Origin of the sequence: Pseudoalteromonas amylolytica (assembly GCF_001854605.1) — a bacterium.
GTDB classification, from domain to species: Bacteria; Pseudomonadota; Gammaproteobacteria; order Enterobacterales; family Alteromonadaceae; genus Pseudoalteromonas; species Pseudoalteromonas amylolytica.
In genome coordinates this window covers 230,685-288,355 of record NZ_MKJU01000006.1, presented here as the reverse complement: position 1 = coordinate 288,355, position 57,671 = coordinate 230,685, and the positions used below count along the sequence as shown (strand labels likewise).

At 40.9% G+C, this 57,671-nt stretch carries 51 protein-coding genes (2 of these 51 cut by a window edge); 5 read left to right on the top strand and 46 right to left on the bottom strand.

Going from position 1 to position 57,671, the window contains the following annotated elements; all coding sequences use genetic code 11:
* On the top strand, positions 1–912 hold the end of the coding sequence (locus tag BET10_RS02755) for a DUF885 domain-containing protein (protein ID WP_070983289.1). Its footprint begins 918 nt before the window's first position; the window shows 912 of its 1,830 coding nt (coding positions 919–1,830); its start codon lies beyond the left edge, outside the window; its stop codon occupies positions 910–912.
* A 49-nt stretch (positions 913–961) separates the two neighbouring features.
* Here the strand turns inward: BET10_RS02755 and BET10_RS02750 are convergent, their stop codons facing one another.
* Positions 962–2,461: a sensor histidine kinase gene (locus tag BET10_RS02750; RefSeq protein ID WP_070983288.1), complete on the bottom strand. Its 1,500-nt coding sequence runs from the start codon at positions 2,459–2,461 to the stop codon at positions 962–964.
* Positions 2,462–2,576: 115 nt separating this feature from the next.
* Between BET10_RS02750 and BET10_RS02745 the strand changes: the two genes are divergently transcribed.
* Positions 2,577–3,704, top strand: coding sequence for a TRAP transporter substrate-binding protein (locus tag BET10_RS02745; protein ID WP_070983287.1), 1,128 nt, complete (start codon positions 2,577–2,579; stop codon positions 3,702–3,704).
* Positions 3,705–3,717: 13 nt separating this feature from the next.
* Here BET10_RS02745 and BET10_RS02740 read toward each other — a convergent pair whose 3' ends face one another.
* Positions 3,718–5,892: a YgiQ family radical SAM protein gene (locus BET10_RS02740; RefSeq protein ID WP_070983286.1), complete on the bottom strand. Its 2,175-nt coding sequence runs from the start codon at positions 5,890–5,892 to the stop codon at positions 3,718–3,720.
* 117 nt (positions 5,893–6,009) lie between these two features.
* Positions 6,010–8,217 carry a bifunctional diguanylate cyclase/phosphodiesterase gene (locus tag BET10_RS02735; RefSeq protein ID WP_070983285.1) on the bottom strand — a complete coding sequence of 736 codons (2,208 nt, stop codon included), beginning with the start codon at positions 8,215–8,217 and terminating at the stop codon, positions 6,010–6,012.
* Positions 8,218–8,353: 136 nt separating this feature from the next.
* Here BET10_RS02735 and BET10_RS02730 point away from each other — a divergent pair, with 136 nt between their 5' ends.
* Positions 8,354–8,938 carry an SRPBCC family protein gene (locus BET10_RS02730; protein ID WP_071038860.1) on the top strand — a complete coding sequence of 195 codons (585 nt, stop codon included), beginning with the start codon at positions 8,354–8,356 and terminating at the stop codon, positions 8,936–8,938.
* A complete protein-coding gene (locus BET10_RS02725) occupies positions 8,935–9,813 on the top strand; it encodes a TIGR03899 family protein (protein WP_070983283.1) in 879 nt (292 codons plus the stop codon). Before BET10_RS02730 ends, BET10_RS02725 begins: the two co-directional genes overlap by 4 nt.
* 114 nt (positions 9,814–9,927) lie before the next feature.
* On the opposite strand, the gene BET10_RS02720 is transcribed toward BET10_RS02725, so the two are convergent.
* The 10 genes from BET10_RS02720 to BET10_RS02680 all read right to left on the bottom strand — a co-directional run bounded on the left by BET10_RS02720 (position 9,928) and on the right by BET10_RS02680 (position 18,436).
* On the bottom strand, positions 9,928–10,689 hold the full coding sequence (locus BET10_RS02720) for a TIGR04219 family outer membrane beta-barrel protein (protein ID WP_070983282.1): 762 nt from the start codon (positions 10,687–10,689) through the stop codon (positions 9,928–9,930).
* A gap of 3 nt (positions 10,690–10,692) precedes the next feature.
* Entirely contained in the window at positions 10,693–11,679 is a 987-nt protein-coding gene (locus BET10_RS02715; protein ID WP_070983281.1) for a DUF2333 family protein, read from the bottom strand.
* Positions 11,680–11,687: 8 nt separating this feature from the next.
* Positions 11,688–12,185, bottom strand: a complete 498-nt coding sequence (locus BET10_RS02710; RefSeq protein WP_070983280.1) for a copper chaperone PCu(A)C — start codon at positions 12,183–12,185, stop codon at positions 11,688–11,690.
* A gap of 84 nt (positions 12,186–12,269) precedes the next feature.
* Positions 12,270–12,593, bottom strand: coding sequence for a hypothetical protein (locus BET10_RS02705; RefSeq protein ID WP_070983279.1), 324 nt, complete (start codon positions 12,591–12,593; stop codon positions 12,270–12,272).
* Between the two features lie 12 nt (positions 12,594–12,605).
* The gene (locus tag BET10_RS02700; RefSeq protein WP_070983278.1) at positions 12,606–12,809 is read right to left on the bottom strand and encodes a PspC domain-containing protein; all 204 of its coding nucleotides are present in this window, start codon (positions 12,807–12,809) and stop codon (positions 12,606–12,608) included.
* A gap of 10 nt (positions 12,810–12,819) precedes the next feature.
* Positions 12,820–13,497: a PspA/IM30 family protein gene (locus BET10_RS02695; protein WP_070983277.1), complete on the bottom strand. Its 678-nt coding sequence runs from the start codon at positions 13,495–13,497 to the stop codon at positions 12,820–12,822.
* A gap of 424 nt (positions 13,498–13,921) precedes the next feature.
* Positions 13,922–14,071, bottom strand: coding sequence for a hypothetical protein (locus tag BET10_RS21400; protein WP_170829098.1), 150 nt, complete (start codon positions 14,069–14,071; stop codon positions 13,922–13,924).
* A gap of 263 nt (positions 14,072–14,334) precedes the next feature.
* Positions 14,335–15,348: a tRNA dihydrouridine(20/20a) synthase DusA gene (gene dusA, locus BET10_RS02690; protein ID WP_096348918.1), complete on the bottom strand. Its 1,014-nt coding sequence runs from the start codon at positions 15,346–15,348 to the stop codon at positions 14,335–14,337.
* Between the two features lie 323 nt (positions 15,349–15,671).
* Complete coding sequence (locus tag BET10_RS21660) at positions 15,672–16,562, bottom strand: hypothetical protein (RefSeq protein ID WP_070983276.1); 891 nt, start codon at positions 16,560–16,562, stop codon at positions 15,672–15,674.
* Between the two features lie 14 nt (positions 16,563–16,576).
* A complete protein-coding gene (locus BET10_RS02680) occupies positions 16,577–18,436 on the bottom strand; it encodes a motility associated factor glycosyltransferase family protein (RefSeq protein ID WP_070983275.1) in 1,860 nt (619 codons plus the stop codon).
* 282 nt (positions 18,437–18,718) lie between these two features.
* Between BET10_RS02680 and BET10_RS02675 the strand changes: the two genes are divergently transcribed.
* Positions 18,719–19,396: a site-specific integrase gene (locus BET10_RS02675; protein ID WP_070983274.1), complete on the top strand. Its 678-nt coding sequence runs from the start codon at positions 18,719–18,721 to the stop codon at positions 19,394–19,396.
* Between the two features lie 412 nt (positions 19,397–19,808).
* Here the strand turns inward: BET10_RS02675 and BET10_RS02670 are convergent, their stop codons facing one another.
* The 33 genes from BET10_RS02670 to BET10_RS02515 form a co-directional block, all read right to left on the bottom strand.
* Entirely contained in the window at positions 19,809–21,416 is a 1,608-nt protein-coding gene (locus tag BET10_RS02670; RefSeq protein WP_070983273.1) for a hypothetical protein, read from the bottom strand.
* Between the two features lie 487 nt (positions 21,417–21,903).
* Positions 21,904–24,018: a YjbH domain-containing protein gene (locus tag BET10_RS02665; protein WP_070983428.1), complete on the bottom strand. Its 2,115-nt coding sequence runs from the start codon at positions 24,016–24,018 to the stop codon at positions 21,904–21,906.
* 297 nt (positions 24,019–24,315) lie between these two features.
* The gene (locus BET10_RS02660; protein WP_070983272.1) at positions 24,316–26,277 is read right to left on the bottom strand and encodes a polysaccharide biosynthesis protein; all 1,962 of its coding nucleotides are present in this window, start codon (positions 26,275–26,277) and stop codon (positions 24,316–24,318) included.
* A 177-nt stretch (positions 26,278–26,454) separates the two neighbouring features.
* Positions 26,455–27,057, bottom strand: a complete 603-nt coding sequence (gene cysC / locus BET10_RS02655; protein WP_170829104.1) for an adenylyl-sulfate kinase — start codon at positions 27,055–27,057, stop codon at positions 26,455–26,457.
* A gap of 16 nt (positions 27,058–27,073) precedes the next feature.
* A complete protein-coding gene (locus BET10_RS02650) occupies positions 27,074–28,801 on the bottom strand; it encodes an SLC13 family permease (protein ID WP_070983270.1) in 1,728 nt (575 codons plus the stop codon).
* A gap of 22 nt (positions 28,802–28,823) precedes the next feature.
* On the bottom strand, positions 28,824–30,236 hold the full coding sequence (gene cysN / locus BET10_RS02645) for a sulfate adenylyltransferase subunit CysN (protein WP_070983269.1): 1,413 nt from the start codon (positions 30,234–30,236) through the stop codon (positions 28,824–28,826).
* Positions 30,236–31,141, bottom strand: coding sequence for a sulfate adenylyltransferase subunit CysD (gene cysD / locus BET10_RS02640; RefSeq protein ID WP_070983268.1), 906 nt, complete (start codon positions 31,139–31,141; stop codon positions 30,236–30,238). Before cysD ends, cysN begins: the two co-directional genes overlap by 1 nt.
* Positions 31,142–31,200: 59 nt before the next feature.
* Positions 31,201–32,379 (bottom strand): DegT/DnrJ/EryC1/StrS family aminotransferase, encoded by a 1,179-nt coding sequence (locus BET10_RS02635; RefSeq protein WP_070983267.1) that lies wholly within the window; start codon positions 32,377–32,379, stop codon positions 31,201–31,203.
* A gap of 1 nt (position 32,380) precedes the next feature.
* Positions 32,381–33,004 (bottom strand): acetyltransferase, encoded by a 624-nt coding sequence (locus BET10_RS02630; protein WP_070983266.1) that lies wholly within the window; start codon positions 33,002–33,004, stop codon positions 32,381–32,383.
* A complete protein-coding gene (locus BET10_RS02625) occupies positions 32,994–33,596 on the bottom strand; it encodes a sugar transferase (RefSeq protein WP_070983265.1) in 603 nt (200 codons plus the stop codon). Before BET10_RS02625 ends, BET10_RS02630 begins: the two co-directional genes overlap by 11 nt.
* A 34-nt stretch (positions 33,597–33,630) precedes the next feature.
* Positions 33,631–34,410, bottom strand: a complete 780-nt coding sequence (locus BET10_RS02620; RefSeq protein WP_070983264.1) for a formyl transferase — start codon at positions 34,408–34,410, stop codon at positions 33,631–33,633.
* Positions 34,398–34,622 carry a hypothetical protein gene (locus tag BET10_RS21395; protein WP_170829097.1) on the bottom strand — a complete coding sequence of 75 codons (225 nt, stop codon included), beginning with the start codon at positions 34,620–34,622 and terminating at the stop codon, positions 34,398–34,400. Before BET10_RS21395 ends, BET10_RS02620 begins: the two co-directional genes overlap by 13 nt.
* 41 nt (positions 34,623–34,663) lie before the next feature.
* A complete protein-coding gene (locus tag BET10_RS02615) occupies positions 34,664–35,404 on the bottom strand; it encodes a polysaccharide deacetylase family protein (RefSeq protein WP_083330407.1) in 741 nt (246 codons plus the stop codon).
* Positions 35,397–36,518: a glycosyltransferase family 4 protein gene (locus BET10_RS02610; protein ID WP_070983263.1), complete on the bottom strand. Its 1,122-nt coding sequence runs from the start codon at positions 36,516–36,518 to the stop codon at positions 35,397–35,399. Before BET10_RS02610 ends, BET10_RS02615 begins: the two co-directional genes overlap by 8 nt.
* The gene (gene asnB, locus BET10_RS02605; RefSeq protein ID WP_070983262.1) at positions 36,511–38,469 is read right to left on the bottom strand and encodes an asparagine synthase (glutamine-hydrolyzing); all 1,959 of its coding nucleotides are present in this window, start codon (positions 38,467–38,469) and stop codon (positions 36,511–36,513) included. Before asnB ends, BET10_RS02610 begins: the two co-directional genes overlap by 8 nt.
* 51 nt (positions 38,470–38,520) lie before the next feature.
* The gene (locus BET10_RS02600; protein ID WP_070983261.1) at positions 38,521–39,636 is read right to left on the bottom strand and encodes a glycosyltransferase family 4 protein; all 1,116 of its coding nucleotides are present in this window, start codon (positions 39,634–39,636) and stop codon (positions 38,521–38,523) included.
* Positions 39,636–40,817: a hypothetical protein gene (locus BET10_RS02595; protein ID WP_070983260.1), complete on the bottom strand. Its 1,182-nt coding sequence runs from the start codon at positions 40,815–40,817 to the stop codon at positions 39,636–39,638. Before BET10_RS02595 ends, BET10_RS02600 begins: the two co-directional genes overlap by 1 nt.
* Positions 40,818–40,822: 5 nt before the next feature.
* A complete protein-coding gene (locus BET10_RS02590) occupies positions 40,823–41,761 on the bottom strand; it encodes a glycosyltransferase (RefSeq protein WP_070983259.1) in 939 nt (312 codons plus the stop codon).
* Positions 41,748–42,647 (bottom strand): GNAT family N-acetyltransferase, encoded by a 900-nt coding sequence (locus tag BET10_RS02585; protein ID WP_170829096.1) that lies wholly within the window; start codon positions 42,645–42,647, stop codon positions 41,748–41,750. Before BET10_RS02585 ends, BET10_RS02590 begins: the two co-directional genes overlap by 14 nt.
* A 58-nt stretch (positions 42,648–42,705) precedes the next feature.
* The gene (locus BET10_RS02580) at positions 42,706–43,692 is read right to left on the bottom strand and encodes a sulfotransferase family protein (protein ID WP_070983257.1); all 987 of its coding nucleotides are present in this window, start codon (positions 43,690–43,692) and stop codon (positions 42,706–42,708) included.
* On the bottom strand, positions 43,685–44,992 hold the full coding sequence (locus tag BET10_RS02575; protein WP_070983256.1) for an oligosaccharide flippase family protein: 1,308 nt from the start codon (positions 44,990–44,992) through the stop codon (positions 43,685–43,687). The genes BET10_RS02580 and BET10_RS02575 overlap by 8 nt, the downstream gene beginning before the upstream one ends.
* 7 nt (positions 44,993–44,999) lie before the next feature.
* Positions 45,000–45,941: a hypothetical protein gene (locus BET10_RS02570; RefSeq protein WP_070983255.1), complete on the bottom strand. Its 942-nt coding sequence runs from the start codon at positions 45,939–45,941 to the stop codon at positions 45,000–45,002.
* 1 nt (position 45,942) lies between these two features.
* Entirely contained in the window at positions 45,943–47,154 is a 1,212-nt protein-coding gene (locus BET10_RS02565) for a DegT/DnrJ/EryC1/StrS family aminotransferase (RefSeq protein WP_240503624.1), read from the bottom strand.
* The gene (locus BET10_RS02560; protein WP_070983253.1) at positions 47,099–47,506 is read right to left on the bottom strand and encodes a sugar 3,4-ketoisomerase; all 408 of its coding nucleotides are present in this window, start codon (positions 47,504–47,506) and stop codon (positions 47,099–47,101) included. The genes BET10_RS02565 and BET10_RS02560 overlap by 56 nt, the downstream gene beginning before the upstream one ends.
* A complete protein-coding gene (rfbA, locus tag BET10_RS02555) occupies positions 47,503–48,381 on the bottom strand; it encodes a glucose-1-phosphate thymidylyltransferase RfbA (RefSeq protein WP_070983252.1) in 879 nt (292 codons plus the stop codon). The genes BET10_RS02560 and rfbA overlap by 4 nt, the downstream gene beginning before the upstream one ends.
* Before the next feature lie 10 nt (positions 48,382–48,391).
* Positions 48,392–49,462, bottom strand: a complete 1,071-nt coding sequence (gene rfbB / locus BET10_RS02550; protein WP_070983251.1) for a dTDP-glucose 4,6-dehydratase — start codon at positions 49,460–49,462, stop codon at positions 48,392–48,394.
* Positions 49,463–49,469: 7 nt separating this feature from the next.
* Entirely contained in the window at positions 49,470–50,492 is a 1,023-nt protein-coding gene (locus BET10_RS02545; RefSeq protein ID WP_070983250.1) for an NAD-dependent epimerase/dehydratase family protein, read from the bottom strand.
* Positions 50,493–50,574: 82 nt separating this feature from the next.
* Entirely contained in the window at positions 50,575–51,849 is a 1,275-nt protein-coding gene (gene tviB, locus BET10_RS02540; protein ID WP_205987518.1) for a Vi polysaccharide biosynthesis UDP-N-acetylglucosamine C-6 dehydrogenase TviB, read from the bottom strand.
* A 248-nt stretch (positions 51,850–52,097) separates the two neighbouring features.
* Complete coding sequence (locus BET10_RS02535) at positions 52,098–54,332, bottom strand: polysaccharide biosynthesis tyrosine autokinase (RefSeq protein ID WP_070983248.1); 2,235 nt, start codon at positions 54,330–54,332, stop codon at positions 52,098–52,100.
* Positions 54,333–54,346: 14 nt separating this feature from the next.
* Positions 54,347–54,781, bottom strand: a complete 435-nt coding sequence (locus BET10_RS02530) for a low molecular weight protein-tyrosine-phosphatase (protein WP_070983247.1) — start codon at positions 54,779–54,781, stop codon at positions 54,347–54,349.
* A 12-nt stretch (positions 54,782–54,793) separates the two neighbouring features.
* Positions 54,794–55,909, bottom strand: a complete 1,116-nt coding sequence (locus tag BET10_RS02525; protein ID WP_070983246.1) for a polysaccharide export protein — start codon at positions 55,907–55,909, stop codon at positions 54,794–54,796.
* A gap of 572 nt (positions 55,910–56,481) precedes the next feature.
* The gene (rfaH, locus tag BET10_RS02520; protein WP_070983245.1) at positions 56,482–56,958 is read right to left on the bottom strand and encodes a transcription/translation regulatory transformer protein RfaH; all 477 of its coding nucleotides are present in this window, start codon (positions 56,956–56,958) and stop codon (positions 56,482–56,484) included.
* A gap of 206 nt (positions 56,959–57,164) precedes the next feature.
* Positions 57,165–57,671: the end of a nucleotide sugar dehydrogenase gene (locus BET10_RS02515; RefSeq protein ID WP_070983427.1), read on the bottom strand. It continues 678 nt past the right edge of the window; the window shows 507 of its 1,185 coding nt (coding positions 679–1,185); its start codon lies beyond the right edge, outside the window; it ends in the stop codon at positions 57,165–57,167.

The following is a 57,671-nucleotide window of genomic DNA, read 5'->3' as shown; positions in this document are numbered from 1 at the left end:
GAAATCGGCCTAGCTGAAGTCGCTCGTATTCACGATGAAATGCGTGAAATCAAAGACAAAGTTGGTTTTAAAGGCGACCTGAAGGCATTCATGGAGTTCATGAAAACCGACAAACAATTCTATCTACCTAATACTGATGAAGGTAAAGAGTTGTATCTGACTCAAGCTAAAGATTTGATTGACAACATGAAGTCACGCCTTGATGAACTGTTTATCGTCAAGCCAAAGGCTGACATGATTGTTAAGCGCGTTGAAGCATTCCGTGAAAAAGCCGCTGGCAAAGCATTCTATCAACAACCTGCACCAGATGGCTCTCGTCCAGGCATCTACTATGCAAACCTTTATGATATGGAAGCAATGCCAACATACCAAATGGAAGCTTTGGCATACCATGAAGGGATCCCAGGACACCATATGCAAATTGCTATTGCACAAGAACTTGAAGGTGTACCTAAATTCCGTAAGTTTGGTGGTTACACGGCTTACATTGAAGGCTGGGGTTTATACTCTGAGCTAGTACCAAAAGAGATGGGGTTATATGAAGATCCGTACTCTGATTTTGGTCGTTTGGCTATGGAACTTTGGCGTGCATGTCGCCTAGTTGTTGATACTGGTATCCACGCGATGAAGTGGACTCGCCAAGAAGGTATTGATTACTATGTAAACAATACGCCTAACGCTAAGTCGGATGGTGTCAAAATGGTAGAGCGTCACATCGTCATGCCATCACAAGCAACCGCGTATAAGATCGGCATGCTAAAAATTCTTGAGCTTAGAGAAAACGCCAGAAAAGAGCTTGGTGACAAGTTTGATATTCGCCAGTTCCATGACGTAGTACTAAAAAATGGTCCTGTACCACTTAACGTACTTGAGCGTTTTGTGGCTGAATGGGTTGCAAGCAAAAAGGCTTAATGCTCCTTGCATACTTTAGAAGGCTGCTTATGCAGCCTTTTTTATTCTACTACTCCAAAGCCTGTTCATTCCGCCTGCCCTTTTTCACGGTTTGAGCCATCCTATATTGTGTGCCTGATAAAACGATATGAACACACGCTCCACCATGAGCAGGGCTTTGAATTTTAAACTCCCCTTTGAGCTTCTCTGTCACCAGGTGGTAAATCACACTCAGCCCTAACCCTAGTTTTCCAAAGTGACGACTCGCTTTCATGTCAGTACCTGCAAAAATTGATAGCAACTCGGCGTCAATTCCAGCCCCATCATCTTTAAAGTATAAATGCACAAAATCATTCACAACCATCGCTGACACCACTATGTTTAAAGGTTTCCCCTCTTGCTTGGCATGCTTTACGCAATTGCTGATGCAATGATGATAAATTTGCTCAAATACTGCAGGATAACTTCTCAACAACAAGGACTCTGGGATCTCAAAGCTTACATGGCAATGACTCGCTGTTAATTCAGTTTCATGACGCTCAAATATCGCCACTATCAGTTGTTTAAGATTAAATTCAGCCTCTACGTCAAATTGGTGATAATTAGCTATGTTGTTAAAATCATCTAACACGGCATAAGTGTTTGCCAGCTCTGTATCGAGCTGTGTCAGGATCTGCTTTAGCTTCGCTAACAATTGAGCCACTTGCTCCTCACTCAGATCCCCACCAGAGAGTTTATTGCTCAGTGTGGTAAGTCGGCGGTGATGTGTCGCTGCATGTTGTAGCGAGGTCTGTAATGATTGTGAGAAACCTTGTACCATGCTCCCTAACGTCGCTGCCTGTGCCTCTTCAACAAACTGTGCATGAACTTGTTCTAGCCGAGTTGCTAACACGTCCACCATCTTTAACAGTTCACCCAATGGCGCCTCTGCAGCTATGTGGCCTCGATGGTGAGCAGGCAGCGTGTATGCCTGATGGTACTTGGCATCATTTAACACCTGCTGCGTGAGCAAAATGCCATGATGAAGTTTTCTGTAAAGAAAATACAAGCCAGCCCCCCATAGTAACGTCACCAGACTTAATAACAGCAATAACCAACTATCCAGCCATACATTTTGGCTATGCTGCTCAGATAACTTGCTCACATATATTGAAAAAAGCTCATCCAACTGACGACTCCCGTCGATTAGTTGCTGTTTAGACAGATCATTAAAGCTAAGCGAACCACTTTGTATCGCTTTTGCTACTCCTGAAACACTCTGCTGCTGAATATTTATCTGCGTAGTCAAACTGTTAGCCAGCTCGCGAGTTGGCTGTGACGCAAACCCATCAATTTCTTGTTTCAGTTGCGTGATCGCATTGTTATATGGTGTGAGCTGTGTAGGGTCTATTAATACTTGTGCATAAGTATTTTGTAGCTGACTGTATGCATTACGCAGCAAGTTCTGGTGATGTGCTACATTTGCCATCTGAAACACAGCGGTGCCCAGCAAACTAATTACAGTAATACTGAACACAATACCAATGGCGAGCACAGTTCGATAGATGAGCTTTTCACGGACAAGTTGCACTAATTTACTCTCAATTTAAACGTTTTACATAAGCTTAGTAAATATTAGGTTTATCACCAATCAACGCCTCATTCTGCTAAGCTTAACTAACAAGCTGTAGGTATCATTGAATTTTATGGCATTAGGCAAAAAGCGTAGTAACAGCCAAATAGATCACCATCGTCGTGCATTTGCGCAAAAAGCGGCCTGTATCGTCGCAGGTTGCACAATGCCTTATAGTTTATTGGCAAGTGAACTGTGTCAGCAGAATGCTATTGAAGAGCTTGAAAAGTGTCGTCGCGCCAACTTTAACATGATGTTCGCCTCACCCTATGACACTCATAAGTGGCGCTCATCTCCGCATATGCACCAGCAATTGAAAAATAACGTCGAGCACTTCAGTGACGGAAAAATATATTTCAATACCTTTGACAACGGAATACTTGGCGTAGGCACTGAATTAGCAGTGCACACAGCGCGTGGAGCAATTCAAGCGGCGTTAATCTCGGTTTCCAATCTGACACCTATTTTACCCGCATTAGATATACTCAATATTCCTTTTTGGTGTGCAGAACAGCAACAGTACCTCAATCTAATTTCATCAAATACATGGCAAAATCATGTACTTAAAAAGATACATCAGCAAGGTAAGCTCACTATATTAATGCATTACTTGCCCGGCGCGCGTACAGTCACATCCACCAAGCGGTATGGCGAGATTATAAAAACTCCACAAGATATGTTGGACATCGTGTTTCGCATACCGGCTAGCAAAGTGCTCAACCAGTTTTATGATTTATGTGGCACCCGAGCTGTGCAAGTTCCATGGAAAAAGGTTGCCACGTTAGCTGAAGGTGGCCGTATTGAAGCTTTGGATCCGTCTATTGTTGGACTATTTAATGGGCCTAACAATCTGAGAAAACATTTAGGCGTCATTTCGTCAATTAATAGTGTGCAAGACGGCTGGCTATTTGTCGTCAACCAACCATGGTTTAATGCTCTGCCGTTAAAGCTCAAACACGCATTGCATGACGCTGCCAGTAAAACCTTTACAGAACACTTAGCACAACAGCCAAACATTGCGCGCTACTGTGAGCGTAGCCTAAAGAAATTAGGCACCGATATCTATGTACCCAATCAAGAAGAGATTGCTCAGTGGCATGCGCTTGCAGGCCCAGAGCAACCGCAATGGCTGCCGTTCAAACGCCAGTTACTAGGTAGTGAAAAAGGGTTTATGCGGTTTTTTGAAGCCGCCCAAGCATAAGGCCTATTATGGGTCACTTTTGCTTCGCGTTGCGTCTATTTCCGCCAACCTTAGGTTTGGTATTGGCCTTTTTAAACTGGCTAAACCCTGTGTGTCTGGTCAGAGCTGCTCGGCCACGCGTATTTTTACTACGCTCAGTGCGCCCTTCCTCAGGTACAAGGCAATTCGGACCCTTACCAATTAAATTTGCCTTACCCATGTTACGTAAAGCTTCACGGATCATAGGCCAGCCTGATGAGTCATGATAACGCAAAATAGCCTTATGCAAGCGCCTTTGCCTTGCGCCTTTGGGCACAGATACTTGCTCAGTATTGTTCTTGATGTTTCGTAGCGAGTTCATTTGCGTATGGTAAATAGTCGTCGCGTTTGCCATAGGTGAAGGATAAAAGTTCTGAACTTGGTCTAGTTTAAAGTCATGTGCTTTTAACCACAGAGCCATGTTCACCATGTCTTCGTCCGTTGTACCTGGGTGTGCAGAAATAAAATACGGGATCAAGTATTGCTTCTTACCAGCTTCTTTTGAATATTTATCAAAGAGTTCCTTAAACTTATCATAGGTGCCCATGCCCGGTTTCATCATTTTAGACAATGGCCCTTCTTCGGTATGCTCTGGAGCAATCTTTAAATAGCCACCAACATGATGTGTCACGAGCTCTTTCACATAGCGCGGGTCTTCAATTGCTAAATCATATCGTACCCCCGATGCTATCAGGATTTTCTTAATACCCTTTACATCACGGGCCTTGCGATATAGCTCAATAGTTGGTGTGTGGTCTGTGTCCATATGCTTACAAATATCTGGATATACGCAAGACAAACGACGACACGTACTTTCCGCTTTTTTGCTCTTACAGCGCAACTTATACATGTTTGCTGTCGGGCCACCTAAGTCTGAGATAACCCCAGTGAAACCAGGCACTTTGTCTCTGATCTGTTCGATTTCATCAATGATTGACTGCTCAGATCGACTTTGAATTATTCTGCCTTCATGTTCTGTAATCGAGCAGAAACTACAACCACCAAAACAACCACGCATGATATTTACGGAGGTTTTTATCATCTCATAGGCAGGGATTTTCGCATCTCCGTAACTTGGATGTGGAACGCGCTGATACGGCAAGCCAAATACGATATCCATTTCTTGTGTTTCAAGGGGAAAGGCTGGAGGATTGACCCATACGGAGCGATCTCCATGACGTTGAAACAACGCTCGGGCACACCCTGGATTGGTTTCTTGATGCAAAATTCGAGAAGCATGCGCGTACAAAGGTTTATTAACACTTACTTGTTCAAAAGCTGGCAACTTTACGTAGACCTTTTCCCAAGGCTTCAAACGAGGTGGTTGAACGGTGATAGGCTTGGCAGCTTCCGCCGACAAATCAATGCCCGCTTTGGTGAATTCTGATTTACTACAACCCACATCATCAGCACCATAGGGGTTGGGAATGGGATCAATTTTTCCTATCTTGTCTATCGCGGTTGAATCACTACCTCGCCACTGCGGTAAAGGAGTTTTACGAATAACAGCCGTGCCACGCACATCTTGAATATCTTCTACTTTGTCACCTTTGGCAATACGGTGAGCCACTTCCACCAGTGGACGCTCAGCGTTCCCATAGATCAAGATGTCGGCCTTTGCATCGAAGATAATGCTGCGGCGTACTTTTTCTTGCCAGTAATCATAATGAGCGATGCGCCTTAAGCTTGCTTCAATCCCACCGATGACTAGCGGTACGTCTTTATAGGCTTCTCGACACCTTTGGCTGTACACCACAACAGCACGGTCAGGACGCTTTCCGCCTACATTTCCTGGGGTATAAGCATCATCGTGTCGCATGCGTTTTTCGGCGGTATAACGGTTTATCATGGAATCCATGTTGCCTGCAGTTACACCAAAAAACAGGTTGGGCTTGCCTAGGCTCATAAAAGCATCTTTACTCGACCAATCTGGCTGCGCGATGATCCCTACTCTAAAACCTTGTGCTTCAAGCACCCGTCCAATGACCGCCATGCCAAAGCTAGGGTGATCAACGTAGGCGTCCCCTGTCACTAATACAATATCGCAGCTATCCCAGCCTAATTGATCCATTTCTTCACGTGTGGTAGGTAAAAAAGGAGCCGTGCCGTAACATTCAGCCCAATATTTGGGATAAGAAAACAACGGACGTTCAGCTTTGAGTGCGCTCATAGTGACTGCCTAGAGGATAAAAAGAGGCGAATTATAGCCTAAATGCCTACAACCACAAACTATAGATTATCAGCAACAAACTAAGGTAAAGCGCACATCCTTGCTTGTTTGCAATATTTAGTCACTCGCCTTAGGTTTATAGCTTTTTAAAAACGCCATAAACTCATGACTTGGCATGGGCTTAGCGTACATAAACCCTTGTACTTCATCACAGCCCATTTTTTTTAATAAGTCGCTTTGTGCTTGAGTCTCAACGCCTTCTGCAATTGTTTTACGACCAAGATGCCGGCCTAAAGATATCACGAGTTCAGCAATCGCTCCGCTATCATTATCAGGAATGTCTTTGATAAATGCTCTGTCGATCTTTAGTCGAGAAAATGGCAATTTTTGCAAGTAACTCAGTGATGAAAACCCCGTGCCAAAATCGTCAATAGCCACTTCTACTCCAAGCTCTTGTAATTCAGTCAGTGTCTCTACCACCGCGCCAACTTCGTCCATGACCACACTTTCTGTGACTTCTAATTCGATAAAATGTGGCTCTATATCATATTCCAACAGAGTTTCTTTTACACTTTGCGCATAGTTGGGAACTTTAAACTGAGGCACCGACACATTCACCGCAACGCTGATAGGTTTGCCCATAGCCGCCAGTTTTTTTTGTTGCTCACACGCCTGCTCTAGCACCCATTGACCAATATCGACAATCAGCCCCGCATTTTCAGCCAAAGGCACAAAAATTCCAGGAGAGATATATCGGCCATTGTCCGATGGCCAGCGTAATAACGCTTCACAGCCCGTCACTTCTAGTGTTTTGAAACATAACTGAGGTTGATACCATACCTCTAATTTGCGTTGTTCAAAATCTTGTCTTAGTTGGCGAATAAGTCCCAACTTCCAAGCCATTTTTTCTTCAAGATCTGATGTATACCAACCAACTGACTGATTTCCTTGTTTCGCTTGATTCAGCGCTATGTAAGCTAATTTTAGTGTCTCCAAGCCATTACAAGCAAAGTCGTCTTGGTCACATATTCCCACTCTGAAATGAATTGATAAAACATGCTCATTCACTTGATAAGGAATCAGTAAGCTGTCCATGAACATGCGCTCATCAAAACCTATTTTAGGCAGCAACATTGCAAACACATCAGCCCCAATGCGCGCCAGCAGCTCAACCTGAGGGAATTCTTGGTCAAGGCGATGCATTACGGCAAGCAACAATTGATTACCCACTTCTTGGCCTAAACCATTGTTGATATCTGAAAACTGAGCAATATCGATCAGGATAAGTATTAAGTTACTGTCTTGATCCTTGTAGTACTGTGCGATTTTATCAGTAAAACAAGCGCGATTTGGTAACTTTGTTAGCGGGTCTTTATAAGCCACATCACGTAATTCATTAAACAATTTTATGTTGTCTAATCCAATACTGACGTTAGCTAAAAAGATCTCCATAGACTGCAATTGAGAGTCTGTCGGCTGAATGTCTAGCTCCAAATAAATCGCCGCGCTGCGATTTTTGCCCTGAAGTAGTACGGTAATATCATGATCAGTTTGCTGATGCTCACCGCTGTCAAAACAATTCTGTACCTGCATGATCACACGGCCATTGTCTAACTGCTCAAGCCCTTGGCCAAAAAACTCTTGAAACTGACTAGTGCCACCTAACACAACAATCCGTTTGTCATTCCCCAATTGCCCACTGACAATACCATAGGGTTCACTGCCTAAAATTTTTGCTAATTGTGTCACTACTGCAAGGCTAAAGGTTCGAATGTCGTTATGACCAAGAATCCCTTTAATGGCGTCAAGAATCGATGCCAACGCTAAACCTTGCGCTTCGAGCTCACAAATTTGACGATATGAACGCACTGCTGTCATCATGGACGTTACCAACTTACTGCGTGTTAGCTCCGTCTTCATCTTGTAATCGTTGATATCGTAGTCGCGGATCACTTGCTCTTCAGGGGCGTGACCTGGTTGGCCTGTACGTAAAATAATGCGCACATTTTCATTTTTTAGTTCGTCTCGCACACGCTTTACGACGGTCAAGCCGGCATCGTCAGTTTCCATCACCACATCTAGCAACATCACACATATTTCTGGGTTATGGATTAACTTTTCTATGGCCTCTTTACCACTGTATGCATGGTGAAAATGCAACGTTCGACCCCAAAACTCTACGCCTGACAAGGCCAATGTTGTAACAGAATGAATTTCAGGATCATCATCTACAACAAGGATATCCCACGCGGCTCCACTGACCTCAGCTTCTTGTGTGTCATCATCATGATCTAGAAACAAAAAATCATCTTGCTCAGACGCCATTTTTTATCCTTCAATTCACTACTTTGCTTTATTGTGTTTCAAGCTTAAGTTTACTAACCCATTTACCATCATACGAATTGTGGTACATTTTTACTATCAGGTATAAATTTCATACGTACATGAAATATTATAGACGATGTTCAACTACTTGCGTGTTGGATGTTCGCAACCAATGTTGCTGGAGATAGCTATCAGAATTCTCATCACTTTGACTAAGGTATTGTTACTCGCTTGCTTACTATTTGTGCTGGCTGGTTTGCTTTTGCCTCATAAGTATCATTTAAAGCAACAAAAGACCTTTCTCACAGCAGAGGCTCAACAGCTTTCATCTCTATTTGACTTACAAGCTTGGTCGCAACTTATGCGCTTAAATCGAGTGAAAGGTACTAAAGATATTCTCATTTCCATTCCTAGTACCGGTGTTGGCGCCCATGCAACCGTGCAACATCAGTTTGGCAAGGCTGAAATAACCATTACCAAGAAAGATGCTCACGGCATACACTTTTCACTGTTGATTAATAACGAACATACCGCTGCCGGACAACTCACTCTAACGCCACGTAATGATTCGATCACCGTACACTGGCACGTAACGGGCGTCATTCACTCCACCATTTTTGGCGGTTATATGGCACTGTATATGGAATATTACATACATCAGTTGATGATTTCAGCGTTCAATAACCTACAAACAGAACTTAAATTGCGAGCCTCTACATGAGTGTAAAAAACGCCCAAGCTAAAGCGAGCTTAGCCTCATTAATCGAAGATAAACTCGGATTTACGATGGTTAAAAGTCGTGACTTTGGTACACGAAGTGCCTCAGATAACAGTTACAGCGCACAAGGTACCATGCCCATAAGCTATTCAGTACGCAGTGATGAAAGCCTTCTTAAACGGGCATTGAAGCGCCAGCAACTCAACAAAATTCAGCGTCAGCAGAACATTGAGCAAATTACGGCGATGGCATTGAGCGTGTGTCCAGATGTAACCAGTCAGGGACGACCAGACCCAGACTGGTTAGAGCACTACATTGTACTGGCTGAAGATATCGCCAATCAAAATATGCAAAAGTTGTGGGCAAAAATTTTAGTGGGCGAAACCGTCTCACCTGGTACTTTTTCTATCAAGAGCTTGCAAACATTAAAGCAGATGACACAAAGAGAAGCCTCGGCCTTACAAAAATGTGCAGCACTTTGCGGCTACCTAGAAAAAGAAGACAGCTACTTAATTTTGTTAGGATATTATAAAAAGCCTTCATTTTTCGACTTACTAAGAAAGGGCAACAAGGAGTCCATTAACCTCGCCAATGCAGGTCTTAGCTTCCCCAATATACTCACTTTAATGGATATTAACTTGCTGTATCGAAAAGAGATTGAGTCTGCCAGCTTAAAACAAGGTCAGCCAATGCAGTTTTCTTTTCACAGCAAAAAGCTCACGTTAACCCCGAAAAGCAATGAACTCGTTCTGAGCTACTACAAGTTGACGCAAACTGGAGATGAGTTGAAAAAATTGGTGAGTTCACCTATCAACAAAAAGTATAAACATCAGTTGGAGCAAGCGCTCGCCGAGGAGTTTGAATGTCACTGGAGCTGATAAGATATTTCAGGTAAGTAACGGAGCTCTCTTGTGAGTGCTCTGTCAGCTCACTAACCTCAACTGCGTATTCGCGAGTTTGCACAGCCGAGGTTAGCTAAATCATACTGAGAATTAGAAATGTACTTCGATACCAGCAAATGGTCCTGAGGCATCGATATCTGTAGAGATGTCATCAACATCATCTAATTCAAGTACCATCGAGCGATAACCAGCACGCACAGCTACATCAACAGCCAAATTGCCAATTACTTGCCATGCAACACCCACTTGATAGTCTTGAATTTTGCTATCATCAACAGCCAGCATACTGCCTTCTGCAAACACGCTAAAGCCGGTCATTGGTAAGCCAAGTTCAGCACGCAGGTAACCCAGCGGTACCACGCCTGAAAAGTCGCGAGTTTCTGTAGTGGTATTCCCTTCAACTGTACCCGCAACCTGAATTGTGCCATCAAATTGTTTAAGGTTTACACCAAAGTCAAATGACACTAAATCATTGTCAAATATTTCATAGTAAAGGGTATAGTCTACATGGCTTAGATCGGTGAAAGTATTCGCAGTGGTGCCAACGATAAAGTCTTTTCCGCCAAATTCAAACGTTTCAGACAAGGTAGTGGAACCATTTAGTTCGAGTTCGGTATAGCGTAACTTGATATTAGGCACAAATGGCACTGGGTGCTCAAGCGCAGCATAGTAACTTGTGAAAGTTTCATCATCGAAATTGAATGACTGAGCATTGCCGCTTTCGGCGAAGTTCCCCGAGTTATCGGCCTGCCATCCTTCGGCTCCTAAATACAATCCAAGTAAGGTGTCAGCTTGAGCAACGGGTGCCAAACAGGCCATCGACAACGCGGCCGCAATACAGTACTTTTTCATTTTTTATCCTTGCGCTAAGAGTTCACTGAGTTCGATAAGAGCTGCATTAGCTCTTGAAATATAGTTTGCCATTACTAACGAATGATTAGCAACCAAGCCAAATCCGCTACCATTTAAAATCATAGGACTCCAAACGGTTTCTTGAGTCGCTTCGAGTTCTCGAATAATCTGTTGTAGGCTGACCGTCGCATTCTTTTTTGCTAGCACGTCTGCAAAGTCATGCTCTACGGCTTTTAAAAAATGTAGCAGTGCCCAACTTGCGCCCCGAGATTCGTAGAATACATCGTCAATCTTCCACCAAGATGTTTTTATTTCTCTATGGCTAGGTGTATATGTTGCTTGATTCGCCGCACTGTCCCCAGCTAAATCTGTATTAACTCTATCTTGGCCAACACTGGCACTTAAACGCTGGCTTAAACTTCCTAATCGCTTTTCAGCTTCCTTCAACCAACCCCGTAGATTATCTGCGCGCGCATAGAATTGGCTATCCCTCTGTGCAGGGCTTGCGATTTTTGAGCGGTACTCTTTAAGGTAATTAATGCCTGATTGATACTCGCCCTCAGCGCTAGGCCATGCCCAAGCCGTTGAACTAATATTGAATTGCGGCTGTGCCAATTTAAGTGCAGGATGTTCCGTCGACTGAGATTGAGAACGGCTAAAGTCTTTACGCATAGACAACGCCAGATCGCGTACCATTTCCAATGCGCCATATTCCCAAGCTGGCATGTTGTCCATTAAAACGCCAGGCGGTAGCATGTCATTTGACAAATACCCCCCTGATTTTTGCAATAAGGTTTCACTCACACTAATTAAAGTGTTGGTTGTGACATACCCCGTCACCAACTTTTCGTTATTACTCTGAGCTTGCTGTTTTGCGCGCTCTAATACATCAAATTTTGCAGGTTCTACACTCCAATAAACCGCCAACAAATAGCCTAGTAAGAGTAAAGCGCTTAGTGCACCAATAAACTTTCCTATATTTTGCTGCATAACTGCTCCTAATGATGTTTATGTTCTGAGTGGTTATTTTCTTGCTTACCCATTTCCTCTTGCAAAGACACCACCTTTATAGGGCTTTCAAGCCTTTCACCGTTTGCAAAGTATAATGTCAAAGTCAGCTTTTCACCTTTTCGTAATTTACCTGTCGGCTCAAACGCCATTAAATGATAGCCTCCTGGCTGAAAAGAGATTGTTTGGTAAGGTGATATAGTCAGCTCTTGTACTTTTTGCATTCGCATCATTGTATCACTATGAACATGCTCATGAATTTCAACTCTTCCTAAGCCAGATATAGTGGCTTTTTGTAGTATCCGTGTTTGTGGTGAATGATTCATTAACGAAAAGTACGCTGCAGTTGAAGTCGCGGCTGGGAGAAATTGCCTGATCTTAGCGTGTTGTACCACAAGCTTAGACGAATTTCCCTGTTCAGCTATGACCAGAGAGGGCGCTAAGCTCAACAGCATAGAGGTAAATACAGCAAGATATTTAGCAAACATGAACATTCCTTTAAAATAGCAATAACTGTCTAAATCATAACATGAAATAGACAGTCACGCGCCATTAGCCCAATGTTTTATGTGCTAATGACCTGACACAGGTTCAAACACTAACCACCCCAATCCAACTAGCAATAAAAGAGGAATAGCAATCAAAATAGAGTTGAACAGCAGTGCCAAAACTAGCCCAATGAACACTACTAAAAAGGCGCCAATCAACCCCATTCCCAGTAACGCAATGACCGCTATAAAGGCGATTGTTCCAATTAATACGGTAATAAGCTCTATCCCAACCCAGCTCAGATTCATAAAAAAGTCAGGAATACTTAGCCAAGAAAGTGGTGAGCTCAACCAAGATAAGGTGGAACATATTAGCAATGCGATCAGTACTAAAAATACGGTTTTCATAGCATTTCACCTTTAAGCTTTGGTTGGTAACGCAACACTGGCTATTGCATACGCAAGCACTGTCACCACCGGAAACTTAATAAATAACAACACAGTAAGCAGGCGAGTAAGCCAGATAGGCATATCAAACCGCTCAGCAACTCCCGCACACACCCCAGTTATTTTTTTATGACCTAGAACACGGAAACAACTCTTTCTCTCACTATAATATTTCATAAATGACTCCTTAAGCCCCTGCTGGCGCAGGCTTGCTTTGCATCTGTTGCTTCAACTGTGCCAGTGCCACATCAACTTTTTCATTTCGTTCAAACTGCGCGAATTGCAGCGCCGTTGAAGATTGGCCTAACTCGTAACTCTCAACTTGCGCCTCTATACGCTCAACTTTACTTTCCAACTGCTCAAAACGGTTGAGCACATTCGCCACCTCATCGCTGCGAAGAGTCTGCTGTACCTTTATTCTTGCGCTGCATGATCTTTGTGCTCGCTCAAGCTGTAGTTGCTTAGCTTTTAAAACCTGAATTTTACTCGCAAGCTTATCTGCATCGTCTTTCAATTTGATTAACGTTTCATCAAGTGAGGCTAATTGCTCCTGCAATTTCTCCCGATTATCAATAAACTTTTGCTTTTCACTTAATGCGGCCTTAGCAAGATCTTCTCTATCTTTGCTTAAAGCATGCTCAGCTTTTTGTTGCCATAACTCTATTTGCTTATCATGCTCACTGGTGCGCCTGCTAAGCGCCTTCTGTTCGCAAATAATTGTTGCAGCTGTCGAGCGGCATTCGCTTAAAGCATCGTTCAGCTCAATCAACAATTGCGCTGCTAATTTACGAGGGTCTTCAGCCTTATCTAAAAATGCATTTACTTCTGATTTTATTAGATCTTCAATTCTGTTAATTAAAGCCATACTTTGCTCCTTTGCATTGGCGTTAGGTTAACCTGATACTCCAATCTTTATGCCAGAGTTACAAACCTCATATATTACAATAGATTAGATGTAAGCTAGGGAGAGGGAAAGCGAGCACCAGAAGTGAATTTTAGCTGAATACACTAAAAAATAGTGATTTACACCACCTTTTATCGCAGACAAAGGAATGGCAGAAGCTTACATATGTGGCGGTGTAAAGAGTCTATATAATGATTTTTTGCTATTGGTTTTCATTGGGAATTGTTATACACCCAATACAATAATTATGGCAAGATTAAAAGAAACAAATAAAAGAATAAAAAGCGTTAAACCTAACGTTTTACGCTTTTTAAAAGGCTATATATCAAATTTCACTATTAATATATAACCTATTGCGAACACTATCATCTAGCATAAAGCTAAATTACTTTTGCAATTCGTGACAACCGCTCGCACAGTTAGTACATGCTCCCATACCACCAGCCACGTCAGGGGTTAGCTTGTTTGGAAGGTCATGTTTTTTATCAGATAAATTAACTAATTTCTTTTTGTTTAACTTAATTTTGGTTTTCATATAAAGCTCCTTATTTGCATTTAAAGCTTTTAGACATTATCAAAATTCAGGAGCTATATAATCTGTAATAAATGGCAGTTGACAAAAGGAAATATATAATAATAAATATTCTGAGCATTTAATAGTAAGTACAGACGAAACTAAGCGGTGAGCAAGTTGGCCATGTAGCAAACTCACTGCACCACTTGGACTATCTGAAGTTGGTGAGGTTTTAATTACTTCTTATCAAAACGCTTATGTATATTATGAAGGAGTCGAAAATTTTACTGTTCAGGTACAAAACTCAGCGCCTTTTCCATCACGCTAAGATCAGCCTCTCTTTTATGCCCATTTTCTGATAAATGGCGACGGAATCCCCTTGCTCCAGGTTGCCCCTGAAATATACCTAACATATGACGGGCTATGTGCCAAAAATTTGCCCCTGCCGACATTTGCTGCTCAAAGTAATCGTACATACTACGCACAACCTGATGTCGAGTTTGACTGAACGCCTGCTCACCATAGATAAGCTCGTCCACCTGTGACAGCATAAATGGATTGCTATATGCCTCACGTCCAACCATCACTCCATCTATGTGCTGTAGGTGATGTAAGCTGTCATCTAGCGTTTTAACACCGCCATTTATGCTAATGTGTAATTCTGGATAGTCCTTTTTCAGCTGATAAACTCGCGGGTAATCAAGTGGTGGGATCTCTCTGTTCTCTTTCGGGCTTAGGCCTTGTAACCAGGCTTTACGAGCATGGATAATGAAATCGTCACATCCTACCTTAGCTGATGCCTCAATCAAGGCCGTTAAAAACTCATAAGAGTCCTGTTCATCAATGCCTATTCGCGTTTTTACCGTAACCGGAATATTCACTTGTGCTTTCATGGCTGCAACACAATCTGCAACGAGCTGAGGCTCCGCCATTAAGCACGCACCAAAACGACCGTTTTGAACTCTATCTGAAGGACAGCCAACATTGAGGTTGATTTCGCTGTAACCATGCTCTGCTGCCCGCTTAGCACATTCCGCTAAAGCGGTAGGATCAGATCCCCCTAATTGCAAGGCAACTGGCATCTCATGCTCACCAAAGCTCAGGTAATCTCCCTTACCAAATAGAATTGCACCTGTGGTGATCATCTCAGTGTATAGCACCGCATGGTGTGTTAACTTGCGATGAAATGTACGACAGTGCTTGTCTGTCCAATCCAGCATGGGCGCAACAGAAAATCGTCTGAACGTTGAATCGCTTACCATTGAAGGACTATCGCCTGATTTAACTGAGTTTGACATATTTTATGAACCGCCTTTAATTACCTTGAACTACCGCGAGCTTCGATATTTAGTCACCCTGTTGCCACCCTTGGTGATAGGGTAAAATATATTATAGAGGGTACTTGCCATGGCTGGCTTTATAATCGAAAAACGTAACTTACCGTCTGGCGACATACGCAACAAATGCGCTTGCGCTAGAATTCTAAGGGCGAGATTATACACAAAGCCAAGCGAACCTTCAGTAAAAGATTCTTAGTATTCATAACTGGCAGGAGAAAGTCTTGTTTGAAGCGAAAGGGATTGGGCTAATCACGCACTCAATCCCTGCTAAAGCTTATAAGTTAGTATCCAAGTACCATATCACAACCGTGATTATAGTAACTGACTTCACCCTCATAGTAGGCAACCACACCTTTGTCGTATACTTGCTTACCAAGATAACGATCACCAATAAATTCGAAGTTTACGTCTGAGGTTTTAGCAAGCTTAAACTTCTCCAACAGGTTCATATCAGGGTCCGCTAGTTGAAAGTTCAGTAGGCCCTTCTTGATAGCATAATTACCACGCATAATGAAGTTGCGACCCGTCATATTAGTATAAGTAGGTGCCGCATGACCAATAACGACATGCTTATTCGCTTTTACGCAAATTTGGTGTAGGTCATCGAAAAAATAGCCATCGGTTTCTTTTAGAAATAATACACCTTTACTTGCCACATTGTTATTAGTTGGAAATGGCTCGTAGTTAGCACTACTTGAATCTTCTGAGCCGAATGAGTCTTCTGAGCCGAACGAGTCTTCTGAACCGAATGAGTCTTCTGAACCGAACGAGTCTTCTGAACCGAATGAGTCTTCTGAACCGAACGAGTCTTCTGAGCCGAATGAGTCTTCTGAACCGAACGAGTCTTCTGAACCGAACGAGTCTTCTGAACCGAACGAGTCTTCTGAGCCGAATGAATCTTCTGAGCCGAATGAGTCTTCTGAACCGAACGAGTCTTCTGAACCGAACGAGTCTTCTGAACCGAACGAGTCGCCTGAACCGAATGAGTCACCTGAACCGAACGAGTCGTCCGTGCTAAATGACTGATTGACTCCCATTTCTTTGGAATGAAACTGCGATTGCTCGAGTTTGGCAACATTATCAACAATATCATACAACCCAGAAGCTAAAGTTTTTCCAACGTACACCGTTCCGAGTGCAATTGGTAATACAGCCTTTAAGTTAAATTTCATCGTTTATCCTTAAGTTAGATGGTGTTTAGCCTATGAATATAATTACTAAGAGCTGTTAACAACTGCTTCTTAGCAACCGAAAAATAGCTATCCCACTGACTTGGTGGGATATGATTAATATGACTTGCAATAGTAACGCACATATATTTTAACGAGCCGCTCAACAATAGCTTGCTCGTCATGCTTTTACTGTGCTCTAAGTCGTATATAAAACGATTAAGCGCAGTAGCCAGCTCTAACACTTTTTGAGTTGCGTTGATCCCTTCTACTAGGGTTTGAAGGGACTCTTGTATATTCAGATCCAATTGCTCGAGCACTTTGGTGTTACCATATTGCTGCAAACAATACGTCAGACCTTGGCGTATATGCGCTAACGCTTCGTTTATGTCGGCAGTTTCAGGCTCGTCTAGGAATTGTGTAAGCGAACTTACCATTGTACCTTTGATATAGGCACCGTCACTGGTATTAGTGATTGCTGCAAGTCGATACTTTGAAATCAATACTTCTAGACTTAGCCTCGCTTCATTAAAAATACGAGTGCTTTGAACTTCCCCACCAAAGTTACCTTTAACGCTCAGCTCTGCTTTAACTTTGTTTAGAAATAATGGATCTAGCTTATCAAGGTACTGTGAATGCTGACTATGGTGTAACTGCTCGTCGCGAAACCCAAAATCACAACCAGCTAACGCTACGTTTGTGAAGCCCAGTTTTAACATGATAGCCAAAGCCGCATTTGCAACCGTTGGGTTGCAGTGATAGAGAGGTTCAAACGTATTGTCGCCCTCTTTGAGCATTTCTGTACCAATATCATTGGCTTTTAAGAAAACCATCTTATGATTAAACAATGCCAATAGCTTTGGAGAAACCGTGTTGAGCGTTAGCAAAATCGTATTTTTTAAGCGAGGGTCAGATAACGAGTCGGCTTTTAGCTCATATATATCGACGGTTCTTTCCATCTCCACATGAAAGTCTGGAGTGATCCCCTGCTTGAGCAGGCTCGCCACTGCCGTACCACATGAAACAATCACGATATTCTGTGCTTGCGCTAGCGCCTGTATGCATTTATCTAAGCTGGGGCCATTACCCACAATGACCACTTTGGGTTGCGATGTAAAACTTTGTGTGAAGTTTGGTGTAAACTTTAACACATCCCTTTGATTTTCTAAGGTGTGAGACAAGCCAATAAGTTCATCTTCAAAGAATCCCCACATACTAGCAAAGCGATTACGCCAAGACCTAAATTGCTCAAATATCTCATCATACAAAGGGGAGTTGTAGTGACGGAACAAACTTATATCAGCAAGTAAGTGGTAACCATGCTTGATTAATATCGCACGCATTGCATTCATAAAATCACTATAACTCTCAACACGGGGGATATGCAGCTCACCACCGCGTTCTCTACACTGCGTTTGTAATTGCTCAATATCAAGGTGACGACACGCGAGTTCTAAAGAGTTGGCATCATTCTCTATAATAATCACATCCGTGTAGTTAATTTTCTTAAGTAAGGCGGGAATTTGTAGCCCCGCTCCTAATCCAAGCAATAGTAAAGTGCCACGTCTTGGCACCGATGACTTTTTGTAGCCCAACATCTGGGCATGCTTGGTCATATTGGTAATAAAGTGTTGGTGTAGGTATCTCGGCCTTTCTAGTGGTCTAAAATGCATAGATAAATGCAGTGGTGATGATAAAAATAATGATGTTTGCTGTGCACATAGTTGCTTTGGACAGCCTGAATAAAATGAGTGCTCAAACTCGTTTATACGTTGCAGGCTTTGTGAATAGTCATCCTGAGTCAAAACCCATCCACTGAGCTGACTAATAATTTCTCGGTTCCTATCAAACACCTCTGAGCATTGAGTTGCCCCCATAATTATCTTCCCTAATATTACTATGCATGCAAAGCATACCCTATTGTATCGATATACGAAACATTCTGTTCAATAAAGTACTTAGTTACACGTAGAAGGGTATTTCAAACAAATAAAAATCAGCAGTATATAAATTAATTAACCTCCTCTCATGCGGTTGTTAATTTACATTAAAGCAATAGCTATACTAGAGATATTCAGAGAAAACTCCGTTAGCACTTTGCCTTACCCTCAAGACACGATAAACTACCGCTACTTATCTTTTGGAGTTTAACTTTACGCGTGAAATCGCATTTAGGCCGCCGAGCTTTTTCTGCTATGGAGTTACATACTCTATTTAATGGCTACATCTATGGTGACGAAAAGCAACCCAGAGAACAGCCCAAACATTGGCATTTCTGGCTTCCACTTATAGCCTATTACACTGGCGCTTATAGTGATGAAATTGGCAGTTTGACATTACGCGATCTAACCACTCAAGAGTCTGTTACTGGTTTTAACTTTCATACCCATGGCAAGCTTAAACCCAGATTTATTCCCATACATACTGCATTGTGGCAAGCAGGCTTAGAGCAGTATATTAACTTCGTAGAATCGCGTAAACACACCCGTTTATTATTTGACTTACCCTCTAAATCCGGCAGGTATAGTGAAAAAGTTAGAATTTGGTTCTCAGGGGAAGGCGAGCGGATGGGCTACTTACAAAAGTGTGGGCTGCCGAACGTTGATCAACAAGGGCTCAAAACAGCGATTAGTAGCCTCAGGTTAAACTTCGAACAGCAAGTTAGGATAGCTGCTATTCAACGCGCAGATAAACCTGCATTTCATTACCTGATGGGACTAAAAGATGACAACTTGCTTGAACAACCAAGTGCTATAACGCTGAAAAAGATAGTCGCCCCAATTCGAGTCATCAATAGCAATGTGCACTGGCAACGTTTTGTTGAAAGACACAGCTAATGCTTAAGTAATCAATAACAGCTGGCTATAACCACTTTAACCTATCTCACATTAAAATTCTGCTGGCACTAAAATACGCTTATTAGTGTAGATTACTGTTTGTACAGCTATAAATCTCAGCTGTAGATAAGCGTTTTGATAAAATAATAAATTAACTCTTTGCTGTTTTAGCATCCAATGATGATATTTCACTCAATTTCTTGCGAAATCATGGCGAGCTATTAAAGTGAAGAGAGTAAAAAATAGCTTTATTGGGCAAATTCACTTATGTGCAACTGAGGTTTGTTACTAAGTGTTCAGAGTTCACTATCAGAGTTTGCCACTGATCAAAGTTACAGAATCACAAATTTTGAACATAAAAAAACGCCACCCTTTGGGTGGCGTTTCAAAATTTATTACAAACTAATCTTAATTAGTTAGTACCAGTTACTGGAACTTCGTTACACTCAATCGCAACGTCACCAGTTAACGCATTACCGTCGTTTTGAACATTTTCAAAGGTAAATACTTTAGACTGGCCACCACCGTCAACTTTAGCACCACGGATAGTGGCACGTACTTTGTAGTTAGCGCCAACTTCAACACCTTCTAGTTTAAATGTTGACTCACCCATTGATTCAGCTAGTGCTGCAGCTTTACCATCTTTAGCATAAGTTACAATTGAACCAGAAAGGTTAGCTGTTACAGTGCTATCCGCCGCACAAGTACCTACCAGAGTTACGTTTTTATCAAATGTTTCAACATCGCTACCGATGTTTACATTAACGTTACCACAAATTGGCACTTCACCATCTGACGTATACCAGTTGTTACCTGAATAATCATACAAACGAACATGTGCTGTGGCATTTTGAGCGATACCGAAGCGAGATGCAGAAGACGCTGGAATTACATGCTTGGTAGCGCTACGCGTGTAACTGCCAATTGTGCCGTCACTTGAAGAGATTGAAACAGCCAAACCACGAGCTGGAATGTCGCCTGTAACATTAAGAGTTAGACCAGCTGTACAGACAGGTACGTTGTTACCGATAGCGAAGAAAGTAAGGTGATCAGTTTCAAATGATGCTGGGTAGGTACCATCTGTATTCGCTGTACCGACTGTTGCTTCAACGGTTTCCTTCGCCCACATACCAGTAACTTCATCATATGAAGCAATTGATAGCATATCACCCGCGGCTACATCACTGTCAGCAGGTAGATTAACTGATACACTGATTGGCTGAGAGAACTTCTTAACGTGTGCTCCGGTTTCATCGCTCATAGTGATGCTTGTTACACCTAAAGAAGTCATAACCTCTGTTGTTGCCCCAGCATTTAGACCCTCAGGAATAATCGCACCTGCGTTTACATTTGATGAGTCTGCTGCCACTACATTCATAGTCACTTCTTCACCTGAGATAGCTTCACCAGCTGCATTTTGAAATTCAGTGTTAGCAGATACTGTTACGCTCGAGCCTGCTGTACCTTCTGATGCAGAAGCAGTAACAGCCTCTGCCGTTGAGCCACCAGTCACCGCTGCTTTCTCAGTTTTTACTGTTACACCAGTCGCATCTGCAGCAACCAGGCTAAACTCTAGCGGAATATCGTTTGCACCATCATCTAGCTCAGCAGATAGGTCAACAACGAAACTTTTAGAAATATAGCCTTCTGCTGATACCACCGCGGTTACGTCACCAGACGCACCTTCTTTAGATAAGAACGTAAAGTTACCAGTTTCATCAACCGTTACCATGCTCAAATCTTCGTTGTTGACGTCAGTCAAGTTAGTTGCAGCTTCGCCATCAACTAAGAATGACACAGTTGCACCCTCTAAAACATCAGAGTTTGCTCTGTTTACAACATTTACCGAGAACACTTTACTTGGTTGCTCGGTTACGATCGTATCAGGTACAACAATTTCTGTTGGAGTTTCTGTAGGTGGTTCTACTACTACGTTATTGTCGTTGTCGCTAAAACAACCTGTTAACGCAAATGATGCAGCGATAGACACTGCAAGAAGTGATTTTTTATTAGCAAGCATGATTAGTCCTTGTTCCATTTTTTTGCAAAGGCCACAACAACCTCCACAGAGTTTTGTAAATCAAATATATACTATAGAAAATTCTATCGTATTTTCAAATTTTATAGTTAAGCAGTAATTTCACTACTGTACAAGACAAAACCAGCTTAAAATCTTAGAGTTAAACTTCAGCTGAATACTTAACTTGCACGATTAGCCTATTTACAGTTTCCAACCTTGTATTACTGATATGTATTTTTAAAACGATAGGTACTACGTACCTCATTACGACAAACACGTAACTTAAGCTATATTACCCTTTTCCATTTCAGCGCTGCACTAAAAACCCCAGCGCTAACACCTACTTGTAATTACGCAGTAGGATACGGGTAGATGCTTTAATATACAAGTATTAGCTTTTAAAAAATATCTCAAAACATTGCATTTCAGCAAGTTAGTAATATTAAAGTTGTATTACATCGCAGCAACTGCCTAGCTGGTGTCTTACTTAACGAAACACGAGGTAAGCTTCTCTCAACCTAGCCAAGTTGGCGTAAATATAACTGCTAGACAACCTGCCTTGATTAAGCAACGTTCTGTTGATACTCACAGGCGTATCAAGTTGCAGTGCCTTACCAATCGCCAAGTTGTTATGCTCTTCACCAATCCTTGTACTTACAGTATGACGCCACGCTTCGTTACCCTTAACTTGGCCATAAGGTGTTGTAGCCATATCTTTTCTTGGTGTTAATGGAATACTGAAAGCCACACCAACCATTTGAACGTCAGTATCTTGAGCAAAAACTGATACATAACTATCACCAAACCAAAAGCGCGTTTCTAATTTCACACCGCTATCTTCATAAAAGAAACGTCCTGCTGTTGCGTGAAAACTCACATCTTCTTCAACCCAGTTATAACGATATGATAGCGTTTGGTAATCGCGATCAGCTTCATAGTCTTCATACTCTAAATAAGCAATATCGGCGCTTAATTGATGACGACCATTGTCACTGAGCCATGACGTTTCATTTTTGATACCTACATAATCATGAAACTCTTTGAAAAAGCCCACATGTGTTTGGTTGTATATACCATAAGGTAGTTCGAATGTTTGATATAATGTCGCCTGCGTTATACCACTTTGTTTTGCAAATGGGCCAAATGGGCGGTGTGATTCAAAATCATCAGTTTTAGCAACTTCGGTTTCAGCCACCACACTCAGGCCACCGCCATACCACATTGGTAAGTCAACGGCAGCTTGTATCGCTAGTGAAAAATCATATACACCTAACTCCGTAGCCAAGTTGGTGTCTAGCGATGGACCTAGGGTTAAACGTGGCTTAAAATAAGGACTATTGGTTTTTGGCATACCCACCCAAGACACACTGCCTATAGGCTCCATTTCTCCGCGGCGAATGTCCATATCAGGCGTCGCACTGGTGTTAATGAACTCGCGATAATTATCTACTTGGCCCGTAACAGATAGCATCGGCATGCCGCGATTTAGCAACTGTACGCTGTATTTCGCCTCAGGTTCATCTATGTGCTCTGCGATTCGGCCTAACACAACGCCAATCGCATCTATATCATTGCGGTTAAATACATAGTTCTCAAAGCTTACAACTATGTGAGGGTCACGGTTAAAGCCAACGCTTATCGCTTCAAAGCCATCATCTACCAATGCATTTTTTAGCTCTCTAGCTTGTATGGTCAAAGACTTACTGAAACTATCACGCTCTGAGAGCTCTTGTTTGGCTTCTTCCAGTGGTTTTTGAGCCAACTCACGTTGCTTTTGATAATGCGCTGCAAACGCTTCTTCACGCTTTAAGTGGTTATCTAAAATAGGTGCAGGAGCCGCTTCAGTAGGATCATTAAGCTCTGCTTGAGTGAACAGCGGCATGGTGAAATTGATGCCCCAGAATGTATCTTTCTGTGCATAATCAGTATTACTATAAAATTTACTGGTAAGGGTTAGCGTACCTACATCATACAGCCATTCTTTTGGTACGGTAACGCGAACTCCTGCATTTACTGCCTCAGCATCATGCTCTAGCTGCAATGCAAACCAATCAAGCGGCTGCCACTCTATCCCAGCAAAAGCCCCATCCATTTGCCCTGTTACTCTGTCACTTACAGCAAAGCCAGCCGAGAACCTAAAATCATTCCACTGGCGAGAGCCTGCTAGGTAATATGTCTCATAGTGATTTGCTGCACCACCAATATCTTTAGCGCCTATTGCGAGATTGAACCACTCTTTAGGCACAAACGGAACTTGATATTTTAAGTTAAATGATAAATCTCGAATTTGATCATGGTCTTTCATTACAATCAAATTATCGTGCATTGTGTTAGAGGCAATCATGCCACTCACTTCTAAGCCATCAAATAAGCCTGCTGAAAAAATGTAGTTGTGGCCATCAACATATTCTAGCCCAGATAAATCGAGTTGATTGTTGTAGCCGATATCAACACTCCCCTTGGTGAGCACTTCAGCTGTTGGTGTATTAATTAGACCTGTATACCCTGCAAAAGCAGTGTAATTATTCATTTGGGTATCTGCCAATGCAGGTATACTCGCAAGTACCACCCCACCAGCAAACAGTGTAGTTATTTTTGACATGTGCGCAGACCGATTATTATTTTCAATTCTTGAATAAAATTTGGTGAAGCCTATTTCTAGCTCAACCGTAACCACAAAAGTTATTGTGTTATCGTATATGGAAGCATCTAAAAACCCAAGCAAATATCGTTACAAAGAGATTGCAACCAATCAGTTCTTTGGTGAATATCAGTTACAACAACCTGCATATACCAACAGTACAACGATATAAACCCTAACAACCGCCCCGCTGTAATGATTGAATCAATGCCAATGGGATTGTAGATGCGCTAAAAGGCACTTTGTTGGTCTATAAATTTAAATATTTCTCAGATTAACAACTTTCTTCTGAGACTCTCTTTGTGATTCAAGTACCTGTTTCTTCTCATTCCATACTAAGTCACAAATACCATCCGTCGGGTTAAACCCTGTAGGCGCCTCTAGTAGTAGTTTACGAATATGTTCATGATCAAAATTATGACAAGCCGTGTCCATTGCACTCATAAAAGACTCTAGCTCAGCCATTGGCAATTTTACTTCGTTCGCAGTCATAATGCGCGGATGAGAAGTATCTTCAACATTGTCACCAATGAGTAATTCTTCATAAAGCTTTTCACCGGGCCTTAGACCTGTACATTGTATTTCAATATCACCATGAGGATTTGACTCTGATTTAACCTCAAGGCCGGATAGGTGGACCATTTTGGTTGCTAAATCCTTAATCTTGACTGACTCTCCCATGTCCAAAACAAATACGTCTCCACCTTTACCCATTGCCCCTGCTTGGATAACTAGCTGAGCAGCTTCAGGGATCGTCATAAAAAAGCGCGTAATATCTTTATGAGTTAAGGTAATTGGTCCACCTTCTTTAATCTGTTTACGGAATAGAGGCACGACGGAACCACTAGAACCAAGCACATTACCAAAACGCACCATGCAAAAACGGGTATTTTTAGACGTTACTTTACTTTCAGCCAAGGCTTGTAACACTAACTCTGCCATACGCTTGGTTGCACCCATCACATTGGTAGGACGCACCGCTTTATCTGTAGAGATTAATACAAAGGTCTCTACACCTGCGTTAATAGCAGCTTTAGCCGTGTAATAAGTACCAAATACATTATTGCGAACCCCCTCAACGACATTTTGCTCTACAAGCGGAACATGTTTATAAGCCGCAGCGTGATAGACTGTTTGTACCCCAAAAGCCTTCATGCAAGTTTCAATACGGTTAATGCGCTGAACAGAGCCCATTACGGGTACTATTTCCAATGACACGCCTTTATTCAGTACAAGCTGATTCAGCTCCTTTTCAATGCTATATAAACCAAACTCAGACACCTCAAAAAGCACCAGCTTTCTAGGTCCATTTAATATAATTTGCCTACATAGTTCAGAGCCAATAGAGCCTCCAGCACCAGTCACCATAACAACTTTGTCTTTGATATTTGCAGCCATCAGCTCTGGTTTGGGTGTTACTGGGTCTCTGCCCAATAGGTCTTCAATTTCAACTTCTTTGATTTCATCCAATTGTGCTTTACCGTCAATAACATCTGCCATACCTGGCACTGTCATCACCTCAAGTGGCAGCTTTTCTAACTTAGTCAGTATTTCTTTACGGCGAGAGCGCGATACGCTTGGTAAAGCAAGCAAAACCTTATTTGCTCGCTTTTTATCTATCAAATTATAGATTTCGTCGAAGGCGACAACGGGGATCCCTTGGATAATAGCATTATGTTTGGTAGCGTCATCGTCTAGATACGCCGTAACATAATAGTCAGGCCCTGTTGCTAGCGCAGTTGCAAGCTGCCGACCAGCATCTCCAGCGCCATAAATAACCACTGGGGTTTTAGTAAATGAGGTTAATCGCCAAATAAGTGCTCTCACCAAAATACGCGATCCCCCCACTGAAAGTATCATCAACCACGCATAAATAAAGGGCATAGTACGAGGGATAGCGGTTTGCGTAAAAAATGAAGACAACACTAAAATCACGGTACTAATAACAGTACCAAGTACAACAGCACCGACTGCATTTGCCCCAACGTAACGGAGCACAGCACGATACAAACCAAGTTTTACGAATATCACCAAGCTAATGGGGAGTAATAACGCGAGGATTAACCAGTTTTTAAAATTAGCCAGTGGTGCAAAGCTATCAAGGCGAACAACAAGCGCTAACCAGAAGGCTGAGACTATAAAAACTGAATCTAATACGAGCGTGAAAAGTCGTTTTTGGCTACGAGAAGCGCCAAGTAAGGCACGAAACCAACTATCCATTGTGTTCCCTTTTTATTCCAGTTTTATTCCAATCCGAACTATAACTACAGACGCACTTAAGCATAGTACAAGCTGTAGTATACACAAAAGTAGCAATAATTTATGAGAAGAATATGAAGCACTTTTATTTCAACCCATTAACTGTAACTTTGTACTTTCCCAATGATACGTAAGGCATTACTTTATTATTTGTTTGCTTCGCAAGTACGAAACAATCAGCTCAACACTCTGCGCTATTGAATGATGCTGAGTATGTATGTGAATTTCAGGTTTTTTGGGTGACTCAAATGCCGAACTGATCCCCGTGAAGTTGGGAATTTCACCCGCCCGTGCTTTTTTATATAACCCTTTTGGGTCGCGTGCTTCACAAACCTCAATTGGCGTATCTATAAAGATCTCTACAAATTCACCATCGTTTAACCGTGATCTGGCCGATGCTCTATCTGCTTCAAAAGGAGAGATAAAAGCACTTGAAACAATGACCCCAGCATCAACAAACAACTTTGCTACTTCGCCAATACGGCGAATATTTTCCTCTCGGTCTGCATCACTAAAAGATAAGTCTTTATTGAGCCCCATACGCACGTTGTCACCGTCTAGCAGGTAAGTATGGCACCCTAAACGAAAAAGCTCAGCTTCTACAGCGTTGGCAATGGTCGACTTCCCTGAGCCACTGAGCCCGGTATACCATAGTAGTGCAGGTCGGTGCCCCTTTTGGGCTTGCTTTTGTTCTTTTGACACCGTTTGTTGGTGCCAAACAATATTTTCGTTGGTCACGATTAGCCTTAAATCATTATTAAAACGGAAAGAAAATAGGAATAGCAGTAAGTACCACCAAACTGTATGTTAAAGAAATCGGTAAGCCAAATTTCACAAAGTCACTTAATTGGTAATTACCTGCATTAAAAACCATTAGGTTAGTTTGATAACCATAAGGGCTAATAAAGCTGCCACTGGCTCCAAACGCTACGGCTAAAACAAAAGGCAAATAATTTACTTCTAACCCCTGGGCAATACTAAAGGCAATAGGAAAGAGTAACGCCGCAGCAACATTATTGGTAATTATTTCTGTAAATAGTAGTGTAACTAAAAACACTCCAATAAAGGCTATGTATACCCCTTCCCCCATCAGAAGGCCCTTTATTTGCTCGGCGATAAGGCTTGTTACCCCAGTGTTATCAAGCGCTTTAGCGAGTGTTAGCGCCCCCAGAACAACTAACCATAGCTCTAATGGTAATCGACGTTTAATCTCATTTATTGACAAGCATTTGTTAAATAGCAGTAGCGCTAGGTAAAAAATAAAGCAGTTTAACAACGCGATGTTCGCAGCCACAGAAACAGCAATAGCAGTAATGAAACCCCACACAACAATCCGCTCTTTCTTTTTTGTAAGCATATTGTGTGCTTTAACACCACTTAGAATAAAAAAGTTTTTTGATAGGTTCGTCCGTTGAGCAAAATCATTACCCACTGCCAGAACAAAAAAATCACCACTTTGAATTCGAATATCACCAAGCTTGCCAGATAACCTATCACCCTCTCGCCTAATTGCAACCACAGCGGCATCAAAGCGAGCTCGAAACCCTGCACTTTTTAATGTTTTGCCAATCACGGCTGAGCCGGGCTTAATTACTACCTCAGTTAAATTACTTTGTAAAAGCCCCCCTTTTTCGGCGTATAAGCTTAACCCATCAAATTGCTTTAAGGTCATCACTTTTTTTACATCACCAGAAAAAATGAGTTTATCACCCTGCTCTAAAAGCTGGTTTGGCGCTACCGGCGAGATCAAATGCCCTTCCCTTACAATCTCAACCAAAAACAAAGACTCTAAATTTCTTAAGCCATTTTCTTCAACGGTTTTGCCAATCATGTTTGAGCCATTTAACACCTTTGCCTCTACGAAGTAATCTTCGACCTCTGTGTTTGATTGCTCAGAGCCTCTAAGGCGTTTGAATGTTGCCAGCATAATAAGTAGGCAAGTAGCCGCTGCCAAAACACCAACGGGGAGAAAATCAAAAAACGCGATCCCCTTTTCACCACGTTCAATCAACATAGAGTTCACAATCAAATTAGTTGATGTGCCTATAAGGGTAAATGTGCCACCTAAAATCGCGGCATAAGAAAGCGGTAACAGTAATCTTGAGGGTGGAATAAGCTTATTGTTCTTAATCGGATTAATGAGTGTGGCAACCACCGCAGTATTATTTAAAAAGCCAGATGCCAGCATAGTCAGCACTAACGTTTTTATGTAAGACTTAATTGCAGAGCCATTAAACAAAGCATTAGAAAGCCGCCTTAACAAACTGGTGCGCTCAAATGAAAAAGCGCAGACAACTAACAACAGTAACGTAATTAACCCAGGGTTGACTGCGTTTACCAGTAACTCCTCCGTGGTCACCAAGCCAAGCGCTAAACACGACAAAGCACTGACCGCAAAAACCCTTTCAGGTACTTTTTGAAATTTTATTAAAAAAGCGATAGTGGCTAAAAAAATAGCCGCTATCGCGTATTGTTCTACACTCATATATCCCTGCTACAGAGTTGAATTAACTTATTTTTTCTGTATTCCATTCTGGGTAATGAGTGCGAATATACTTATTAAGTTGGATCTCAGCTTCTGTATATACTCGGCGGTTAGTCTGCTGCGCACCAATGTCACTGGCGCTAGCCACCATACCAGCACCAACGGTGCTATTGGTTAAGCGGTCAATAACAATAAAAGCACCGGTTTGACGATTACGTTCATATTCATCAACTGCTACAGCAGAGTTTAACGCCAGCTCACACAATGCAATTTCATTTAAATCCAGGTGGCTACCTTGCTCTTTGGCAAACGTATTAACATTAATTTTGTGTTGAATAGCGCTAACATGAGCAGAGGTTTGTTTGGTTGCGAACTTCAACAAGTATTCTCTGTTTAACTGCAGCGGATTATCATCCATCCAAACTACATGTGCTTGTAATTGATTTGCTAAGTGTATGCTGCTGTTATTATGTACCAGCATATCACCCCGGCTAATATCAACCTCATCGTTTGTGGTTAAAGTTACAGCATAAGGTGCACTGGCAGAATCGAGTGACCCTTCAAACGTATCTATGCTTTTGATTTGAGTTTCTTTGCCTGAAGGCAATACTTTTACTTTATCGCCAACGGCCACAGAGCCAGAGGCTATAGTACCTGCAAAGCCACGGTAGTTTAAATTAGGACGGTTTACATATTGCACCGGAAAGCGAAACTCAGACATAGACTCTTGCGTATTGATAGGCAAGGTTTCTAGCAGTGACATAAGTGCTTGCCCTTTATACCAAGGCATATTGTCACTTAAGTTAACTACATTATCGCCTTTTAATGCTGAGATTGGGGCAAAGTGGATATCGGGGATACTCAATTCGTTTGCCAGCGCTTTGTAATCCTCGCAAATATCTGTGAAGGTGTGTTCTGAGTACTCAACTAAATCCATTTTATTTACAGCAACAACAACGTGCTTAATTCCAAGCAAAGAAGCAATGAAGCTATGACGTTTAGTTTGAATTTGCACCCCATAACGGGCATCAACCAGAATAATTGCGAGATCTGCTGTTGAGGCCCCTGTAGCCATATTTCGAGTATATTGCTCATGCCCTGGGGTATCTGCAATGATAAACTTACGCTTGTCGGTAGAGAAGTAACGGTAAGCAACATCAATAGTAATGCCTTGCTCTCGCTCTGATTGTAAGCCATCAACAAGCAAGGCTAAGTCGACCTGCTCACCCGTAGTACCACTTTTTTTGCTGTCTTTTTCTATGGCTGCTAATTGATCTTCAAAGATCATTTTAGAGTCATGTAATAAACGACCTATTAATGTACTTTTACCATCATCCACCGAACCACACGTAATAAAGCGCAACAGTTCTTTGTTTTCATGTTGTTCAAGGTACTCTAAAATATTTGTTTCTATTAACTCAGATGCATGGCTCATTAGAAATACCCCTCCATTTTCTTTTTCTCCATACTCCCTGAAGAGTCATGGTCAATTAGGCGACCTTGGCGTTCAGATGTTTTGGTTAACAGCATTTCTTGAATAATTTCTGGTAAGGTAGCCGCCTCTGACTCCACAGCTCCGGTTAACGGATAACACCCTAGTGTTCTGAAACGAACCATTTTATGCTGAATTTCATTGGCATCGTTAATTGGCATACGCTCATCATCGACCATAATAAGCATGCCATCACGCTCCACCACTGGGCGCTTTTTGGCTAGGTATAGAGGCACTATTTCAATATTTTCTAAGTAGATATATTGCCAAATGTCTAGCTCCGTCCAATTACTTAAAGGAAATACTCGAATGCTTTCCCCCTGTTCCACTTTGGCATTGTAAATATTCCAAAGTTCAGGGCGTTGATTTTTAGGATCCCAGCGGTGATTTTTATCACGAAAAGAATACACACGCTCTTTGGCTCGCGACTTTTCCTCATCTCGGCGCGCACCACCAAAGGCTGCATCGTACTTTCCTTTGTTAAGCGCCTGTTTTAAGCTTTGAGTTTTCATGATGTCAGTATGTTTTGAGCTGCCATGTGTAAATGGCCCAATACCAGCATCAACGCCCTCTTGGTTTTGATGTACAATCAAGTCAAAGCCGTACTCTTTAGCAATCCGGTCACGAAACTCGATCATTTCGCGAAACTTCCAAGTGGTATCCACATGCATTAGTGGGAAAGGTATTTTTCCTGGCGCAAACGCTTTTCTTGCAAGGTGTAACAGTACTGAAGAATCTTTGCCTATAGAATAAAGCATTACGGGGTTATCGAATTCTGCGGCTACTTCACGAATAATGTGAATGGCCTCTGCCTCAAGGGCTTTTAAATGAGTTAATTTTTCTGACATATTAGATACTTATACGCTTAAATTTAAAAGGTACTAACATAATGCACCACAAGTTACATCTAAGATTTACTTGCCATTCTCAGGACCTGCTGAAGCACTTCTGTTGTTTTGTGAATTTCATTTTGGCTAAGTGTTGGATGCACTAAAAACATTAAAGAAGTTTCACCAAGCTCTTTTGCATTTGCTAAGCGCTTTTTTGGACGCCACTGCGTATGCTCAAACGCTTTTTCCAAATAAACCTCTGAGCAACTGCCCTGAAAGCACGGTACGCCAAGGGTGTTAATTTCGTCGACGATACGATCTCTTGTCCAACCTTCTTTTAGTTCTGCCGGATTCACAAACAAGTAATGCTTATATTCAGCATGCTCAATATAGTCAGGTACTTGAACAGTACGCACAACATCAAACTGTTTTGCCACTTCATCAATCGCGCGAGCATTGCTTTGCCGTTTATGAGTCCACTCTTGCATGCGAGTCAGCTGAATACGACCAATTGCAGCTTGCATTTCGGTCATACGCCAGTTGGTGCCAAAGCTCTCATGTAACCATCTAAAACCTGGAGGATGCTCACGGTTATAAATGGCATCGAAGCTCTTACCATGATCTTTATAGCTCCACATTTTATTCCAAAGCGCTTTGGAATTTGTGGTTACCATGCCACCTTCACCGCCAGTGGTCATAATTTTATCTTGGCAAAAAGACCATGCACCAATGTGGCCAATAGTGCCAACAGAGCGGCCTTTATATTTGGCGCCGTGAGCCTGAGCACAATCCTCAATGACATAAAAGTCATGTTCTTTGCTTAGCGCCATAATCTCATCCATTTCAGCGGGCATACCAGCCAAATGAACTACGATCACAGCCTTGGTTTTTGGAGTAAGTACCGCTTTTATCGACTCAGCCGTTATTGCTTGACTATTCAAGTCAACATCAGCGAAAACAGGCGTAGCGCCAGATGTAACAATACTGCTGGCAGAGGCTAAAAATGTACGCGGCGTGGTAATAACTTCATCACCTGCACCTATATCCAAAGCCTTTAATGCGATATCGAGTGCTAACGTACCGTTACCCAGTGCAACGGCATACTCTGCACCAGTCCAAGAGGCAAACTCCTTTTCGAATTCACGCCCTTCAGTGCCCGTCCAGTAATTCACTTTATTAGATAGTATGACCTTGCTTACAGCATCTGCTTCTTGTTGCGTGAAACTCGGCCAAGGAGAAAATGGGGTATTTAGCATATTAATCCTTTACAACTTTTGCAGGGTTACCATATGCAGTAACCCCAGCTGGAATATTCTTTACAACAACGGAGCCGGCTCCGATAATTGCCGACTCTCCAATTTCTATTAGCTGCCTGACATTGCTGCCGATGCCAACCCAAGCACACTCTAACACTTTACATCCTCCAGCAATCGCTGTTGCAGGGCAAATATGCGCGTAACTTTGGATAATACTGTCATGTTCAACTACTGCTTGAGTATTAATAATTACGCCCCGCTCAACTCGAGCAAAAGCATTTACCACGGCCCCTGCCATAATAACGGCCCCTTTTTCAACAGTTGCGTATTTGCTCACAGAAGCTGATGGGTGGACTAACAATGGCACGTTTGCACCTAAAGAAATTAGTTTCTCAAGTTTTTGCCTTCTTATTTTGTTATTGCCAATCGCGACGGTAACTCCATCGAACTCATTGAGGTGCTGCACCAAATCGTCAGTGTTGCCAATCACATTCCAATGCTCTAGCTTGTCTTGGCTTTGAACTGCATCGTCAAAAAAAGTAACTTGATAACCCATTAGTTCTGCGATTTCTGCAACCACTTTGCCATGGCCACTTGCACCTAATATAGCTAACTTAAGAGTCATTTTGATTGCCTTTGAATGGTTCTATGGTAACGTGGCCTTCACTGCTTATCCCCTCTCGAATGAATACTTTTTTTAAAGTTAAAAATAGTATTTTAATGTCAAGAAAAAAGCTTTGGTTATCAACATACCAAACATCAAGTTTAAACTTCTCTTCCCAACCAATCGCATTGCGGCCATTCACTTGTGCCCAACCAGTTATGCCTGGACGCACGTCGTGACGGCGAGCTTGCTCATCGTTATAAAGCGGTAAGTATTGTACTAACAGAGGTCTAGGCCCCACCAAACTCATATCACCTTTAAGCACATTAAAAAGGCCTGGTAATTCATCTAAGCTTGTTGAGCGCAAAAAAGTACCAAACTTTGTCATTCGCAACTCATCGGGAAGTAAGTTACCGTGTTCATCTTTGGTATCTAACATAGTTCTAAATTTCATCATGTTAAATACCTCACCGTTCAGGCCTGGTCGCTTTTGGGTAAATAGTATAGGCCTCCCCAACTTAGTCATAACTTTTATAGAAACAAATAATATTAATGGCGATAATAATAAAATAGCTGTAAGTGAAACAGTGACATCAAACAAACGTTTAAACATATTCTATACCACACGGTCTAATGAATTTACTCATTCATTCTAACTCTAATCTAACACCTCTAATAACGAGGTGATAAAAGTAGCTCCATAAAGTCGGGTGATACCATTGCTTGGAATTCTGATTTCTAACAATGACTTTTTCATTACCCGATGAACAATCTTGGATCGCCTTTTTCATCAATGGAATTGCACAGTTAAGTTGCTTAATCGGGTAGGTAAAGAAATTATCAGACTTTTCGACTTTAATTTTTCCTTGATATAAGACGCCCCCAGTATCTACGCCTTTATCGATTAAATGAACCGTCACTCCACAATTTTCCTCATCGTCTTGACATAAAGACCAGTATCCCCCATGAACTCCCCGATATTGTGGGGTGATGCCCACATGTGTATTAATAAAATGAGCATCAATGGAGCCTATTAACTTTTCTTTTAAAATCCTAGTCCCATTAACAACGACCACTGCAGGACAAAGGGCTTTTATCTTTGCTATGGCCTCCTTACTATTCAAATCCCCAACAAATTTAATCTTTTCCGCTGGAATATCATTTTTATCAAGTGCTAGTGATTGCATTAACTTATTGACTTTTGGCAAGCTAAACTTGAAAGCAAACTTGCTAAAAAGCATGAATAATAACTGCCCAAAAACCTCAAAGTATCCAAGCTTTTTAATTCTCCATTTCAACATCTTTGCTTTACTCAAGGCCTGATCTACAAACACTCCTTGAATGTTAAAATCAGCTTTAAGGGCGTTAAACATGATTCGTCCTGGATCATCATCGCCAACGAGCAAAACAATATTTATTTTATCCATTTTGGCGTTCCTCCTAGCCATTCGCACCTTCCATGAGAATACTCAGAAACACCTTCCATATTTAGAGAGCGCATACCGTACTTTTTGTTTAAGTAAATATAGTGCTGTAAAACAGCACGCAACATATCAATATTCTTATCTAGATTCACACCAAAGTTGTGAGGGTGCCACCAAAGATGGAAAATTTCATTATGTTTTGCAGCATAAGTCATTGCCTTCTTAACTCTACTTAACTTGGCGTAATCGAATACTGTCAGCTTCTTATTCCAAGGCCGTAAAAACGACTTGCTGGAATGTTATAAGGGTACGAAGCGGCAACTTCACTCCAGCTTACAGTGTGGTAACCCGTTAAGTTAATGTAGCTATCCAGTAATCGTAGGGTACGCTTCAGTATACTCTGGTCGCCACTTTCAGTTGATTGATAAAGCCAACTAGTTTCATTGCCACGATAAGAGTGGATACCAAATTCATGTAAAACTTTTACATAATCATCTCGATATTGATTACGGGGAAACACAATACTATTTAATGGCACAGGCGAAACTGCTCTAGCACAATCCAAATCAGCCTTAAATTCTTCTAATGTCTGTCCTTGCTCTTGTGCATAGTAATGAGAAAATGTGTGAGTTCCTATGTTTTGGTTCGGGGCTGCAATGATTTTTTCAATGTCCCTTTTTGCAAAATGAAAACTATCATGTTCTCCATCCCACGGACCATTAATGTAGTTATAGGGTGAGAGGTTTTCATCCTCATATTGGGGTTTTAGTATGGGTTGAAGCCTTCGAGCTTCTTCAATGCTCTCCATCATCAGTAAATCCACAGTTGACCATGTAGCACTGATTCCATATTCACTAAACTCATTTAGTATAGCGTCTACAGCGGCAGGCACACCAGCTAGGTTAGCACTGTAATTATGAACCGTTCTTTTATCTCGAACCCCCCAAAAAAGTTCAAGATCTAAGCTGATCAAGAATGCACCATGCGACTTACTCATATCCCCTCCCAAGAAGAATGCTCATCAACTCTGTATTAACTTTTTTCACATCGAACTTTTCAACAGCAATTTTGTAACTCGCTTGAGCCATTTCCCCCCATCGAGGCTGGTTTTCAATATACCAATTTAGTTTGTCAGCTAGTTGCTCAACGTTGCCTTTTTCAACCAAAAAACCGTTCACACCTTCAATTACCGTATTACGACACCCTGGTACATCAGTAGTCAGAATAGGCCTAGACATAGCCATTGCCTCTAATACGGTTCTTGGCATCCCTTCATGGTAAGAAGGTAAAACAAAGATACTGCAATTTTTAATGAACGGTCGAACGTCGGTGGTCGCTCCCAAATATTGAATAGCCCCCTGTTGTTGCCAACTATCCACTTCGGACATTTTTATACCGTCTGGACTTGGGTCTTCAGGACCAACAAGTTGAAATATTGCATGTGGGTGTTTTCTTTTTACTGCCATAGCTGCTTCGGCATACTCCCGAATTCCCTTATCTCCTAATAACCGAGCAATCAAGAGAAAAACAGGTTTATCTGGTAGTTTAGCTGGTTTGAAGTGTTCTAATTTAACCCCGGAACCATTAACTTGGTAAGTTTTTTCCTGCGGGCAGATGCCCATATCAATAAAAACCACTCGGTTATCAGAGTTTTGAAAGATCACACCAGAAGCTTTAGATAAGGCATTTCGATACAACTTGACAACTAAGCTCACTAAAATATTACGCTTAAGCCCACCTCGTTGAAAAGCGAAACCCAAACCAGTGATCAACGCATAAAAACGGCACCCCGTTAAGCGCTTTGCTGCAATCCCACCCCAAATAACAGGCTTTATAGTGTAGGCGAGAATTATATCTGGTTTCTCTCGCTTAAAAATAGCACGCAACTGCCATAATGTTTTGAAATCGCTTATTGGGTTGAGGCCATTACGTTGAACATCGTAGTTTACGTACCTAACCTTCATCAGTTTCAATTGCTCAATTTCTTGCTCAGTTGCGCCACTTGCCATGCCTATAACTTCGTGGCCAGCCTCAACCAGCGACTTTAAAAGCTCTCCACGAAAATTAACCAAGGAGCTAGGCAAGGCACCTAAAACAATAATTTTACTCACTCAGTTCACCCTGCTCAGTAAGCCAAGCTTGAAACATCAAAACAGTCCACAAATGATATGACCAGTTACGCTTTCCAGATTGGTGTTCTTCCCACTTTTTAGCGATTTGCTGCGGACAAAATATTTTTTCTTTTAACAGACGTTCACGAGCTAAAAGTTCTTCTGCCCACGGCTTCAAGGGGCCTCTTAGCCAATCCTCAAGAGGAATACCGAACCCCATTTTTGGCCTTTCTATGAGTTTTTTAGGCACATGACGGTATAGAACTTCTCGCAAAACCCACTTCCCTTTGCCATTTCGAATTTTCTGATTCATTGGTATTTGCCAAGCGTGCTCTATCAAATGATGATCTAAAAACGGCACACGAGTCTCTAAAGATACTGCCATCGCAGCCCTATCAACTTTAACTAAAATATCGTCAGGTAAATAGCTCATCATATCTGTGCCCATCATACCTTCGATATGAGAGTTAAGCTTAGGCCTAAAACGCAAGTCCGATACCACCGTTTCAGGCTCTTTGGCCCCTAACACCACCGAGCTTGGATCATGCCATAGAGATACTAAGTTTTTATATAAATGTTCAATACTTGGTAAGGATAGTACCCCCGCCCCTTTATGGATCTTATCTCCAAAATAAGCTGGTATTTTGCCTGGTAAGATTTTCTCAAGGAAATGTCCTAGTTTATCCCAAGTTGCGGGAGCTAGAGCGGTTAAAGTTTTAGCAGCTAGTTTTCTTAGAGGCACTGGAATATACTTAATTTTGCTCCACATTCCATGTGTTAATACATATCTATTGTAACCACAAAAAATTTCATCCCCTGCATCACCAGAGAGTGACACAGTCACCTTTTCTTTAGCCATTTTTGAAACTAAGTATGTAGGAATGCCAGAAGAGTCGGCAAAAGGTTCATCATACATGGTAGCCAGCTTAGGGACGACCTCAAGCGCATCTTCAGCACTCACATATAGCTCGGTATGGTCGGTTCCAATATGATTAGCAACTGCTTTAGCGTGCTCAGCTTCATTATATTTCTTTTCATGAAAGCCTATAGAGAATGTTTTAATTGGTGTCTTTGACTGCGCTTGCATTAATGCAACAATTACCGATGAATCAATCCCCCCGGATAAAAAAGCACCTAGCGGCACATCCGCAACCATTTGCTTCGCAATAGCGCCTGACAATACAGCTTCTAGTTCATCAATTGCTGCCTCATCACTTTTTTGTTGTTGTTTCCTTGAAGCTTGCTCAAGAGTCTCCTTTATACTCCAATATGCTTCACTGTGGCACTCATTGGTTTGCAAGTCTACTGTCAAAATAGTACCAGGTAAGAGCTTTTGAGTGTTTTTCCAAATACAATACGGTGCTGGAATATAGTTATGACGTAATAATAATGTAAGCGCATTCTTATCAATGGCTTTGTGAAATAAACGATGCTGAGTTAGGGCTTTTAATTCAGAGCCAAAGATTAAACAATCGTTGTGCCAGCCATAATATAAAGGCTTTTCTCCAACTCGATCCCTAGCCAATGATAGCGTTCTCGTTTGCTTGTCCCAAAGGGCAATAGCAAACATGCCTGTAGCTTTAACTAAGGTCTCTTTAAAACCCCAAGCCTCAATACAAGCAAGTAGAGTTTCAGTATCAGAGTGACCACGCCATTGGATTCCATCTACCTGTGTGCCTAACTCTTCACGTAGCTCAATGTGGTTATAAATTTCACCATTGAATGCAATAACAAAGCGACCAGCTTGAGAAGCCATAGGTTGGTGGCCTGATGAGGATAAATCGACAATGGCCAAGCGACGGTGAGAAAAACCTAAACCAACTTGCTGATCGAACCAGATACCTCCATCATCAGGTCCTCGATGAATAATCGCCTCCCCCATTCGTTGTAACTGTTGTTCATAATCATTTAATTGGTGAGAGCTATCATAAAACCCTGAAAAACCACACATATCTATACTCTATTATTATCGCTAGGTTAATTTAGAAAGCGCAAAATACTGCTATTTATATATTTTGCTATACTGTTCGACGACGACACGTTGAGAAAAATGCTTGCTTACACGCTCAAAGCACAAAGCACCAATTTTATCTCTTTCTTTGGGAGTCATTTTTAATAATTTAAGAAGCGCATTTGCCAATTCATCGGCTGAATTGGTTTTTACAACTTTAAAAGCATCACCGGCAAGATACTGTGCATCCCCGGCATCAGTTGCAACACATGGTAGACCCATGGCCATTCCTTCACCTAGTCCATTTGGAAAACCCTCAGTGCGTGACGGCATACAATAAATATCGATGGCACTTAGGAGTTCAGGTACATCATTTATCTGACCTAATAATGTGAAGTGCTCTTGAAGTTGAAGTTTCTCCAGTAATGTTCTCAACTCTTCGTTGGCTTTGTCACACCCCAGTCCCGCCAAAACGAAATGGACATTATCCGCCCTATCAGTTAACTGTTTCGCTGCTTGAACCAGAACATCAATTCCCTTATCTGGATGAAACCGCCCAACACAGCCGATAGTAACTTTATCAGCCCAAAGTTTTCTATACGCATTATTAGTTTGAGGGGGGTAAGTGATTTGACTAACATTATCGTATTCGACATTAAATCCGTTTGGAATAACTATCATGTTCTTTTTATTGTAACCATACTTCACGTGGCTACGTTGGGCTGCTTTTGCTACACATATGACTTTGTTAGGAATAAAGCCTGAAAGCAAAGCACACGATTTCATAAGTAAATAGGTGCCTTTGCTACCTTGAGGAACATATGTACACCTAACTCCCCAAAATACCTTTTTGACGCGTGCTAGCCTTGCTACCAGTCCTCCCAGCAAATCAGAATGGTACATCCATGTTTGAACAACATCGACCTCTAACCTTCGCAATAACTTAAAAAGCTTGATAGATATCAGGATTACATTCAATTTCCCTTTTTTTCCTAGGGAGTACACTTTAATACCATTCTGAGCAAACTTTTGTCCATAATAGCCCAAATCAGTTAACGAGATAACGACATGCTCAATGTCTTCATTATGCTGAGATGTGATTAAACGAAACAATGCAGTTTCGGCCCCTCCAAGGTTTAACCCAATGATCACATGCACTACTTTCATCAGGTTTCCTTGCTAATTGATCGTTGATAGTAAACAAGCAGGAGCAGTAGCGGCGTTGCATGCGATGTAAAAAAGCCTGTTTCTTTCATTGTTAGAACAACGCATAACACGGCTATAAAACTCACACTTTGCCAATCTCCTCTACGAGAAGCATATATAAAATAAGCATACGTTAAATACATAAATAGAGTAATAAAAATGCCATTAGCATTAATACTATTGATAACTCCAATGTCTGAGTCTGTTTCTCCCTCTTTGGCGCTAAGCACTCCCATATGCCCACTCATTGAGTTCCCGAAAAGCAGTACCTCTATATCATCGCTAAAATAAACGTGTTTAGATAAAACACTCGATGCATAATTATCAACACCAGTTTCCGATCCAATTAACATTACGGGCTCAACGGCATGACTAATATTAAAGGCTATATGTGACATTGTACTATCACTCTCAAATTCCATCTCCATTATTAGAGTCACAAGAGATATAATACCAATGGAAATTAACATAGCCTTTATAGGTTCTTTTTTAGCTAAAACTAACAATATCAGCATAATTCCAATATACGTCATCGTCCTTCCTAAAAAAAACAGTGACGGAAGAATGATAGCTAAGAATAAAAGCCTTTTTACGAGCGTGCTGGATTCTAGTCTAACTAAGAGAAATAGAGCCGCTAAATGTACTATGGTGGTCGCATTGTAACTTTGTGTCACGCCTGGAGAGCGACTCCACCCAGGACCTCGAGGAGTATAACCAGTAAAGCCATAGACCATATCTCTGAGCTCACCAGACGATATTAAAAGATAAATCAAGACAGAGTGGAAGGCGACAATATATATAATGACCCACTGAAACATTTCATACGACATTACCCCTTTTATATTAATAAACAAGTAATATAATAAAAACACAACAGCAGCCGTTCTAAAGAACTTCATGGGCCATATTACTTCTTGAAACCCATATATCATTGTGACTATTGTCGAGTATATGAAGAAGCTCAGCAATATCACAACTAAGCTAGCAACAAATTTATCAACTTTAACATGACGAAAAGCTATTGCATTAATTATTAAAATAAATGCAGCCAAGTCAATATAAACCATTGCTCTATTTAGTAGTACAACAGAGAAAATAGATAAAATTACAAGCGCAATCCTAGCCTTAGAACTAAAGACCATAGAGTTTACTTTTTCACCCCTCTCAGCTGCTGGGATACTTTAGTACTATAAAGCTTGTTAAAAATAAGCTTAAAAGGACTAATCCACACCCCTCTACTTATACAAAGAGATTTAAAAACTGAGCGAAACACTGCGAACAGCTCACCTCTACATAGTGATTGATAGGCATCTATAAAATAAATCTCTGATTTTTTATGCTGAACAAGGTTGTGATACTGAGGGTACTTTCTGTCTATAGTGTTAAGGGTAGACATTGCTTCTTCTAATATGTGAGAAGTATTATTTGTTATATTATTTCTATGCCTACGGTAACGTGCTAATACACCATCTACACGCCCTATTTTTCCCCCTTGATTTTCTACCACTTCAAACCAATATAGCCAATCAGAAGCAATCTTTATCTTTGAGTCAAAAATAACTTGCTGCTTAGGTGCCCTAACCATCACTGTAGTTGCACCAAAATAGGTCCCATATTTAATGATCAGTTCAGCCCCACCGTCATGATATTTGCATATATGTGATTGATAATACAAGGTCTCATTTGTCTCTGAAAGAAAGACATCCATATCATGGTAGCATAGCACCCTTTTTGGGTCAGCTTCTAACCACTGCACCTGTGTACTGATTTTTCCAGGCAATAGTACGTCGTCGCCCCCCTGAAAAGCAATATACTTACCTTTACAAATAGCAAGGCCTCTATTACTATTTCCGGTGATCCCTAAATTTTCGACGTTTACTATTGGAACAACTCTTTTTGGATATTGCTCAGCATATTGCTGAATTATCTCTACCGTTCTATCAGTTGAACCATCATCCGCAACGATTACTTCCAAGTTGTCATAGTCCTGTTTCACAGCACTTTCGATTGCTTCTGCAATAAAATCTTCTTGGTTATAAGAGATAATTAAAACGGATACGAGTGGCGCTTGATTATACTTGCTCACTAAAAGCCTCCAATTTGAGCTTAGCAGTATCCAGACTAACCTCATAAGTATCATGCACTATAGTTCTTGCCCCGAATCCTTCTTTTTGTCTAACTAAGCCCATGTTTAAATACTGACCTGCATTTTCGGTTGAAATACCAAAACTGAAATAGCGACGCTCTCCCTGATATTCAGATATTAACTTAGAGAGAATCAAATCTAATGCTCCATTCTCCTTGCCACTCTCTGACGTCGCTAGGTATTGAGTATGAACAACATGTTTATTGTCAAATACTACAACCCCTGCTTGTAACTCACCATCGAGCTCAGCTTCGTATAAATGGATACTATTTGGAAAACGAGCTGCGAGGAGCTTTATTTCATCATGAGTATGAGTCGGACGCACACCATATTTTGATACAACACTCTCTAGCAACAGCCAATATCGCTCAAAACTTTGGCTCTTCACAACTTCAATTGGGTATTTATGCGACTTCTTCAGGATACGCTTTCTGTTTGTAGACATACTTGCGACATCTCTGTAATCAATTACAGAAGATAGTTCTCTACGAACCAAATTTGCCCCCATCAAGGTCAAACAGTATAGATCCTCTTGGCTTGGCATCGAATGGTAAATGTGCGGTATAGCTTTATAAGTCAGTTTATCCAGCCCTTTAGATAGTAAGAAAGATGATACTTCTAAAAACACCTCAATCATCTTACTTGAAGACATTTTATTTTCAAAAACCATGCCCCCAAACGTAAGACCACCATGGCTATATACCTCTGAGCCAACCCTATTCAAAGGTAACACCGCAAGTAAACGAGTTCCTTCATAGATCATCAAAGAAAAATCAGCAAAACGATCGCTATGATAATCCATGAAATCTCTTTCAAATAGAAACATTCCATTCCTAGAACTCTGAACAAAGCTTGACCACTCTGTGGCAGCTTCAGGGCTATACTCAACTATTCGGATTTTCGACATTTTTACACTCATTTAAATTGTGAAATTCCAAAATCATTTCATTATAATCTTCAATGGGTATACCCACTTTTTTGGAATATTTTATATTTTTATAAATTGATTTATTTTGGCAAAAGCTTTGCCCTGTAAAATTAGCTATTCTCTGAGCTACGTCTTGAGTATTTATACACAAGTCTTCATAATGAACTTTCATTATCTGATTTTTTGGTATGCGATTTAGACCCTCTTCAATTCCCTTTTTTAAACCTATAACCTGATGCGGTATCATTTTAGTTTTCTTTAGTTTCAAGTACTTTTCATAGCCTTTAAACTGTCCACCCCACATCGCGCCCTCACCAACTCCGTTTCTATCCATTGCATTGTAGATTGATTGAGCTACTTCCAATAAGTCTCTTTCTAAATAGATGTATTTTGCATTAGGGAAGTAATGATGTATAACTTCCAACTTTTGACCAAATGATAACTGCTTGACTAAAAGAGGCTTCCCAGCTCGATCAGTTATACTCGCAATCGTTTTAGTCATCTCTCTCATAAGCTTTTCGTCAACATCATGTAAGCCTTGTGCGTGTACTATTTGATTTTTAGAGAACCATTTGTACCAAAAGCTTATCCCCTGACAAGGCGCACCAAGGCCATCGCGAGAAGTATCCCCAAATGCAGACTCGAATGAACTACTATAATATTTAATGAATTTTCTACTAAGCCAAAAGGAGGTATTAGGCAACGCATAAAATTTTTCGATAAAGTTATTGATATAAGTAAAGTCTAGGCTGTCTACTAAAACTTGATAGAGTAACGTAGTACCAGAACGAGGAACACCAATAATAAATACAACATTAGCTTCACTGGGAACTGGTTTTGCACAATAACTATCTAACTTACGCAGCCCTCCTAAAAACCAGTTTTTTACTCTTAGCAATAATATAAATTGCTTTTTAATTATATCCTTTAATACTTTAAACATATGAAAACTTATTTTTTACCAATTCAACTGCTCTCTTAGCCTCTAAACCCATTTTTTTGTAACTAAGCCAAATTTCAAAAGAGTAAAAACCAAATTTCTTCCTAATTAGGATTAGACACATTATATTTTGCAGGCATAAGCTAGCAGCTGTAGCAATTGCGGCCCCTGTTATACCATACAAAGGTATCAAAAACGAATTGCACAACACATTGGTCATTAGTGAAAGACCTGAGTAAGCACTAAACCTTTTAACATCACCAGAAGCCACCAGTGCATAACCGACAGGCCCAAATAAAACATTGACCAGTTGTCCAACGCATAGAATATGCACTAGGATATCGATATTTTTCAGATCACTTGAAAACCAACCTAGTATGTACTCTAGGCTAAAAGCCAGTATAAGGTACAATCCTATGGCCCCTCCCCCTAAGTAGAAAGAGCTCCTCTGTATTAACAACTCAAACTTCTCAACGTTACCTTTAGCAAAATATTGTGTTAGCTTTGGTGCAATTACATTGTTTGAAATAATAAGCAACATACCAATAAGAAGTGCCAATTTAGATGCAACAACGTACTGCCCAACCGCTTTTGCATCCGTTAGAAAGCCCAGCATCAGTACATCTATCGAACTATTGCCATAAGCGACCAGCGTTAAAACATAGAAAGGCAGCGACTTTTTAGCTACATCTAGTAGCGAGCTCTTTAAGCTGCTGTTAGTGTAGTAGCTCATAAAAAAGTAGCAAAACACTGTCAAAAAGATACAAGCGGATGCTATTAAGTACCCATTTCCCAGAAGCTCTAATTCATTAATGCTTAAAATTAAAAATACCACTACGGTAATAAACATAATCAGCTGAATAGCGACATCTTGAAAAAACATACCTATAGAGAAACGAGAAAAACCTTTGAGAGCATTAGAAATAGCAACTACAGAGCCAACAAAAAAAGCAGCCAAAAACACTTTATAATTTTCAGTCCCTTTCAAAGCTTCAACTTTAAAATCGAAAAGCAATACTAGCGAGAAAAGCAAAGACAAAAAAAGCAAGTATAGAAATGTAAACTTCAATACAAGTGATATTACCTCTCCATGCCTTTTAGAAACATGAAAAACAGCAGACTCTCTTAGAATGTACTGACTGAATCCGAAGCTTCCTAGTATAAACAGTAAGTTAGTTACACTAAAGAGGAACGAATAATAGCCAACCCACTCAGCGCCATAGTTATTCGATAGGATAAATATCGTCAATAACGACAACCCCATCCCTGCAAATCGAATAACAAAAGCCTGAAGCATATTCATCGACCTATTAATCCCCTTTACGAGAAGCCTTTACAACTTCCCTATAGTCAATACCAACCTTTGTGAACAAGTACTCTCCTGACTCATTAAATAGTATTTCATACTCTTTAATTTCACTGTCACTAGGAAAGGGCACAGTTTCACCTGCTGATAGCTTAATTTTTAGTAACGGCAGTATAAGTGGCCTTAATGCCTTCTTTAAAAAGCTAAGCTTTGAAAGGTGCCTATATAAGGAAGTTTGGGTAAAATTATAGAAAATATTACCGAGTGTCTTCGGGGACGATTGAACCCCTTTCTCTGTCTTTTTTTTGTAATTTGAGTCAACTAGACTAAAGCTTTCTTTCGACTCTACATCTAAAAAGTCAAAAACTTCTTTAAGATAAATAGATTCACTTTTAATCAACTCGAAGGGAATGTACTTCACTCTCGACTTAGGAAAGTTATTCATAATAACTTCATCAAGATACTTATAGTTATATATTTTCGCTTTATTAGAGTTCAATAAAAATGTACTGAAATCTGGGAATTCATATTTAACATTGTTAAATAGCTCAACATAGAAGGAAAAAGCCGCTTTAATTGGCTCCCTTACAGTAACTAATAACTCAACATCAAAATCATGAAAGATAGAAGCTAGCCGATTAAGCTTGGTTTGCCAGTTAATATTACCTTCGTCAACAACTAACATTTCCTCAGAAAGAAGTAGTGTTTTACTGCTTTTCTCAAGAAAGTCTTTTACTTGACTTTTAACTACTTCTAACTGTTTGCCTTCAGGCTCTTTTGAACAGATATAGTCCATTACTTCATTGTAAAGTGGCTCTTGGTACTGCTCTCTAGGCTGCTTTACACCTAAATACACTAAATCAAGTTTAGGAAAAATATATTGCTGTAAAGTTGAAGTTGCAGTTTTGGGCAGACCTATGTGTAGTATTATACGAGGTTTAACCATATTAAATCAGTTCAACCTCATTACACGCATTAATAACATGACTAACTTCTTCTTGTGTCATCATCGGCCCGATGGGCAGACTAAATATTTCATTTGATAGTCTTGTAGTCACTGCTACATCATCAAGGCAAATCTCATTCATATTAGTTCTATAAGCTTCTTGCTCATGGATTGGTAATGGGTAGTGTACTTGGCATTGTATTCCTTTTTCCCTAAGGTGCTTTATAACAGCGTCTCTGCTTCTAGACCTACATACAAACAGGTGCCAAACGTGGGCAGCCTCATTGTTACATAGTGGTAGGGTAATATTTGAGTTACTAATTTCAGCTCTATAACGAGCAGCAATTTTTCTGCGCTTTTCAATCTCAACTTCTAAATGTTCTAGCTTAACAGACAAAAAGGCAGCTTGAATCTCGTCTAGCCGGCTATTAGTTCCCTTTACGTCATGCTGGTACTTCACTTCAGAGCCATAATTTGAAAGCTTTCGACAAATAGTATGAAGAGCATCATCGCTAGTGATAACGGCCCCCGCATCTCCTAAAGCACCTAAGTTCTTTCCTGGATAAAAGCTAAAAGCCGCCGCATCTCCGATAGAGCCAGACTTCATACCATTAAAAGTAGCTCCATGGGCCTGAGCAGCATCCTCAATTAGCTTTAAGCTATGCTTTTTTGCTATTCGAGTAAAAGCATCAACATCACTCACTTGACCATATAAGTGAACTAAAATAATTGCTTTCGTTTTTTCAGTTATTGCTCTTTCGACGGCTTCGTAGTCAAGGTTAAAGTGTTGCTCACTGCAATCAACTAACATGGGTTTCAGGCCAGCTTGGCTAACAGCCAATGCGGTTGCTATAAAGGTGTTTGCAGGCACTATAACTTCATCACCTTCAGACATAATACCTAGTTCAACATAGCCCTTTAAGACAATCGTTAAAGCATCGAGCCCATTACCAACTCCCACACAATATTTTGAATCACAATAAGCTGCGAATTCTTGCTCAAACCTACTTAACTCCTCACCTTGGATGTACCAACCGGAGTCAATAACTCGTGTAGCAGCTTCGACTAATTGATCTCGATAAACAGCATTGATTCTTTTTAAATCAAGAAAAGGGACTTTCAAGAGCATTTCCTTAGAGAATAATTCATTATGTTCGTTACCTTTCGCTAGACACAGCACCAATGAAGTCCGAATAGTTTCGAATGTAATCATCTTCGCTATAATGTTCGCTAGCGAGCACTAATAACACGCAATCATTTGAAAAATCGTGCATTTCTCGCCATACCATTGAGCCTATATGTAACCCCTGACGAGGAGAATCAAGCACAACACTTTCCTTTGTTTTGCCATCATCTAAAATAAATCGACAACTGCCTGATAAGCACACAGCGATCTGCTGAAGGTCTTTATGCGCATGATATCCTCTAGAGCCCCCTGCTAGGGTATCAAAAATATAGTACACGCGCTTAATATCAAAAGGGATATTCTTGAGGCTTTCCAAAGCAACAAGTGACCCTCTATCATCATCAAATACTTGTAAATCTAATAGGTTTACTATGCTCATTTTTCAGCCTTAGCAAGTTCGAGTAAGTACTGACCATAACTATTTTTCAGTAACGGTTGGGCCAACTGAGTAAGTTGGGACGCTGTGAGCCAATCATTATTGAAAGCAATCTCTTCAAGGCACGCGACTTTATAACCCTGTCGTTTTTCCAATGTTTCAACAAACTGTGCAGCTTCAAGCAAACTCTCTTGAGTACCAGTATCTAGCCATGCAAAGCCCCGCCCCAATATTTCAACATTCAGCTTGCGTGCTTCAAGGTATGCATTATTGATACTTGTGATCTCTAACTCTCCACGCGCAGAAGGAGTGACTGTTTTAGCGATATCAACGACCGAGTTATCATAAAAGTACAGGCCAGTTACGGCATAGTTACTTCTCGGCTTATTGGGCTTTTCCTCTATGGAAAGCGCTTTATAATCTTCATTAAGTTCTACCACCCCAAAACGCTCTGGGTCTTTCACTTTATAGCCGAATACAGTTCCTTCACCTTGTCTTGCTTTTGCTACAGCATTTCTCAGCTTGGGAGTGAAGCCTTGACCATAAAATATGTTATCGCCAAGTACGAGGCAGACATCATCATCTCCAATAAACTCTTTACCGATAATGAATGCTTGCGCCAATCCATCTGGACTTGGCTGCTCAGCATACTGTATATCAATACCAAAATCGTCACCATCACCAAGCAACCTCTTGAAAGAGGCCTGATCCTCCGGTGTACTAATAATCAGGATATCTCGAATACCTGCCAACATAAGTACTGACAAGGGATAATAAATCATAGGTTTATCATAAACAGGTAGTAGCTGCTTTGATACGCCTTTTGTTATCGGGTATAAACGAGTGCCAGAACCACCCGCAAGTACAATGCCTTTCATCAACTGTTCCTTACTTTCCAACTCCTAACCTTTCCAATACATATTCACCAGAAAGTACATTTTTCCACCAAGCCTCGTTCTCTAAATACCATAAGACGGTTTTCCGTAAGCCTGTTTCAAATGTTTCCTTAGGTACCCAACCTAAGGTATTTTTGATTTTGCTAGCATCAATAGCATAACGCATATCATGCCCTGGCCTATCTTTAACAAAAGTAATTAGCTCACTGTAGCTGCTAGATTTTGGCCTTACTTCATCCAATATCTTGCATATTGTGTTTACTACTTCGATATTGCGCCTTTCATTGTGTCCGCCAATATTATAAGTCTCACCAAGCTTACCTTCAGTTGCAACCAATACTAAAGCCTCAGCATGGTCCTCAACATATAACCAATCACGAATTTGGTTTCCCTTTCCGTATACTGGCAATGGTTTATCTGCTATGGCATTTAGGATAATTAAAGGTATTAACTTTTCAGGGAAATGATATGGACCATAGTTATTCGAGCAGTTAGTTATAACAACAGGTAAACTATAGGTACGCGCCCAAGCACGTACTAGATGATCTGAGCTTGCTTTGCTTGCAGAATATGGGCTGCTAGGGCTATACGAGGTTAGCTCAGTAAAGCAAGGTAGCTCCCCTTTATAATCATCAGGATGAGGAAGATCCCCATAAACTTCATCAGTTGATATATGATGAAATCTAAAAAGTGGCTGCTCTTCAGGAGAAAGATTAGCGTAATACAGGCGCGCTTGTTCAAGAAGAGTATATGTACCAATAATATTAGTATGCATAAACTCGCCAGGCCCATCTATAGAACGGTCAACATGACTTTCAGCAGCCAAGTGCATAATAATATTTGGTCGATAATGCTCTAGAACTCGTTTTACTTCAATCCCGTCACATACATCTACGTGTTCAAAATTATAGCGTTCATTTGACGCCACTTTTTCCAGAGACTCAAGGTTACCCGCATACGTTAGTTTGTCTAAGTTAATAACTTCGTGATTAGTTTCATTTATTAGATAGCGGATCACTGCCGATCCAATGAATCCGGCTCCGCCTGTAACAAGTATTTTCATTTCAGTTTTAACCTAAGAACTTTTTATACCAAGGCATAGCTTTACTAATCCCCTCAAGGATACGATATTCTGGTTTATACCCTAATAAATCAAAACCTTTACTTATATCAGCTTGTGAATGCCTTACATCACCTGCCCTAAAGCTACGATAGATTGGCGTCTTAGTTACTTCAGTAGCACACTCTCCAAGGGCAAAACTTATGGCATTATATAATTCATTTAGTGTTGTTCTATCACCCACAGCCACATTATATACTTCATCTTTCGCTTCATCTGGGGCCGTTGCTGCCAATATGTTCATTTGAACTGTATTTTCAATGAAGCAAAAATCACGGCTGGTTTCACCATCGCCATTAATATACACATCATCACCTTGTATCATTGCTGCTGTCCACTTTGGAATTACTGCAGCATATGCACCATTTGGATCTTGTCGCTTACCAAAGACATTAAAATAACGCAGACCAATTGATTTAAAACCATAGGTTTTAGCATAGACTCCAGCATAGAGCTCATTTACGTATTTAGTTACCGCATACGGAGAGAGAGGGTTACCTATGTTCTCCTCAACTTTAGGTAAAGCTGGGTGGTCACCGTAAGTCGAGCTACTTGCTGCATAGGTAAAGCTTTCTACTTTGGCCTCTTTTGCAGCTTGGAGAATATTTAAAAAACCAGTTATATTAGCAGCGTTACTTGTAATTGGGTCTGCAATCGACCTTGGTACTGAACCAAGTGCAGCTTGATGTAAAACGTAATCAACATTACTTACTGCTCTTTTACAGGCCTCATAATCTCTAATGTCACCTTCAATAAAAGAAAATCGCTGCCACTGCTCTTTAGACACTAAGCTTTGTACTTCATCTAAATTATATTGATGGCCTGTCGCAAAGTTATCTAGGCCTATTACTTTTTGATCTAACTTTAATAATGTTTCAAGTAGGTTGGAGCCTATAAAACCAGCCACACCAGTGACTAGCCAGACTTTTGGATTGTTTTGTAGCTCAGCTTTAATTTCTTCGTAACGTGACATGAGAAACTCTTTGGATTTTTTAGTTCTAATATTTGGACAGGATCAATAAATGATTCTTTCTAGTTTGACTATGTGTAGTCTGTTATAGGCGCATATCCACCGCATGTTTTGGTAACACATACTTTAAGTCGTACAAAACATGCTCTTTTTTGCCTAGCTTTTTAATTTCCTTAGCACCGAGCTCTTTAAACTCACTGTGACCTACTGCAAGGATAATCGCATCGTAATAGCCTTGCTTGTGCTCTTCTGTCAGTGAGAGGCCATACTCATGTTGCGCAGCTTCATTTGAACACCAAGGGTCCATAATATCTACGTTGATATTGTATTCGCCAAGTTCTGCAACAATATCCACCACTTTGGTATTTCTAAGATCTGGGCAGTTTTCCTTAAAGGTTAGTCCCATCACCAAAACATTTGCCCCTTCTACCTGAATACGTCTTATAAGCATTTTTTTGACAAGCTCAGATACAACATGTTTACCCATGCCATCATTTAAGCGGCGGCCCGCTAAAATCATCTCTGGATGATAGCCAACACTTTGTGCTTTGTGGGTTAAATAATACGGGTCTACACCAATACAATGCCCACCAACTAAACCAGGGCGGAATGGTAAGAAATTCCATTTGGTGCCTGCAGCTTCAAGCACTTCAAGTGTATCGATATTAAGTTTATTAAAAATAATGGAGAGCTCGTTGATTAAAGCAATATTTACATCACGTTGAGTGTTCTCGATTACCTTAGCAGCCTCTGCAACTTTAATTGAACTAGCTTTATGTGTGCCTGCGGTAATAATTGATTTATATAATTGATCAATAAACTCAGCGACTTCTGGGGTTGAACCACTGGTTACTTTTAAAATATTAATTACTCTGTGCTCTTTATCACCCGGATTAATTCGCTCAGGTGAATACCCCGCAAAAAAGTCTTGATTAAATTTAAGACCCGAAACTTTCTCTACGACTGGTAAGCATGCTTCTTCTGTTGCACCTGGATATACGGTCGACTCATAAACGATAATATCTCCCTTATCAACGACCTTTCCTAGCATTTCACTTGCTTTAATTAATGGCGTTAAGTCAGGTTGTTTGTATTTATCTATAGGGGTAGGCACAGTGACAATGTATAAGTTGCACATTTTAAGGTCATCAACATTATACGAGTATTGCAAATGTGGTGCTTCTTTTAATTCATCATCACTCACCTCTAGAGTTGAGTCATGCCCCTCCAGTAGCTCCTTTACACGTTTTTGATTAATGTCAAAACCAAGTGTTGCATATTTTTTCCCAAACTCTACCGCTAGAGGAAGGCCAACGTAACCTAACCCTATTACGCCAATTTTTACTTTATTTAAGTCCATATACATCTCGCGTGGTGAATGTTTAATTTTGATTTCTCTAGAAGAAATTTAAGAAATATGTGCGACTGTTCTTGTAGTTTAACTTTAGTTTTCAGTACAGGATGTACCTGATGAGCACATCTCTTTCAAAATCATTAAATCGCAAGGAAAACTCGCTGCTACACGACTTGTAAATTTTCTGTATTAGTGTGTGGCAACGAGCGCGTTTGTATTTTGTGTCGCGACATAAAGCCGCGCTACACAATCCACTATGCTTTGTCTGATTTGTACTCGTAGTTGTAGTACCCATAGTAACCATAGGCATTCGACGATTTGCGCACAACCCCGTTAAATACAACACCCTTCACATCAATACCATTTTGCTCAAATCGATTTCTGGTTATCTCTAACTCTTTTATATGATTTTGACCAAAACGCGTAACCAACAGCGTTGTACCTGCGTGCGCACCTACAATCGCAGGATCGGTAACTGCTAGTATCGGGGGGGTATCAACTATAACTAGATCATACATTTTACTCACTTCAGCAATCAGCTTACTGAAGTTTTCATGCATTAATAACTCTGACGGATTTGGAGGGATTTGACCTCGAGTTATCACATGAAGGCCATCGACTTGACTTGGCTTAATGACTTGCGCAAGGTTTAGCCGCCCAGATAAATAATCACTTAAACCATCATCCCATTTCATGCCAAATTGAGTTTGCAAATAGCCTTTTCGCATATCAGCATCTATGACAAGGATGCGTTTGTCGCTTTGAGCCAAAACAGTCGCAAGGTTGACCGTTATAAAAGATTTCCCAACACCAGGGCTTGGACCAGAGATAGCAATAACATTGTTTTTAGCTTCTAACATCGCAAAATGTAAACTGGTTCGAAGACTTCTTAATGCCTCAATAGAAAGATCTGCGGGGTTATCCATGGCTAATATTGATTTAGCCTTCCCTATTTTGCCTTTTCTAGCTTTGGCAAAACCAGTGAGCTTCAATTGATATTCTGAAAATGGCACGCTTGCATAGACAGGTAAACCTAAAGATTCAATTTCACCTGGATCTTCAATGCCTCGATGAAGCGCTTTTTGAACAAGCACAACTGCAATTGCTAACATGCCACCAAGCATAGTGGCCATCACAACAATTAGTGCCTTCTTAGGCTTTACTGGCTGAGTCGTATTTACTTCTGCGTAATCTACTATTCGAACATTACCAACAGTACCTGCTCGAACAATGTCTAACTCTTGGGTTTTAGCAAGGAGTAACGTGTAAATCTCATTATTGACTTCTACATCACGCTTTAAACGTAATAGCTCTCGTTGAGTTTCTGGTAATCCCTGAACCTCACCAGCTAATTCGTTCCGTTGACGCTTAACAGTATCAACTTGCTCAACTACACCACGATATGATGGGTGTTCACGTTTAAATTTCCGTCCAAGCTCCAAGCGCTTTAATTCAAGCTCTTGCAGCTTAGTTTCTAACGCAACTATTTGCTCTAAAACGCCCTGTGTTTCTAAGCTAATGTCGATCGACTCCTGACGGATCTGATAATCATTAAAAGCTTTTTCTGCGCGCTCTAGATTTCGTTTAACTTCTGGTAGCTGAACTTCTAAAAACTCCAAGGACTGCTGAGCTTCAGCACTGTTACGTTCAACATTTCTCCGGACATAAATACCAGCAACTTTATCAAGAACTTTTTCTGCGTAGTCAGGGGATTTATCCTGAAGTGATAAATTGATGATGCCGGAGTCTTTGCCTTTCTCAGAAGCCGATATTGCGCTTTGCAAGTCCAAAATTGTTTGTAGACGATTACGCTTAATAATCGAAAATTCAGTATTAGGGCGCGCTATCAGTTTTTTAATCGTAAGTTCAAAATCGCCCTGTTTTACTTCCTCTCCAACATTACCAGCAAGAATTTCATCACCACTACTGGTCAGTAAGGCAAATGAATCATCTTCTCTTGCTTGTAGAACAAACTCGTTACCAATTGCACTTTTTGGTACTTTGAAGCGGTGGATCTCAACTTTCTCGCCACCCCAAGCATATGAATCAGCGCCAAAGCTTGCCTCTGCGACTTCTCCTTCTGCTTGTGCTACAAATTTGCGATAGCTTCTCCCCCCGAAGAGAGGAAATAATTTTGGCTCTACTACAGTATCAAGATTCAATGTGTCAACAGCTTCACCTATTACGCTTCTTGACTTAAGCAGTTCAATTTCAGTTACCGCTGCAGAGGTACTTTCAAACATACCTGACATATCGTCGAAGCCAGGGACTGAACCACCTTTCTCTTCGACTTGCACCATCGCAGTAGCTTGATAGATTGGTGTACTAAAAATGGCATATGCAACACCAAGAAGCATAAACAAAGCTGTTACTCCTGCAATAAACCACTTTGCATCGAGTAATGCTCCCAAAAGAGCCATCAAGTCAATTTCTTGACTCTCTTCTCGTTGTGACTTTTGCGGAGAAATTAAATTTGGCTGAGCATTCATATACCCACTTTTCCTTATAAATACTTTTGCCAAGCGCCACAGGCGCTTTCAATAAGCTCGTAAACGTGTTCAAAAGCCTCTCTTGATTGGCGATATGGATCGGGAATTTCTTTGTCCCCTATCCATTTACCTAGCAAAAACGTTTTGCCACGAGCTTGAGGGTAACGGTTACACAGATCTTCTAAATGTCTGTGTTCCATTACTAAAATAAGACTGTTTTGTGACACCAAGGTCGCGCCTAGCTGACGACCTTGATGTTCGCTCATGTCGATTCCTTGTTCTTTAGCCAGCTCTTGCGCAATCGCGTCGGCTGATTTTCCCTCTAAAGCAGTTAAACCGGCCGATGATACTTTTATATTTTTACCTGCCAATTTACTTTTCAGCAGATATTCTGCTGTAGGACTGCGACAAATATTGCCAGCGCAGACCATTAAAACGCTATCAAACATGAGTACTCACAATTACTGATTTTCTATATCTTGAATTGCATCCACTGTAGACAATGAAGGCAATAATAAACTGATAACTTTATTCCAACGGGCAAGCGGTGCACTGGTCACATAAACAATATCTTGAGGCTCAAGTTCAAACTGCTCTGCCAACACTAATGATGCAACATTATTAGCATGTAACTGATAAACGTCAGCAAGTACACCATCTTTTTGTAAATCACGCTTACGTAGTACAAACACACCATTTGCATCCGCTGTACGCTCATTAAAACCACCTACATCAGTTAATGCTTCAGCCAGACTCAAGCCATAACGATTAACGTCAACTTTACCAGCCCTAATAACATCGCCTAAAACATAGACATTACGCTTATCATTACGGCTGATATGTACGATGTCACCGTGTTGTAGTAAACGGTTTTGAGAGATATCACCTTCAGAGTAAAAGCCATCAAGCTGAATGACTTCTGTTTTGTTGCCTCGCGTAAATGTTACCGTTTCCCAATCAGCGCTTTCTGTTAAGCCGCCCGCTTGGTTAATTGCATCAATTAGCGTCACAGGTGTTTCTGTGATTGGATAGACGCCAGGCTTAGTTACTTCACCCGTTACGTAGGCTTTTTGACTCTTGAACCCTACAACTTTCACATCTATCTGTGGCTCTTCAATAACACGACTCAACCTTTTAGCTAGATCACTACGAAGCTCATTCACGGTACGGCCAGCAGCTGGGACTTTTGGCGCATAAGCAAAGTTAATCGTACCATCTGCTTGCACTCTAAAACCGTCGAATTCTGCGGTTCTTTGTACTGCAGCAGGAATAGTTAGTTCAGGGTGATCCCACACACCAATGGTAATAACGTCACCAACACCCAAACGATACTCATAATTTGAAACGTCGATACCTGAAAGTGATGAACGATCAATTTGATTGGCTTTTTTTATCTTATGCTCTTGAACTAGCTGAGAATCAATTATGTGAATATTTACCTTTTCTAAGTCGCGCTCAAGATTCGCAGTTTGTTCGCCAGACCCAATTCCTTCAAAATGACCGCCAGGTACTAATGTGCATCCACTCATTGCCAGCAGTAATGTAGAAGCAATAATCGTTTTACAGCTTTGCGCCATTGTATCTTCCCAAAAAATATAATATTGATTGTTGTTACTGATTAAAAAATATCGGCAACGCCTTTTTATGATGGCTAATTAAACCATGCACCAATGTTAATCGCAAGTAAGCACACTATTTAGCCTACTCTCTAAGAGCTGGTATTCATGAGTTCAAGTACAACTAAAAAGACGCTTACGTAGACCGTTTTCAACGTACTATATTTAAAATTTAAAAAATTCAGCCTAACGACAGTAGATTAATTTATGGCTCTGATTCAGTTATACTGCTTTCAGGCACGCTTCCGCCCTTAGGTCACAGCTCCTAATTGCTGATAAATGGTTGATCTTACTTCTCAACCTATGTTGCAACCGATGCAACATCTATTTTTCTAATATCTATATTGATTACCGCTTTTTTATACACACAAAAATACAAAACAGGTGTAAAAAACACCAGCAACCTAGTGATTACTTACTAACCAAAAAACCTATAGAAAACCTGGGCCACCGAATATAAAGCTGACCCTAGCTACCATTATGTTTGAAAATATTCATGAACTTACTCAGCAGTTTGCAACCCGATATACAGATTATATCTTCTTGAAAGAGCTATTATCCACAACAACTGGGGCGTGCTGGTTGAGTAGTTTAATCAATAACACACTGCGAATATCACCTTCAGGCTGATGGTAAATGGCAAGCAAATCTTTGTAGCAACCTTCTGATATTTGAACTGTATCACCTTGTGTTATTTCACAGTCGAGTTCAGGGGTATTATGCTGCTTAAATTGCTCAACAAGCCCATCTGGAACGACTTGAAGTTTAGTTCCATAACGGACGAAGTCTGAAATACCGCGCGTGTATTTTACCGCAGAAAAATGAACAGAATATGGATCAAGCTTTACAAAAAGATAACGAGGAAACAACGGCTGCTCAATTAATGGAGAATTAGCAGTTTTCCGCTTTGTGTATTTGGGGTAACAACACTCTATCCCTTGATTGGACAGATTTGCCTGAGCCCTAGCTTCTTGTTTAGGCTTGCAATAGAGTAAATACCAGCGTTCCATGCAACAATCCATTGTTAAGTATACGGTTCCAATTAATGGTGCCAATTATACGTGAATCATATTTAGTGTCCATAGGCTTAACGGCCAATTGACACTTTACTTTACCAGAGTTTGGGCCAGCCATATCCAGTGGTGAGCGACCCGTTTATCTCACTTAAAGCAACAAACCAAGTAAAGACAGTACTAAAATACAACTGCTTCTATTGTTAATCACACCTAAAGATATCTCTGGTGTAGACTTTATCTTGCACGTCCATCAGCTCATCCACCATTCTATTTGAAATAATAATATCACTGCGCTCTTTAAGCACAGCTAATGATTTAACTACTTCTGAATGATAGAAGTGCTCTCCAGCAAAGCTAGGTTCATACACAATAACAGCAACGCCCTTAGCTTTAATTCGTTTCATTACCCCTTGTATCGCAGAAGCCCTAAAGTTATCCGAGCCTGACTTCATGACTAGCCTATATATTCCAACCACTTCAGGGGTTTTAGCAAGAATTGAGTTTGCAATGAAATCTTTACGTGTAGTGTTTGCCTCGACAATGGCCGCAATCATGTTATTTGGCACATTTTTATAATTAGCCAAAAGCTGCTTAGTATCTTTAGGCAAACAGTAACCACCATAGCCGAATGAAGGGTTATTGTAATGGTTACCTATGCGAGGGTCTAAGCCTACACCTTCAATAATTTGGCGGCTGGATAAACCATG

Excerpts from the sequence above, each read along its gene's own strand:
- BET10_RS02745 (WP_070983287.1), top strand. The coding sequence starts at position 2,577 with ATGGCATTAGGCAAAAAGCGTAGTAACAGCCAAATAGATCACCATCGT.
- BET10_RS02740 (WP_070983286.1), bottom strand. The coding sequence starts at position 5,892 with ATGAGCGCACTCAAAGCTGAACGTCCGTTGTTTTCTTATCCCAAATAT.
- BET10_RS02735 (WP_070983285.1), bottom strand. The coding sequence starts at position 8,217 with ATGGCGTCTGAGCAAGATGATTTTTTGTTTCTAGATCATGATGATGAC.
- BET10_RS02730 (WP_071038860.1), top strand. The coding sequence starts at position 8,354 with ATGTTCAACTACTTGCGTGTTGGATGTTCGCAACCAATGTTGCTGGAG.
- BET10_RS02725 (WP_070983283.1), top strand. The coding sequence starts at position 8,935 with ATGAGTGTAAAAAACGCCCAAGCTAAAGCGAGCTTAGCCTCATTAATC.
- BET10_RS02720 (WP_070983282.1), bottom strand. The coding sequence starts at position 10,689 with ATGAAAAAGTACTGTATTGCGGCCGCGTTGTCGATGGCCTGTTTGGCA.
- BET10_RS02715 (WP_070983281.1), bottom strand. The coding sequence starts at position 11,679 with ATGCAGCAAAATATAGGAAAGTTTATTGGTGCACTAAGCGCTTTACTC.
- BET10_RS02710 (WP_070983280.1), bottom strand. The coding sequence starts at position 12,185 with ATGTTTGCTAAATATCTTGCTGTATTTACCTCTATGCTGTTGAGCTTA.
- BET10_RS02705 (WP_070983279.1), bottom strand. The coding sequence starts at position 12,593 with ATGAAAACCGTATTTTTAGTACTGATCGCATTGCTAATATGTTCCACC.
- BET10_RS02700 (WP_070983278.1), bottom strand. The coding sequence starts at position 12,809 with ATGAAATATTATAGTGAGAGAAAGAGTTGTTTCCGTGTTCTAGGTCAT.
- BET10_RS02695 (WP_070983277.1), bottom strand. The coding sequence starts at position 13,497 with ATGGCTTTAATTAACAGAATTGAAGATCTAATAAAATCAGAAGTAAAT.
- BET10_RS21400 (WP_170829098.1), bottom strand. The coding sequence starts at position 14,071 with ATGAAAACCAAAATTAAGTTAAACAAAAAGAAATTAGTTAATTTATCT.
- dusA (WP_096348918.1), bottom strand. The coding sequence starts at position 15,348 with ATGTCAAACTCAGTTAAATCAGGCGATAGTCCTTCAATGGTAAGCGAT.
- BET10_RS21660 (WP_070983276.1), bottom strand. The coding sequence starts at position 16,562 with ATGAAATTTAACTTAAAGGCTGTATTACCAATTGCACTCGGAACGGTG.
- BET10_RS02680 (WP_070983275.1), bottom strand. The coding sequence starts at position 18,436 with ATGGGGGCAACTCAATGCTCAGAGGTGTTTGATAGGAACCGAGAAATT.
- BET10_RS02670 (WP_070983273.1), bottom strand. The coding sequence starts at position 21,416 with ATGCTTGCTAATAAAAAATCACTTCTTGCAGTGTCTATCGCTGCATCA.
- BET10_RS02665 (WP_070983428.1), bottom strand. The coding sequence starts at position 24,018 with ATGTCAAAAATAACTACACTGTTTGCTGGTGGGGTGGTACTTGCGAGT.
- BET10_RS02660 (WP_070983272.1), bottom strand. The coding sequence starts at position 26,277 with ATGGATAGTTGGTTTCGTGCCTTACTTGGCGCTTCTCGTAGCCAAAAA.
- BET10_RS02650 (WP_070983270.1), bottom strand. The coding sequence starts at position 28,801 with ATGAGTGTAGAACAATACGCGATAGCGGCTATTTTTTTAGCCACTATC.
- cysN (WP_070983269.1), bottom strand. The coding sequence starts at position 30,236 with ATGAGCCATGCATCTGAGTTAATAGAAACAAATATTTTAGAGTACCTT.
- cysD (WP_070983268.1), bottom strand. The coding sequence starts at position 31,141 with ATGTCAGAAAAATTAACTCATTTAAAAGCCCTTGAGGCAGAGGCCATT.
- BET10_RS02635 (WP_070983267.1), bottom strand. The coding sequence starts at position 32,379 with ATGCTAAATACCCCATTTTCTCCTTGGCCGAGTTTCACGCAACAAGAA.
- BET10_RS02630 (WP_070983266.1), bottom strand. The coding sequence starts at position 33,004 with ATGACTCTTAAGTTAGCTATATTAGGTGCAAGTGGCCATGGCAAAGTG.
- BET10_RS02625 (WP_070983265.1), bottom strand. The coding sequence starts at position 33,596 with ATGTTTAAACGTTTGTTTGATGTCACTGTTTCACTTACAGCTATTTTA.
- BET10_RS02620 (WP_070983264.1), bottom strand. The coding sequence starts at position 34,410 with ATGGATAAAATAAATATTGTTTTGCTCGTTGGCGATGATGATCCAGGA.
- BET10_RS21395 (WP_170829097.1), bottom strand. The coding sequence starts at position 34,622 with ATGACTTATGCTGCAAAACATAATGAAATTTTCCATCTTTGGTGGCAC.
- BET10_RS02615 (WP_083330407.1), bottom strand. The coding sequence starts at position 35,404 with ATGAGTAAGTCGCATGGTGCATTCTTGATCAGCTTAGATCTTGAACTT.
- asnB (WP_070983262.1), bottom strand. The coding sequence starts at position 38,469 with ATGTGTGGTTTTTCAGGGTTTTATGATAGCTCTCACCAATTAAATGAT.
- BET10_RS02600 (WP_070983261.1), bottom strand. The coding sequence starts at position 39,636 with ATGAAAGTAGTGCATGTGATCATTGGGTTAAACCTTGGAGGGGCCGAA.
- BET10_RS02595 (WP_070983260.1), bottom strand. The coding sequence starts at position 40,817 with ATGGTCTTTAGTTCTAAGGCTAGGATTGCGCTTGTAATTTTATCTATT.
- BET10_RS02585 (WP_170829096.1), bottom strand. The coding sequence starts at position 42,647 with ATGTTTCTATTTGAAAGAGATTTCATGGATTATCATAGCGATCGTTTT.
- BET10_RS02580 (WP_070983257.1), bottom strand. The coding sequence starts at position 43,692 with ATGTTTAAAGTATTAAAGGATATAATTAAAAAGCAATTTATATTATTG.
- BET10_RS02575 (WP_070983256.1), bottom strand. The coding sequence starts at position 44,992 with ATGAATATGCTTCAGGCTTTTGTTATTCGATTTGCAGGGATGGGGTTG.
- BET10_RS02570 (WP_070983255.1), bottom strand. The coding sequence starts at position 45,941 with ATGGTTAAACCTCGTATAATACTACACATAGGTCTGCCCAAAACTGCA.
- BET10_RS02565 (WP_240503624.1), bottom strand. The coding sequence starts at position 47,154 with ATGATTACATTCGAAACTATTCGGACTTCATTGGTGCTGTGTCTAGCG.
- BET10_RS02560 (WP_070983253.1), bottom strand. The coding sequence starts at position 47,506 with ATGAGCATAGTAAACCTATTAGATTTACAAGTATTTGATGATGATAGA.
- rfbA (WP_070983252.1), bottom strand. The coding sequence starts at position 48,381 with ATGAAAGGCATTGTACTTGCGGGTGGTTCTGGCACTCGTTTATACCCG.
- rfbB (WP_070983251.1), bottom strand. The coding sequence starts at position 49,462 with ATGAAAATACTTGTTACAGGCGGAGCCGGATTCATTGGATCGGCAGTG.
- BET10_RS02545 (WP_070983250.1), bottom strand. The coding sequence starts at position 50,492 with ATGTCACGTTACGAAGAAATTAAAGCTGAGCTACAAAACAATCCAAAA.
- tviB (WP_205987518.1), bottom strand. The coding sequence starts at position 51,849 with ATGGACTTAAATAAAGTAAAAATTGGCGTAATAGGGTTAGGTTACGTT.
- BET10_RS02535 (WP_070983248.1), bottom strand. The coding sequence starts at position 54,332 with ATGAATGCTCAGCCAAATTTAATTTCTCCGCAAAAGTCACAACGAGAA.
- BET10_RS02530 (WP_070983247.1), bottom strand. The coding sequence starts at position 54,781 with ATGTTTGATAGCGTTTTAATGGTCTGCGCTGGCAATATTTGTCGCAGT.
- BET10_RS02525 (WP_070983246.1), bottom strand. The coding sequence starts at position 55,909 with ATGGCGCAAAGCTGTAAAACGATTATTGCTTCTACATTACTGCTGGCA.
- rfaH (WP_070983245.1), bottom strand. The coding sequence starts at position 56,958 with ATGGAACGCTGGTATTTACTCTATTGCAAGCCTAAACAAGAAGCTAGG.